At 38.7% G+C, this 57,671-nt stretch carries 34 protein-coding genes (1 of these 34 running past the window's edge); 33 read left to right on the top strand and 1 reads right to left on the bottom strand.

Going from position 1 to position 57,671, the window contains the following annotated elements:
- Window positions 1-760, bottom strand: the 5' portion of a protein-coding gene (locus BUB52_RS02445) for an aminoacyl-histidine dipeptidase (RefSeq protein WP_009122375.1). The gene continues 701 nt to the left of window position 1, outside the view; the window shows 760 of its 1,461 coding nt (coding positions 1-760); its start codon is at window positions 758-760; its stop codon lies off the left edge, out of view.
- Window positions 761-1,037: 277 nt separating this feature from the next.
- Here BUB52_RS02445 and BUB52_RS02440 point away from each other — a divergent pair, with 277 nt between their 5' ends.
- From BUB52_RS02440 to BUB52_RS02280, 33 genes are all read left to right on the top strand, one after another.
- Window positions 1,038-1,271 carry a hypothetical protein gene (locus BUB52_RS02440; RefSeq protein ID WP_022218861.1) on the top strand — a complete coding sequence of 78 codons (234 nt, stop codon included), beginning with the start codon at window positions 1,038-1,040 and terminating at the stop codon, window positions 1,269-1,271.
- 29 nt (window positions 1,272-1,300) lie between these two features.
- A complete protein-coding gene (locus BUB52_RS02435; RefSeq protein WP_009122373.1) occupies window positions 1,301-1,903 on the top strand; it encodes an OmpH/Skp family outer membrane protein in 603 nt (200 codons plus the stop codon).
- Between the two features lie 322 nt (window positions 1,904-2,225).
- A complete protein-coding gene (locus BUB52_RS02430; RefSeq protein ID WP_009122371.1) occupies window positions 2,226-5,069 on the top strand; it encodes a glycosyl hydrolase family 28-related protein in 2,844 nt (947 codons plus the stop codon).
- 24 nt (window positions 5,070-5,093) lie between these two features.
- Window positions 5,094-6,761 (top strand): putative Ig domain-containing protein, encoded by a 1,668-nt coding sequence (locus BUB52_RS02425; RefSeq protein WP_009122370.1) that lies wholly within the window; start codon window positions 5,094-5,096, stop codon window positions 6,759-6,761.
- A gap of 14 nt (window positions 6,762-6,775) precedes the next feature.
- Window positions 6,776-8,350 carry a DUF362 domain-containing protein gene (locus BUB52_RS02420; protein WP_039950990.1) on the top strand — a complete coding sequence of 525 codons (1,575 nt, stop codon included), beginning with the start codon at window positions 6,776-6,778 and terminating at the stop codon, window positions 8,348-8,350.
- Window positions 8,351-8,514: 164 nt separating this feature from the next.
- Window positions 8,515-10,695, top strand: coding sequence for a DUF362 domain-containing protein (locus tag BUB52_RS02415; protein ID WP_009122367.1), 2,181 nt, complete (start codon window positions 8,515-8,517; stop codon window positions 10,693-10,695).
- A 29-nt stretch (window positions 10,696-10,724) separates the two neighbouring features.
- Entirely contained in the window at window positions 10,725-12,101 is a 1,377-nt protein-coding gene (locus tag BUB52_RS02410; protein WP_022218856.1) for a glycoside hydrolase family 28 protein, read from the top strand.
- A gap of 6 nt (window positions 12,102-12,107) precedes the next feature.
- A complete protein-coding gene (locus BUB52_RS02405; RefSeq protein ID WP_009122365.1) occupies window positions 12,108-13,997 on the top strand; it encodes a glycoside hydrolase family 97 protein in 1,890 nt (629 codons plus the stop codon).
- Window positions 13,998-14,017: 20 nt separating this feature from the next.
- Window positions 14,018-15,964 carry a glycoside hydrolase family 97 protein gene (locus BUB52_RS02400; protein ID WP_039950988.1) on the top strand — a complete coding sequence of 649 codons (1,947 nt, stop codon included), beginning with the start codon at window positions 14,018-14,020 and terminating at the stop codon, window positions 15,962-15,964.
- 190 nt (window positions 15,965-16,154) lie between these two features.
- Window positions 16,155-18,302: a glycoside hydrolase family 31 protein gene (locus BUB52_RS02395; protein ID WP_039950987.1), complete on the top strand. Its 2,148-nt coding sequence runs from the start codon at window positions 16,155-16,157 to the stop codon at window positions 18,300-18,302.
- A 16-nt stretch (window positions 18,303-18,318) separates the two neighbouring features.
- Window positions 18,319-20,484: an alpha-galactosidase gene (locus BUB52_RS02390; RefSeq protein ID WP_009122362.1), complete on the top strand. Its 2,166-nt coding sequence runs from the start codon at window positions 18,319-18,321 to the stop codon at window positions 20,482-20,484.
- Window positions 20,485-20,495: 11 nt separating this feature from the next.
- On the top strand, window positions 20,496-22,535 hold the full coding sequence (locus tag BUB52_RS02385) for a glucosidase family protein (protein ID WP_009122361.1): 2,040 nt from the start codon (window positions 20,496-20,498) through the stop codon (window positions 22,533-22,535).
- 411 nt (window positions 22,536-22,946) lie between these two features.
- Window positions 22,947-24,719, top strand: coding sequence for a YVTN family beta-propeller repeat-containing protein (locus BUB52_RS02380; protein WP_254302426.1), 1,773 nt, complete (start codon window positions 22,947-22,949; stop codon window positions 24,717-24,719).
- A 25-nt stretch (window positions 24,720-24,744) separates the two neighbouring features.
- A complete protein-coding gene (locus tag BUB52_RS02375; protein WP_039950167.1) occupies window positions 24,745-25,899 on the top strand; it encodes a chorismate transformation FkbO/Hyg5 family protein in 1,155 nt (384 codons plus the stop codon).
- Window positions 25,900-25,928: 29 nt separating this feature from the next.
- A complete protein-coding gene (locus BUB52_RS02370; protein WP_009120461.1) occupies window positions 25,929-26,609 on the top strand; it encodes a cupin domain-containing protein in 681 nt (226 codons plus the stop codon).
- 13 nt (window positions 26,610-26,622) lie between these two features.
- Window positions 26,623-26,937, top strand: a complete 315-nt coding sequence (locus BUB52_RS02365; protein ID WP_009120460.1) for a VOC family protein — start codon at window positions 26,623-26,625, stop codon at window positions 26,935-26,937.
- Between the two features lie 18 nt (window positions 26,938-26,955).
- Window positions 26,956-27,963 (top strand): dihydroxyacetone kinase subunit DhaK, encoded by a 1,008-nt coding sequence (locus tag BUB52_RS02360; protein ID WP_009120459.1) that lies wholly within the window; start codon window positions 26,956-26,958, stop codon window positions 27,961-27,963.
- A gap of 2 nt (window positions 27,964-27,965) precedes the next feature.
- Window positions 27,966-28,580 (top strand): DAK2 domain-containing protein, encoded by a 615-nt coding sequence (locus BUB52_RS02355; protein ID WP_009120458.1) that lies wholly within the window; start codon window positions 27,966-27,968, stop codon window positions 28,578-28,580.
- A gap of 36 nt (window positions 28,581-28,616) precedes the next feature.
- Entirely contained in the window at window positions 28,617-29,492 is an 876-nt protein-coding gene (gene lsrF / locus BUB52_RS02350) for a 3-hydroxy-5-phosphonooxypentane-2,4-dione thiolase (protein WP_009120457.1), read from the top strand.
- Between the two features lie 25 nt (window positions 29,493-29,517).
- Window positions 29,518-30,414, top strand: a complete 897-nt coding sequence (locus tag BUB52_RS02345; protein WP_009120456.1) for a beta-propeller domain-containing protein — start codon at window positions 29,518-29,520, stop codon at window positions 30,412-30,414.
- Between the two features lie 24 nt (window positions 30,415-30,438).
- Window positions 30,439-34,431: an SUMF1/EgtB/PvdO family nonheme iron enzyme gene (locus tag BUB52_RS02340; protein WP_009120455.1), complete on the top strand. Its 3,993-nt coding sequence runs from the start codon at window positions 30,439-30,441 to the stop codon at window positions 34,429-34,431.
- A gap of 68 nt (window positions 34,432-34,499) precedes the next feature.
- On the top strand, window positions 34,500-35,258 hold the full coding sequence (locus BUB52_RS02335; RefSeq protein ID WP_009120454.1) for a DAHP synthetase I family protein: 759 nt from the start codon (window positions 34,500-34,502) through the stop codon (window positions 35,256-35,258).
- 96 nt (window positions 35,259-35,354) lie between these two features.
- Window positions 35,355-37,673, top strand: a complete 2,319-nt coding sequence (gene ccsA, locus BUB52_RS02330; RefSeq protein WP_009120453.1) for a cytochrome c biogenesis protein CcsA — start codon at window positions 35,355-35,357, stop codon at window positions 37,671-37,673.
- Window positions 37,674-37,769: 96 nt separating this feature from the next.
- Window positions 37,770-38,906: a glycoside hydrolase family 88/105 protein gene (locus BUB52_RS02325; protein WP_009120452.1), complete on the top strand. Its 1,137-nt coding sequence runs from the start codon at window positions 37,770-37,772 to the stop codon at window positions 38,904-38,906.
- Window positions 38,907-39,001: 95 nt separating this feature from the next.
- Window positions 39,002-43,090, top strand: a complete 4,089-nt coding sequence (locus BUB52_RS02320; protein WP_009120451.1) for a hybrid sensor histidine kinase/response regulator transcription factor — start codon at window positions 39,002-39,004, stop codon at window positions 43,088-43,090.
- A 113-nt stretch (window positions 43,091-43,203) separates the two neighbouring features.
- Window positions 43,204-45,201, top strand: coding sequence for a glycoside hydrolase family 88 protein (locus BUB52_RS02315; RefSeq protein ID WP_039950163.1), 1,998 nt, complete (start codon window positions 43,204-43,206; stop codon window positions 45,199-45,201).
- A 24-nt stretch (window positions 45,202-45,225) separates the two neighbouring features.
- On the top strand, window positions 45,226-46,449 hold the full coding sequence (locus BUB52_RS02310) for a glycoside hydrolase family protein (protein WP_039950164.1): 1,224 nt from the start codon (window positions 45,226-45,228) through the stop codon (window positions 46,447-46,449).
- 19 nt (window positions 46,450-46,468) lie between these two features.
- Window positions 46,469-48,916, top strand: a complete 2,448-nt coding sequence (locus BUB52_RS02305; RefSeq protein ID WP_009120448.1) for a glycoside hydrolase family 2 TIM barrel-domain containing protein — start codon at window positions 46,469-46,471, stop codon at window positions 48,914-48,916.
- A gap of 59 nt (window positions 48,917-48,975) precedes the next feature.
- On the top strand, window positions 48,976-50,082 hold the full coding sequence (locus BUB52_RS02300) for an alginate lyase family protein (RefSeq protein WP_009120447.1): 1,107 nt from the start codon (window positions 48,976-48,978) through the stop codon (window positions 50,080-50,082).
- A 25-nt stretch (window positions 50,083-50,107) separates the two neighbouring features.
- Window positions 50,108-51,409, top strand: coding sequence for a glycoside hydrolase family 88/105 protein (locus BUB52_RS02295; protein WP_009120446.1), 1,302 nt, complete (start codon window positions 50,108-50,110; stop codon window positions 51,407-51,409).
- Window positions 51,410-51,411: 2 nt separating this feature from the next.
- Window positions 51,412-53,574 carry a polysaccharide lyase 8 family protein gene (locus tag BUB52_RS02290; protein ID WP_009120445.1) on the top strand — a complete coding sequence of 721 codons (2,163 nt, stop codon included), beginning with the start codon at window positions 51,412-51,414 and terminating at the stop codon, window positions 53,572-53,574.
- Window positions 53,575-53,681: 107 nt separating this feature from the next.
- Window positions 53,682-55,952: a glycosyl hydrolase family 95 catalytic domain-containing protein gene (locus BUB52_RS02285; RefSeq protein WP_009120444.1), complete on the top strand. Its 2,271-nt coding sequence runs from the start codon at window positions 53,682-53,684 to the stop codon at window positions 55,950-55,952.
- A gap of 9 nt (window positions 55,953-55,961) precedes the next feature.
- Window positions 55,962-57,518 carry a hypothetical protein gene (locus BUB52_RS02280; RefSeq protein WP_174263175.1) on the top strand — a complete coding sequence of 519 codons (1,557 nt, stop codon included), beginning with the start codon at window positions 55,962-55,964 and terminating at the stop codon, window positions 57,516-57,518.
- The last annotated feature ends 153 nt before the right edge of the window (window positions 57,519-57,671 follow it).

Below are 57,671 nucleotides of genomic sequence, written 5' to 3'. Positions count from 1 at the left end.
GCAGGTTACCGCCGTCTATTTCGCAGAGATACATATCGTACTTTTTGAAAGCCTGGCTCAGGAAACGGTTCAGTAATTTGTTGGCGTTACCGCGTCCTAAATGGATGTCGCCACCGGAATGTCCGCCTTTCAGTCCTTTTACCTGTACTTTACAAGAGAAATATCCGGAAGGCACGTCTACTTCTTTATAAGTAAACTCGGCAACAGAGTCTATACCGCCTGCGCAGCCGATGAACAGTTCTCCCTCATCTTCGGAATCGAGGTTCAAGAGAATGTCACCGCTCATGAAGCCCTCTTGCAAGGCAAAGGCGCCGGTCAGTCCTGTTTCCTCATCTACGGTGAACAGGCATTCGACAGGGCCGTGTTCAATGCTGTTGTCAGCGAGAATAGCCAGCTCGGTTGCTACACCGATGCCGTTATCCGCTCCCAGCGTCGTACCTTTGGCTTTTAACCATTCTCCGTCTATTTCTGTTTCGATAGGGTCGGTGAGGAAATCATGTTTCACATCGTTATTCTTTTCGCATACCATGTCCACGTGAGACTGGAGTACGACAGTTTTACGGTTTTCCATGCCCGGAGTGGCAGGCTTCTTAATCAGTACGTTTCCGGCTTCATCAACCTTTGTCTCCAACTTATGTTTTTCTCCGAATGCTTTTAGAAAAGCAATAATCTTTTCTTCCTTCTTGGAAGGACGCGGCACTTGGCAGATTTCCTCAAAATAGTGGAACACGCCGGCCGGTTTCAAGTCTTTTTTTTCCATATCTTATTGTTTATAGCAGACAGGACACACTGATGTGTATTCTAATCTTCTGTTTTTGAAATTCAATTCTTGTACGAATTAACCTCTCATTGCTAAAGTTGGTTAAATTGATTGGCTATTTTATTTCCCTTTCTCTTTTTTTAGAGTAAAAAAGGATGCTTAGTCCAACCAAAGCCCTATATTTGCACCCACAAAACAGTGCAATCTAAAAGTAAAAACAAAATTCAAATGCGTTTTGCCGAATGATATTCTGTTTTGTGCAACAAAATTAATGGAAATGCTTGGTACATTATTGATAACTTTGTTAATAGTTGCTATTTGCATTGTTTTATTGGGCGTAAAGGTCTTTTTTGTGAAAGGCGGCAGATTTCCTAACGGACACGTTAGCGGCAATAAAGCGATGCGGGATAGAGGAATCGGGTGCGTGCAGTCGCAAGACAGAGATGCACAAAAGAAGAGCCGTTTCTCTATTGACGAACTGGAGAAAACCTTAAACGATAGTATGAACTAAATAAACTAAAATCAATATTTTTACAAATTATGAAGAGATTAAACTACCTCGTAAACGGTTTGGCAGCTCTTGCACTAATCGTTTTATTTTCTCAATGCGCTGGTAAAGCGGATAATCAGACGACAAACGCATCAGCACAAGCAGCCGGACTATCCGGAATGAAAATTGCTTATGTAGAAATAGATACGCTTTTGGCAAAATATAACTACTGCGTCGATTTAAATGAAGCAATGGTAAAGAAGAGCGAAAATGTACGTTTGACTTTGAACCAGAAAGCTAAGGACCTTGACCGTCAGAAACAAGAATTCCAAACTAAAGTCCAGAATAATGCTTATCTGACACAGGAGCGCGCTCAACAGGAATATAACCGTATCGCTAAATTGGAACAGGACTTGCAGAACTTGGGTAATAAATTGCAGTCTGAACTGATGAGCGAGAACGAAAAGAACAGTTTGCAGTTGCGTGACTCTATCAACGCTTTTTTGAAGGAATATAACAAGACCAAGGGTTACAGTATGATTATCAGCAATACCGGCTTTGACAATCTGTTGTATGCCGACAGTATTTATAACATTACCCGTGAAATCTTGGACGGTTTGAATGCAAGATACTCTTCTCCCGCAAAGAAATAAGCTGGAAAATAGTTTGCGGAATATTCTGTTAACTTGCTTAGACGTGAGAAGTTAACAGATATATCGCAAAAAGTTAATATCATAAAGAAAGGAAGTTAATATCATGCTTGACATGAAGTTAACTTCCTTTTTTATATCCAGTGGCGACTGTTTTTATATTCTTTGAATGACCGTTATTGTTTTCCTTAGGTGGAAATCGCTTTTTATAAAAATGTACCATTCTTTTGTACTTTCTTCTCAAAGTATCCTTTGCAGAGAACTTCTTGTTTTTATTTGATTTTTAATCTTTTATATTTGCTCTGCAATTTGAATATTTTAAATTATGAAAAACATGGCAAAAGGATTGTGTACTTTCCTATCAAAAACATTTTGGTTGTCCTTACTTTTAGGGATTGTAAGTATCAATAGTCATGCGGAGGAATTATATCCTTGGCAATTGGCGGGAGATTCTTTATTATTGTTCAAAGGGACTACGTATCGTTATACAGTAGATACTCCTGAAAATCAAGGATTGGTTTCTACATTACCGACTGTAACGGAGTTGAAAAAACAATTAGCCGATTCCGGTGTAGGCACTTTTCGCTTATTGACAGCCAATGGACAAGAAAAGACAGAAGGCGTACCCGAAGGGGGGGATTATTTACTTGCTGCATCGTCTCGCAAACGTATGCCGATAGGTATCCGTAAGGGAGCGTTACCCCCTGTGTTAAAGTTAGATCGTACAGAAGCCACTATACGAACGGCAGGAAAAATATCTTTGGATTTTTATGCGGGACAACGTACTCCGATGTCTACAGTGACTATTCATATTCCGGCAGGAATTGATGTAACTTTGGATAATACTACGGTCAATGTAATAGGACGTGGTGAAGTTCTGTTACGTGACTTGCCCAAGCAATCTATAGGGCGTACTGGTACCAATTATTCTTATAATAAAGTTGGTGAGGTCGAAATTAGGAAAGATGGCAAGAACGGTACTCGATTAATCTTCAAGAAGTTGGATTTTCGTCCATCCAATGGACCGGATATCAGGCTTTGTATGAGCGGTGTAGCTTTACCATCAAAGGGCGTTTACACATTTGGCGCAGAATATACCACTTCAGAGCCTGAAGCCTTAAACAGCCCGGTCGCTACGGCAACTTTAAAAGGAGTAACTACAGTAGCTGATTTTACTCGAACTATATTGAGTGCTTTTACTTATAAAAAGGACTGGGATTTATCGTTTACCACATTCTATTGGACTGCTCCTAAAGATGCCCTGTCTGTAACGTTGCTGAAGTCGGAAGATATGGGAAAAAGCTGGGAGCCTGTTAATGTTTCGATACTTCCGGATGATGATTTTACCACTGCTTCTCGTTTGAAACCTAATCAACTGTATGCTTTTAAACTGAGAGTAAAAGGTGGTGATAATCACGGAGATTCTAATATCGCATGGTTTTATTCAGGCTTGTGGGATGTAAAGACATTAGGAGTGAAGGGCGATGCGGTAGCGGATGATACGGACGCTTTGAATCACGCTATTAGAAAGGTGAATGGTTTGGGCGGAGGTATTCTGTATTTTCCGGCTGGAACATATAATGTTCGTACCGTACATTTGTTGAGTAATGTGTGGCTGAATCTGAGTAGTAACGCTACTATTCAGGCTATGCTTGGGGGAGATGCTCCGGAGACGACTTGGTTCAGTGACCGTGCTTACCGTTCGGGATTATCTCCAACAGACCCTCGCCCGTATGCCGACCCTGAAAACTATTTGACGAAGCAAGATGTAGGGCATACTTTCTTCCGTAATGCCATGTTTTTTGGTGAACGTATAGACAATGTTAAGATTGTAGGTACAGGGCGTATCACAGGTAATGGTAATCTTGTTACTACCGACCGCGTAATGAATAATGTACCGGAAAAACGTTGTGATAAAATGTTCTCTTTGAAACTTTGTACCAATATTGAAATAGGCGGTTGGAATATAGATAAAGATATGTGGTACGATCCGCAGAAAGACGAACCTTATTATATTGAGAAGAACGGACAGAGAAACTATGATACCAGTAATATGTTGCACATAGATCAGGGAGGGCATTTTGTTTTATTGGCAACAGGCACTGATGGTATCCATGTACATGATACTTATTTTGCGAAACATCATCCGAAAAATGCTCGTGATATATATGATTTTATGGCGTGTAATGATGTGACGGCAACAAATATATATTCGCGCGTGAGTTCGGATGATATTATAAAACCCGGCTCGGATTGTTCGTTAGGCTTTACCCGGCCGGCACATAATTATATGGTGCGTAATATTGTGGGGGATACAAATTGCAATCTCTTTCAGATAGGTTCTGAGACCGCTGATGATATTCAGGATTTATATATAGATAATATTTATGTTTTGGGCGCTAACAAGGCAGGTTTTTCTATTTCGACAAATGATGGTGCTCATATTAAAAATGTATATTTGAATAGCGGTAAAACCGGTCCTATTCACTCCCGTTCAGTAATGCGTCGTACACGCGCTCCGTTCTTTATTTCTATATCTAATCGTGGAAGAGTACTTGGAGCGAATGTTGAACCGTTTACGTTTAAAGAAAATGGAGCGACCCGCAAGGAATTGTTGGTTACTAACTCTAATATCGGGCAAGTGGAAAATATAATTATAAAGGGAGTGGATATTGAAGAAGTATATGGCGGAAGCTCTTTCCGTGGAGATCGTTGGAAAGCATACGATGGTTCTCAGAATAAGGCAACACCTATCATTGCCGGTTTCAAGCTTCCTGATACGGAAAATGTGGATGGCGGTCTGACTTTCCGTTTGCCCAATGGGTTGCATACAGGATATATTGAGAATGTACAGTTTCATGATATAGATTTATTAGTGAAAGGCGGAAATCCAGTGGAGGATGCAGAGGCTTGTCCGCCTGAAATTGGAGTGGGACGTTATAATGTGGGGGATTTAAAGATTCAACCCGCCTTTGGTTTCTGGGCTCGTCACGTCAAGGGATTTATCTTGAATAACTGTAAGATAAATGCGGAAAGTAAAGACGGCCGTTATGCGGTAGTATTGGATGATGTGATTGGCGCTGAGATAAATAACTTGCAAGTGACAAAAGGTATTACAGATAAAGAAAATGTGAAGGCTATTCGTAGTCAAAATGTAGTTATAAAGTAGAACAATTAAGAATAATTAAGAACAATGAATAAACTAATAACCGGTATAGGGATACTATTCCTCAGTGGAATGGTATCTGCTTCTGCACAAATGCAGTATGTAGATAATGATGCATGTCAAGATGATTTGTCGCTGTCTACTCCTAAATTCACGAGAGAAGCATCTCCTTTGGATACTTTGAGAAAATATATTCTGACTCCCAAAGCTCCCGATACACCGCGTATTAACGGGGCTAAAGTCTTTGGTGTACGTCCCGGTTCTCAATTCCTTTATACTATCCCGGCTACGGGTATTCGCCCTATGACTTTTTCTGTAGAAAATTTACCAAAAGGTTTGAAGGTGAATACGGAAACAGGCCGAATTACAGGAAGTATTCAGAAGGCGGGAGAATATATTGTAACATTCATTGCTAAAAACTCTTTGGGAGAGGCAAAACGCAATTTTAAGATTGTTGTGGGGGATAAGATAGCTTTGACCCCGCCTATGGGTTGGAATAGCTGGAATTGTTGGGGGCATGCGGTGAGCCAGGAAAAGGTGCTTAGTTCAGCTAAAGCAATGGTAGAAAAAGGTTTAATTAATCATGGATGGCAGTATATTAATATTGATGACGGTTGGCAGGGACTTCGTGGTGGTAAGTACAATGGAGTGATGACTAACAGTAAATTCCCGGATATGAAAGGGCTTGCTGATGCCGTTCATGCTATGGGATTAAAGATTGGTATCTATTCCGGACCGTGGGTTGGTACGTATGCAGGACACATAGGCGCTTATTGTGATAACCCTGATGGCACTTATGATTGGGTGGAAAGGTACGCGAATGAGTATTATCGTTATGTAGACACCACTAAACAAACAAAACATGGAGTTAATTATCATCATGGTAAATATTCATTTGTAAAGAACGATGTCCGGCAATGGATGGAGTGGGGAATGGATTATTTGAAGTATGATTGGAATCCGAATGATGTCTATCATGTAACGGAGATGCACGATGCATTACGTTCACATAATCGTGATGTCGTATTCAGTCTGTCCAATAGTGCTCCTTGGGGAGATGCTATTCAATGGGAACGACTTGCTAATTGTTGGCGTACAACAGGAGATATAAAAGACACTTGGGAGAGCATGAGTCGTCTTGGATTTAATCAAACCAAATGGGCGCCTTTTGTTGGTCCGGGACATTGGATTGATCCGGATATGTTGGTGGTAGGTATGGTAGGTTGGGGACCTAAGCTTCATTATACCCGTTTGACACCCGATGAACAGTATACACATATCAGTTTATGGGCATTGTTATCTTCACCTTTGTTGATAGGATGTGATATGGCACAATTGGACGACTTTACATTGAGCCTGCTGACCAATGATGAAGTAATTGAAGTAAATCAGGATCCTATGGGAAAACAGGGGATCGTGATTGCTGAACAGGGAAATATTGTCACTTACGCAAAACCGTTGGAAGACGGTTCAATGGCTGTTGGTTTATTCAACCGGGGCAATACGATGGCTAAAGGAACTCTCACTTGGAAATCTGTAGGTATTCGTGGGGAACAAACGGTACGTGACCTTTGGCGGCAACAGGATATTGCAACATCTGATGTGGAGTTTGTAACAGATATAGCGCCCCATGGTGTACGTTTTATAAAATTGTATCCGGGGAATAGCCGAAAACAAGCTACTAGCGGTAGATGAAAAATAACGGAGTAATGAAACGAATTTATTTATATTTTAGAGAAAAGACGGAGAAGGGAGAATTTTCTTCAAAAAAGATGAGAATATTACTTCTTTGGGGATTGGGACTTTCGTCAACGCTTTGGTTCCTTATCAGGGTAATACCTAAACCGTCTCGTGCTTATTATCCTTGTATGCAGGCAGCGGCTCCAATGATGTCGGCGTTTGTTACTTATATGTTATCGTTTACCGCTACTTGGTGGAGCGGACGAAAGCTATTGGGAGCGGTTCGTCAGCAGAAAATCTTCGTTAGCGTATTTTTCTTTCTCTGTCTGTGCTTTTTTGGTACAATGACATTGGTGGAAAATAGTGCACAGTTATTGGCGCAGGCGGTTTTGCCTGTGCCAGAACCTCGTATGGCATGGGGGAAGAATAATCCGATAGGTAGTCCGAAAGGTATATACCCGGGACGTGTTGCATGGGTGCATGCTCCGGGGGCGGCAACTTGGAAGAAAGGTGAAGGATTCTGGTATGAAGACCGTTGGAATAATCAGGAAGACGCCGATTGGCTAATGAGTAATTCCATTCTGTCATTGACCGGAGAAACGAAAGAGAAAGCTGCGTGGAACGCACTTTTTATTTCGTTTAACCAGGAACATGGGAAAGGGAGGAAAGGATATGGGAAAGGAGAGAAAATTGCTATTAAAATAAATCAAAACAACTCTTTTTCGCATGAGGATTGTGAGCAACTGAATGCATCACCACATTTGACACTTGCTTTGTTGAGAAGCCTTGTTAATGAGGGTGGAATCCCCCAAGAACAGATAACAGTATTTGATGCCAGTCGTTTTATAACAGATGCATTGTTTAATAAATGCCATGCAGAATTTCCGGATGTAATCTATTTGGATAATGAAGGTGGAGCAGGGCGTACAAAATCGACTTATACAGCAGATGCTATTCCCTACTCGAAAGATAATGGTCGTTTGGCTCGTGGTCTGGCAAACTGTGTAATAGAGGCTGATTACCTTATTAATATGGCACTATTAAAAGGGCATGGCGGACAGGGGGTAACTCTTTGTGCCAAGAATTGGTATGGAGTAACGGATATAGATCGTAACTTCCGTAAGAACCAGCATAATAATTTCAATCAAGACCGTGGTGGGAAACCGCGTTATATGACATTTACAGATTTTATTGCCCATAAAGATTTGGGACAAAAAACTATGCTTTTCTTGATAGATGGATTGTATGGCTCTGAAAATGTCAATGGAGCTCCTTCCGGGAAATGGAAAATGCCCCCCTTTAATAATAATTGGCCTTGTTCGCTTTTTGCCTCTCAAGACCCGGTTGCCATTGATGCAGTCGGAATTGATTTTTTAAGTTCGGAATTCCCTCGCATGGCAGATGTAGACTATTGTGATATGTATTTGGTAGAGGCTGCAATGGCGGATTTGCCGTTGTCGAATACTTTTTATGATCCTGAACGTGATGGTACGGGAGTTAAAAGTCTTGGGGTTCTGGAACATTGGAATAATCCGATTGAAAAGAAATACAGTAGGAACCAAGGAAAGGATATTGGAATAGAACTGATTTATTTACATAAATGACATACTGTTTTGTTCTGTGAGACGATTCTTCAAGGATTTGAATAAAATCTTAAAATCGTCTCTTTTTTATATTCCTATTTTTGTATCAGGCTATTATGGACTCTTGTTTTTTTCATTATGGTTACAAATTGTCGGTGTAGTTATGAACATATAATCTATATAGTATGAAAAATAAAATAAAAAAATGGTTCTTCAAAACTTGTCCTAAAAGCGGACGTATTGTAGGCATTAACAAAAAGAATGTCGTGTTGAAGATATGTTTCCCTCTATTAGGATTGGCTGCTTTAGTTTGGTTTTTGATTCGGGTAGTACCGAAGCCAAGTCGTATGGAATATCCCTGCCAGCAGGTTGCAGCTCCGATAGCCCTTTCATTTGTCGCGTTTATCAGCAGTACTCTGGTAGGTGTGGGAACGTGGAAACGCGTCCGGAATTTATGGAATGCCCGGCGTGTAACTTTAGGTTTATCCGTATTGCTAATCGGTGTGCTTGCATCGGGGACCTTATATGTGATGTCTGTAGATAATTCTTTAATGGGACAGGTTATCCGTAAGCAAATAGATAACGGCACGGATATGGGACGTTTTATCCCTATTGATGCGCCGAACACTCCAATGGGAGTTGCTAAAGGTATTCATCCCGGACGAGTTGCTTGGGCTTATGATCCTAAAGCTGCTGCTTGGGATGGTAAACATGGCTTGTATTCGGATGCGGATAATAATAGTCAGACCCGGGTTAATGATATGTTAGAAGGAGTAATCATAGCGTTGACTAATCAAAAAACGATTGATAAAGCGTGGGATGAACTGTTTCGTCTTTTTAATTATAAGAAAGGTAAAGGAGCTGTCAGCTATAAAAAGGGTGAAAAAATCGCTATAAAGGTCAATTTGAATGATAATGGAGGATCAAACATTATAGATGCTACTCCGCAGTCGGTATATGCCTTGCTGCATCAGTTGATAGATATCATGCAAGTTCCTCAAAATAATATTACCGTTTATGATGCGCAGCGTCGTGGTATATCAGCTATTTATGATTATATGCAGCCGCTTTATCCGGAAGTAAACTATCAGAATTGGGGTGGATTCGTTCCGGATGTGGTCCATTATTCCAGTGAAATTACAGATAAGGGTTCTATGAGTTTGGCACGTGCGGCTTATGAAGCTGACTATATGATTAATATGGCTTTAATGAAACGGCATTCGGAACCTACGGATAAATGGCGTGATAGTGCAGGACAAACGGGTATCACGTCTACCGGTAAGAATCAGTTTGGCTCGTTAGAGAAAGTACCGCCTTTACATTTTAGTATCCGTGACTGGTCTTCTTTCCGAGGAATGGGGACATATAATTGTATTGTTGATTTAATGGCTCATGAACGTATTGGCGGTAATACTTTAGTCTATATCGTAGATGCTATGTATGTTAATCCGAAGCATAACGGTCATGCGGTGCGTTTTAAGCGTGCTCCATTTAATAATGGATGGACATCAAGCTTTTTAGCCTCTAATGATCAAGTTGCTATTGAATCGGTTGTACTTGATTTTATATATTCAGAACTGCCTTTGCCTGCCAATGCCGATAACTTCCTGCATGAAGCCGCTAATATCGGAAATCCACCTTCGGGTATTGCCTATGCGGGTAAAAAATTAGTGAGTTTAGGTGTGCACGAACATTGGAATAATCCGGAACAACGTATGTATAGCCGTAATTTGGGCACAGGTAAAGGGATCGAATTATATCGGGTACCTTTGGATGAGAATCGTGCTGCTATTGAATATTTTTATGCAGATGGAACGACTTTGCACTATAAAGTTTCTAATGCAGATGAGGTGAGATTAAACAATATGAAGTTGGATAATACGGAAGGACATTTATGTGTCGGTGTAGATAAGACGACTGACTATCGCCTTGAAGCAATAAAGCATGATAAAGTGGTGGCTACCCAGCGTTTGGTTTTGCGTAATCTGCAGCCGATAATAACCTGTCAAACCAAAGAAATGTTATTGAATGGTTCAGCTACTATCAATGAGGATGGGTCTGTAGAATTCAAAGGAGAAAAAGGCAGTTCTAACGGTTTTATAGCTTGGAAGGCTGAGATTCCATATACAGGCAAGTATTACCTGGATATCTCTTATGAAGGTGGAAATCCGGTTCCATCCTATCTTTATGCTAATGGAAAGTTGATAAGTGAAAATATAGGATATCTTGCCACAACCGGGAATAAACGTGGTAATTTTATATTTCCCATTGATTTAGAAAAGGGAGTAAATGAGTTGAGGTTGGAACATCCCGGACGTCGCAGTAATAAACTGTATACTATTACTATCGCTAAGGAGATAAATTGAAATAAACACAAGTAATACACACTAATATCATGAAAAGAAAAAATTATTTGGGATTATTGTTTTTGTTGTTGACATTATCTTTAACTATGCAAGCAGGAGAAACTTATAATGTGAAAAAGTATGGAGCCAAAGGAAATGGTAGAAAAATGGATTCTCCTGCTATTCAGAAAGCTATCGATGCTTGTCATAAAGCGGGTGGGGGAACCGTGATTGTGCCTGCAGGAACTTATCTCTCAGCTACTATTGTCTTAAAAGATAATGTAACTTTACGTTTGGAAAAGGATGCGCTTATTTTAGGAACCACGGACTACAAAGCATATGATAATTTAGATCCTTTTACCGAAGGCCTGGGTATTGATGTCGGTTGGGCTTTAATGGTTGCGGTAGATGCAAAAAATGTGACATTGGAAGGCGAAGGAACGATTGATGGGCAAGGTTCTGCTTTAAAAGCACGGCATATTAAGGAAGATACTCGCCCTGAAGGTCAACGTTGGGGGCTGCGTCCTTTTTTGCTCCGTTGGGTACGCTGTGAGAATGTGAAAGTAGAGGGAGTGACCTTGAAATATGCAGGTGCATGGACATCACATTATTTTCAGTGCCGCAATGTCAATATCAATAATATAACGATTCGAAGTTTTGGAGTGGCCCACAATGATGGTATCAATATTGATGGTTGTCAGCATGTACGTATTAGTAATTGTGATATTATCAGTGGTGATGATGCGCTTTGTTTTAAAACAACTTCCAGCAAAATGGGATGTGATGATATTATTATAACTAATATGAAGTTGAAGAGTAATCAGGCAGGTATCAAAATGGGAACAGAGTCCATGGCGGGATTTGAAAATATTAAAATAAGTAACTGCCATATTTATGATACCAAGAATGGTGGTATTAAACTTTTTTCTGTAGATGGGGCACGATTACGTAATGTGGAGATATCGGATATTACTATGGAAGAAGTACGTACTCCCATGATGTTTCGCTTGGGGGCTCGTTTAAGCGTTTTTCGTAAAAATGAAGATACACAGCAGCCTGTCGGTGTTTTTGAGAATGTTACTATCCGCAATGTGAAAGCTATTGCAGCAGATAATGCGCAGTTAAAACCACCTACCGGTATTCTTATTACCGGTATTCCCGGACATTATATTACTAATCTCACATTAGAGAATATCCATATTCGTTTATTGGGTACAGGTACTCCGGAGGATGCGTTGTCGGTAGTTCCCGAAGCGATTGATCAATATCCGGAAGTAAAAACTTTTGGTCCTAAAATACCGGCTTATGGTGTATGGGCACGTCATGTGAGAGGATTGAAGTTGAAAAATGTAACTTTTGAGCTAAAGAATCCGGATGCTCGTCCTGAGATTATTTGCGAAGACGGAGATATGCAAATTTATAAATAGTATGTTATGAAAAAAACTTTATGTATATTATTTCTAGGGTATTGTACTGTTGTAAATACCTATGCACAGACATTAGCTTCTGTGACAAGTCCTGACGGTTCTATTGTCCTGCAAATAAATGGAAAGGATAATAATTTGTCCTATAATGTGAAAAAAGGGGGTAATACAGTTTTGGTTGAAGCTCCTATTAGCATGACAATAGATCAAACAGAAATTTGTTGTGGCATTTCCGTTTTATCTTCAGATACTTATAAAACAGATGCGACTTATCCTATTAGAGGTTCTCATTCTTTAGCTATAGATAAAAGTAATGGGTTGTTACTTCGATTAAAGAATAGGCAGTTGAATACCGATTTTACTTTAGAGGCTCGTTCTTATAATGACGGTATTGCTTTCCGTATGATACTTCCAGGTAATAAAAACCAAGTAAGAATACCAGATGAGCATACTGTTTTTACTCTTCCAGCGAAGAGTCAGGTCTGGTATCATGATATGTATTGTCATTATGAAGGAATTCATCAAAAGAAAAACATTTCTGAAATAGTGAAAGGAGAATGGGCGGCTCCACCTATAACCGTACAATTACCGGATAACGGGGGGTATTTGTGCCTAACAGAGTCCGCTTTGATGAATTATGCCGGGATGTCATTACAGGCCAATGGTAAGAATGGTTTTGAGACTAAGTTGGGACATGCCCAGCCAGCAGGATATCCTTTTGCCCATGATTACAGCTTGGAAGAGGCCCGGCGTTTGTCAAATCCTGCTTCCATTACTGGTACAATTACGACTCCGTGGCGTACAGTGGTGATCGCTGATGATTTGAATGAGTTGGTGAATACTGATTTGATAACGAACCTTGCTCCAACGCCTGATAAGAATCTTTTTCCCAAAGGTATAAATACGGATTGGGTTAGGCCTGGACGTTCGGTATGGTGTTGGTTGGATGGTGGTGCACGTACACTGGAGAATATGAAAGAATTTTCCAGACTGGCAGGTGAATTGGGATATGAGTATAATACGGTTGATGCTTTTTGGTACCGTTGGACGGATGAGCAACTGAAAGATCTGGTAGACTATTCTGCGAAGTACGGTGTAAAAGTTTGGTTGTGGCGTCATGGACGAGATGTACGCGATCCGGAAAAACGTAAAGCTCTATTTGAAAGATGCCATCGTTTAGGCATAGTCGGATTAAAATTAGATGCATTTTCGCATGAATCAAAAGAATTTATAGACTTATATCAAGCATGTCTCAAAGAGGCTGCTGAGTATAAATTAATGCTTAATATTCATGGTAGTAATAAACCCGCAGGAGAGGTACGTAGTTGGCCTAATGAGATGAGTCGTGAAGGTATACGTGGACTTGAATACGGGAAGAAACAATATGAATGGTCTACACATAATACAACGTTACCGTTTACGCGGTTGGTAGTAGGAGCAGGTGATTATACTCCGGTCGTTTTTGGTGAACGTCGTTTAGAGACTTCCTGGACACATCAGATTGCGACTTCTTTAATTTTTAATTCTTCTGTTATCTTCTTTGGCTCTCATCCTCAAAAGATGTTGGAAAATCCGGCTGTAAAGGTAATAAAGGAGATACCGGCTACGTGGGATGAAACGATTGTTTTGCCATCCAGTAAGATAGGAGAAGTGGCGGCTTTTGCCCGTAGAAGTGGGAAGACTTGGTTCTTAGCTGTGTTGAATGGGCAAAAAGAATGTACTATACAATTTCCGTTGACCTTTTTGGATGATGGTTGGTATGAAGGAACAGTACTGAACGACAATCCATCAGATGCGGCAGCAATAGCTATGCAACGTGTCTTTTGCCGGAATTCAGATTCTCTGACAGGATATATGCGTACCGGTGGCGGGTATATCGTTATGTTTACACCTAAATGATAACACTTAAAATAAATATTATGAATAAATTTTGGAATGTAGCATTGCTGCTGTGTGCGGTATTGGTAACCGCTTGTACGACTCCTGAGTCTTGGGAGTTGAAATCGAAAGATAATAATGTTCGTTTTGTCTTAGAAAATAAAATTACAGATGGAGTGACGGACTTGACTTATTCTGTGTATTATAAAGATACAATAGCTATTGAGAGGTCTCTTTTAGGCTTAATAATGGATTCGTTGGAATATGGTAAAAATGCAAAATTTGTGTCTGCAGCCCCTGTGAAAGATATTGTAGAAGCTTATCAATTAAAATCGGGAAAGCAGATTAAGACCATTGATGATTGTCGTGAGCAGGTTTTTACGTTTAGTTCTTCAGAAGGGAATAATTTTGATTTGATAGTACGTGTTTATAATAACGGTATAGCTTTTCGTTATGGTTTATCTGGCTTGGACAAGGAACTCCATACAATTCAGGCGGAACATACGGAATTTGCGGTACCTGTCAATGGTAAGGCTTGGATACATCCTTATGATTGGAATGAACGTAAAAAGCCTAGTTACGAGCAATATTGCAGCAATGCTATTGAGATTCGTTCAGAATGCGAACATGGCAGAGGTTGGGCTTTCCCAATGTTATTTCAGACTAATGGTTTATGGATGATGATTACTGAAGCGCATTTGGACGGAACTTATCCTGCTACACATATTGACAATTCCGGTATAAACGGAGCATATAAAATTCGCTTTCCAGAATTGGATGAACCTATCGTTCCGGATGCGGTAGAACCGGTTTCAAAGTTATCTTGGTATACTCCGTGGCGTGCTGTTATAGTTGGTAACGATTTAAATACTATTTTCCAAAATCAGATGGTGTCTCATCTGAATCCACCGTCTGTCATTGAGGATGAGTCATGGATAAAAGCGGGACGTTCATGTTGGAGCTGGTGGTATAAAGGTGCCACTGTGCTTGATTATAAAGAACAATTGAAATATGTAGACCTTAGTGTTGAAATGGGATGGGAATATATTTTGATTGATGCCGGTTGGCAACGTATGGCAAATGGTGGAACAATGGAAGATGTTGTGAAATATGCTCAGCCGAAAGGTATAGGAGTATGGTTGTGGTATCATTCCGGTGCAGGACGTGAAAACGATACGGTTGCAGCCCGTCGTATTATGTCTGATCCTGAACTGCGTCGTGCAGAGATGAAACGTATTAGCGAAATCGGGGTGAAGGGTATCAAAGTTGACTTCTTTGATTCTGATAAACAACGAATCATTCAGCTTTATCCGGCTATTTTAAAGGATGCGGCAGATAACCATTTATTGGTAGATTTACATGGCGCTACTTTACCACGTGGCTTTGAACGTACATATCCTAATATGATGACAACAGAAGCTATTCGGGGAGCGGAAACTTTGGGAAGACAGCAACGTTGTGATAAGGCTGCCGAACATAACGCAACTGTTCCGTTTACCCGTAATGTTGTAGGTTCAATGGATTATACTCCGGTAACATTTTCCAATAAAATACGCCAAGGGGTAGAGGCTATACGTCAAACTACCGTAGCCCATCAATTGGCTTTGGCAGTGGTGTTTGAATCTGGTTTTCAATGTTTTGCCGATAGAGCAGAGGCCTATCTTTCCTTACCGGAACAGCCGAAACAATTCCTGAAAGAAGTATCGGCAGCTTGGGATGAAAGTTGTCTGTTGGCGGGTTATCCCTCTGATTATGCCGTGATTGCACGTCGTTCGGGAGATGTATGGTTTATAGGGGGAATTAGTGGTAAGGCTGAAAAACGTGAAATAGAATTCACACTACCTACAGCATGTAAAGGAAAGTCGTTTACTATGATAACGGATGGTAAAGATAAAGATTGCTTTGATTATATGCCTATAAAAGATACAGACGGGAAGATTAAAATAAAACTTTTACCGAATGGTGGATTTGCCGGTATCATTCGATAACAATAAATTTAGTATGCATATATAGTTTATACCTTTGGGTTGTTTGAGAATACTAATATATTTGAGACAGTATCGAAAAAAAATAAAACGATTTTGCAAGCGGTATAAAAACGCTATTGGTTTCTTTGCGAAATAATAGTTTGCCTGTGTATAAACATATAAAATGACTACTATAAATTGAATGGAAAACATGAAGAAAAAAATGATTTTAGGGGCACTTGCTATTTTGATGTTACTTCCGGTACATGCACAAATAGCTTGGAAACAGGTGGAACCCGGTGTTTGGAAAGGTGTGGTAGGTACTCCCGAAGATTATTCGTTACTGGATGTAGCTGCGGTCACTCCTTTAAAGGAAAGTTTTGCGCGCTTGCCGGAAGTTGCTTTGCCCGCATTGGCAAATGAAATAGTCGGGAGTATACAAGATGGGAAGACCTCTCTCCGTATTCCTTTGCAGAAAAAAGAACAACTCTACGGCTTTGGATTGAACTTTCAGACTGTACATCAGCGTGGTAAAATTTTGAATTTGCATGTAGACCATTATGGTGGAAAGGATAATGGCAGAACGCATGCTCCCGTACCTTTCTATATCTCCAGTCTGGGATATGGGGTTTTTATTAATTCTGCCCGTTATCTTACTGTCTATGCCGGTAGTGGTGCACGCAAGGATAGTCCGAATGCTCCGGTAGTTAAAGATCGTAATACGGATAAAACGTGGACAGCCAGTCCGTATTCGGATGCTGTGTCTATTCTTGTTCCTGCTCCAGGTGCTGAAATTTACATATTTGCAGGACCTACTCCAATGGATGTCATTCGGCGTTATAATTTATTCTGTGGTGGGGGTACATTGCCGCCGCGTTGGGGGTTGGGCTTTACACAACGTACCCAGAAACTGTATACAGCTGAAGATGTGGAGAAAGAAGCTGATGAATTTGAACGTCAAGGCTATCCACTGGATTTTATAGGATTGGAACCGGGGTGGCAAAGTAAAGCCTATCCTTGTACGCTTGAGTGGGATGAGAAACGTTATACAGACCCTGCTGGTTTTGTCAAAACAATGTTGGATAAAGGTATACGTATCAATCTTTGGACTAATCCATATATTTCACCTGAGTCCGAGGCATATAAAGAAATGTATCCGGTTAGCGGTTCACATACAGTATGGTGTGGTATTGTTCCTGATTTAGCAGGTGAAAAAGGACGCCAACTTTGGAAAGATAAGTTGGAAAAAGAACATATAAATATAGGTGTAAGCGGTTATAAAATAGATGAAGTCGATGGGTATGACCGTTATGTCTGGCCGGATGTTGCTACTTTCCCTAGTGGTATTTCCGCCGAGCAGATGCGTCAGACTTATGGATTGTGGGTACAACGTACAACTGCTGATCTTTATAAAAAGCGCAATCAACGTACTTTTGGTTTAGTACGTGCATCTAATGGCGGAAGCAGTTCTTTCCCTTATGTTATTTATAACGATTATTACAGTCATCAGGATTTTATTACAGCATTAATCAATTCCGGTTTTAGCGGTGTCTTATGGACGCCAGAGGTACGTGGTTCTAAGTCTGCCGAAGAATGGTTACGTCGTTTTCAGTCTGTGGTTTTTTCGCCAATGGCAATGATTAATGCATGGGCAAGCGGAACAAAACCTTGGTCATTCCCGGAAGTAGCAAAACAGGTAAAAGAATATGCTCTTTTGCGTATGCAGATGATGCCTTATTGGTATACAGAATTTGCCCGTTATCATTTTGACGGTATTCCGCCTTTCCGAGCTATAAATTTGGAACCGGGTTTTAATCCGGAGCAGATAATTACATCGGAGCTGAAAACTTCTAATTTAGAAGATAATCCTTATTTAGAGGCTATTGCTAAAGAGATAAAAGATCAGTATATGGCAGGTGAATATTTGCTGGTAGCTCCTATGTTTGCAGGACAAACAAAACGTACTGTAATGCTGCCGAAGGGTAATTGGTATGACTTCTATACTGGTAAATATGTAGGTAATGGAGAAAGAATCACTGTCTCTCCTGGCTTAGACCGTATTCCGGTATTTGTGAAAGATGGGGCTATAATTCCTTTTATGGAAGCTACGCTTCACGCTCCTAAGGCCGGACAAAAGATAAATCTTGAAATTCGCCATTATGGTAAGGCGGATGGTGCTTATCGTTTGTATGATGATGATGGTGAAACTTTTGATTATGAAAAAGGCGTATATTCTTGGCGTAATATCAAAGTAACGCGTGATAAGAAAGGACGTTTGCATGGTACAATTTCTAAGGCAGAGAAAGGAAAGCCCAATAGTATTGCTACCGTTACCTGGAAATTTATGACTCAAGAATAATCTAAAATATTAGTAAATGAAGAAACTGATTACTTTATTTATATTTGTTTGTTGCATGGGGGGGATGCGTGCGGCGGACAATCCGAATGTGAAGAAACTTTTTTCAGTAACCTCAGGAGAGTTGAAGTTAACTTTCATGGTAGGTACGGATGATCGGCTGTATCAATTAGGTTTTGGAGATGCTGCGGCAGAGGTCGTTCCATCTGCTAAAATGCCTTCTCGCGAGAGAGAATTTCTTCCGCCATATGGTAACGGTGTGCTTACCGAACCTGCTTTGCAAGTAACACATGTAGATGGTAATACTTCTACTGAGTTGCATTATATAGGACATCGTACAGAGAATTTAAATGGTGGTATTTCTCAAACGGTTATTTCTTTAAAAGATCCGGCTTATCCGTTTACCGTGGAAATCTATATCAAAAGCTATGCTGATAACAGTATGATGGAAATATGGAATACGGTAAGTCATAATGAAAAGGGGAAAATTGTTCTTCATCGTTTTGCTTCTGCTTCTCCTGTTTTGAAGGCTAAGGAATATTGGCTTACTCAGTTTGCCGGTAATTATAAACGAGAAGCGACGATTTCCGAAGAACAATTATCGGAAGGGATTAAAATTTTGGATTCCAAGCTTGGAGTACGCGCTCATCAAATGCGTATCCCATCTTTTATACTTTCATTGAATGGTCCGGCACAGGAAAATGCAGGTGAGGTTTTAGCTGCTTCTTTGCGTTGGAGCGGTAGTTTCCAGTTCGCTTTTGATGTCGATTGGAATAAAAATCTTCGCCTCATAACCGGAATGAATCCGTTAGGTTCCCAATATTATTTGGAACGTGGCGGTACCTTTACAACGCCTGCCATTTTGTATGCATACAGTAAGCAGGGTAAAGGTGAGGTAAGTCGTCGTTATCATCGTTGGGCTATGAAACATGCGATTCGCGATGCACAGAAAGATCGTCCGGTATTACTGAATAATTGGGAAGCTACACATTGTGACTTTGATGAAGAGCGTTTGAAAGAATTGTTTAATGGCGCTCGCCAGGTGGGGGCGGAATTATTCTTACTGGATGATGGCTGGTTTGGTAACGGACTATATTCACGTGATGATGATAAACATGGCTTGGGTGATTGGGAGCCTTCTACCAAGAAACTGCCCCGGGGGCTGTCTTACATAGCAAAAGAAGCCTTGAAACGTAAAGTAGATTTTGGTATCTGGTTAGAGCCGGAAATGGTAAATCCTCAAAGTGAGCTTTATCAAAAACATCCCGATTGGATTATTACCCAGCCTAAACGTACTCCTATATTAGGGCGACATCAGGAAATTCTTGACCTTACCCGCCCCGAAGTACAGGCTTTTGAGTGGCAAGTTATTGATAAAACATTACGTCCCAATCCAGATATATCGTATGTGAAATGGGACTGTAATCGCTATATTACCCAACCAGGTTCCGGCTATTTACAACCGGCAGAGCAGAGTCATCTTTGGATTGATTATAATTGGGCTCTCTACCGTTTGATGGAACGCTTCTCCAAAGAGTTCCCCAATGTTATGGCAATGCTTTGTGCGGGTGGTTCCGGACGTGTAGACTATGGTGCGTTACCTTATTTCCATAGTTTTTGGCCCAGTGATAATACAGACCCGTTGGGACGTATTAAGATACAGTGGGGATTCTCTCATTTCTTTCCTGCAAGTACAATTTCTGCTCATGTGACACGTATGGGTAAACGTCATCTGAAACTGGCGATTGATGTTGCTTTAAGTGGAGCTTTCGGCATAGACCTTGCATTGGATAAGGCTACAGCTGAAGAACGTGTACAGATAGCTGATGCTGTTAAATTATATAAGGCGAGTATCCGTCCTTTGGTAATGCAAGGTGAACTTTATCGTTTGGTATCTCCTTATGAACATCCAATGGCCTCTCTGAGCTATGTTTCTACCGATAAAAATGATGCTGTGGTTTATCTTTATCAGATTCAAGATGGTAGTGTACCTCAAGTAATACTTGGTGGACTTGATGCTCGTAAAAATTATAGGGTGGAAGAGGTCGGCCTTCCTAAAGGAAGTACTTCTCGTTTTCCGGGGCATGGAAAAATATTCAGTGGAGCGGAATTGATGAGTACAGGAATAGCTAATCCGCTGAATGCACAGTTTGAGAGCGCCATACTATTATTAAAAACACAATAACTTAACAGACAATGAAACGAATCTTTTTATTTATATCTTTGATACTCGTTGCTTCAGTAACAGTTTGTGCTCAGTCACAAGACCGTTGGACGATTCTGCAAGATGGTTCCATTCAATGGAAGCCTACACGAAATTTGCCGCATGAAGATCATGTTGAAATGAGTGGGCAGATGCTTTCTGTCGTTTTACGTTATGGTGTGGATGTACAACAGCGTTTTCATTTAAATCGCAGCTTGGTTTTTCCCATGTTGCGTATGAAGCCTAATAAAACACAGAATAATTTGAAGCAACGTTTCGATGTAAATATACCAGCTATGGTAACAGTGGACGACCAGACGTTGTTGAATGAGGTAGTTCAGGATATTACATTTAATGGTATTATGCGTGTAGAAAGTGATTATGGATATATCTACCGTCGTAAGGAACTGAAGAATGCGATTCATGTGACTCGCATTCTTTACCCTTCGATAAATGCTCCCCGTTATCTTGAAGAATATACTTTTAAGAATAACAGCCAAAACCCTATAACTTTGCGTGTACCTGAATGGCGCGTTACTTATACAACTCCGGAAGAGGCAGGTGTTTATGGTGCTTATCGTATTGAAGCTTCTCTATCCAAAAAAGGTGCTTTTATTCTGAAACCGGGTGAAACATTGGACTTTTATGCTATTTATTCCGGGAAGAAAGTTTCAGATGATGTTACGGAGAAAGATAACACGGCTTTCTCACGTATCACAATTCAAAGTGAGCGTGCCGGACGCCAAGCGCTTATTAACCAATGGTGGGAAAATCTTGTGTTGGATACTCCTGATCCTGTGTTGAACCGAATGTTTGCTTTTGCCAAATTGCGTGGAGCTGAGAGTATCTATCGTACTAAAGGTGGGTTAATGCATGGTCCAGGTGGTGAAGCTTATTATGCCGCTGTTTGGGCCAATGATCAAGCGGAATATATAAATCCTTTTTTCCCGTTTTTAGGGTATGATATTGGTAATGAATCTGCTTTGAATGCTTATCGCCATTTTGCTCGTTATATGAATCCGGAATATAATCCAATTCCAAGTTCTATTATTTCCGAGGGAGTTAGCTTTTGGCATGGGGCAAAAGATCGTGGCGATGGCGCAATGATTGCTTATGGAGCTGCCCGTTATGCTTTGGCTCGTGGTGATAAAGAAGAGGCTCGTGAACTTTGGCCACTTATTGAGTGGTGTTTGGAGTATTGTAAACGCAAATTAACTCCTGATGGTGTAGTTGCTTCTAATTCTGATGAATTAGAAAACCGTTTTCCTGCCGGTGACGCCAATCTTTGTACATCTACTTTATACTATGATGCACTGCGTTCTGCTGCATTATTGGGGCGTGAGATAGGTGTCTCCGGTAAGCAACTTGCTACTTATACTGCTCAAGCGAAAGCTTTGGAGAGTGCCATTGAGAGTCACTTCGGATATGAGATAGAAGGCTTCCACAGTTATCGTTACTATGAAGGAAATGATATTTTGCGTTCGTGGATTTGTATGCCGCTTGTTATGGGGATTTATACTCGTGCTCAAGGGACTATTGATGCTCTGTTTTCGCCACGTCTTTGGACAAATGACGGGTTATTGACGCAGGCCGGTACGGAAACTTTTTGGGATCGTTCCACTCTTTATGCTTTACGTGGTACAATTGCTGCTGGTGAAGTAGAAAAGGGGATGGATTTTCTGAAAAAATATTCTCGGCGCCGTTTACTTGGTGACCATGTTCCTTATGCCATTGAAGCATGGCCGGAAGGTAATCAGCGTCACCTGTCGGCAGAAAGTGGCCTTTACTGCCGTATATATACTGAAGGTCTTTTTGGTATCCGCCCTATTGGTTTACGTAACTTCGAAATGACACCTCGTTTGCCACAAGAATGGAATTATATGAATCTGAATAAAATACGTGCTTTCAATTCCAACTTTGATATTCATGTATCACGCGTGGGTGAAAAACTTCATGTAGAGGTATTACAGGAGGGTAAAAGCATTATAAAAAAGAATATAGAAGAAGGAAAAACAATCAAAGTACGTTTATAAAATGTACTTGTATAAAGGATTCCATTACCTTATAATTGCAGGCTATCCGGTTACCGACTGTGGAATAGATAATCCACAGTCGGTAACCGGATAGCCTGCAATTATAAAATGAGAATTTAAACCTTATGTTTCATTTGCCATCTATATAATTTCATTTTTCTCATTTTTTTAAGATACTATATGAAGTAGTACATTTTGAATTTGTTCAAATCAATATTAAGCCAGGAAACTAAGATGGTTGTCTTAAAGTATTTCTATCTATGCCTTCAAACAGATTATACCTAATATTTGATACACAATTGCAATTCAATGAGACGTTATTGATACTCATAAAAAGGTGTTTGCGCTATTTTTGTGAATGGAAAATAACGACTAAATTTAATGTCTATGATATGTAAAAATTACAATTTTATGAAAGCGGTTTTGTTGGTGACTGTATCGGTTGCCTCTTTATTTGCTTTTACTACACATACGGTCGAACAACCGGAAGGCACCCCTTTATTTATTACAAGTATTGCTCCCTATAAGTCGGGAATGATTGTTGCACAGAAAGGTGTTCGTAAAGTAACACTTTATTCGTCCAATTATAAAGAACGTTTATATGAATGGGAACTAAATGAGATACCGACAGGAGTGACTGTGGATGGTGAGCAGATTATTACGACGGTTGCCGGTGAAAATGAAAACGGTGTTTATCTTTTGTCGGCTTCTGTACCCTCAGAAAAATGTTTTATAAAGACTGCTTCAGGTGCCTGTGCCCCATTAGTAGATACCCGTTCGGGAAAATTATATGTTTGTAATCAGTTTGCAGGAACAATTTCAGAAATAGACCGGAAAGGAAAGAAGGAATTGCGTACAGTGCGTGTATTGCGTGAACCGAAATCTATCGTATTGGATCCGGAAGGGAGATATTTGTTTGTAGCTAATTTTCTTCCGTCACAACGTGCGGATGTAGATACGGTGGCAGCTTGTGTTTCTGTTATTGATATTGCAAGTTTTGAAAAAATAAAAGATATACAGTTGGCTAATGGCAGTAATGCACTGCGAGGTATGACACTTTCTCCTGACAACCGTTATCTGTTGGTGACGCATAATTTGGGTCGTTTTCAGGTTCCGACTTCACAGCTGCAACAAGGATGGATGAATACAAGTGCTGTGAGCCTTGTCAATGTGCAAACATTGAATTTTGAAGGTGCAGTATTGTTGGATGAACCGGAACGCGGCGCTGCCGGTATTTGGGACGTAAAGTGTACGAATGATAAAATTGTAATCAGCCATTCGGGTACTCATGAAATTAGTGTGATTGATTATCAGGAATTTATACAAAAGTTTGAACAATATCCTCAAAAGGATGCTTTGGCGTATGATTTGAGGTTCCTTTATGGTATCCGTCAACGGATTCCTTTAGTTGGTAATGGTCCCAGATGCTTTATTATTAAAGAGGAGCATGCAATCGTACCTACTTATTTTTCAGATACATTAAATATTGTTGATTTGAATACGATTGATATTCAGTCTATTGCTATGGTGAAGAATAGGGTGGAGAGTAGTATTAATAAAGGTGAGAAATATTTTAATGATGCTGCGTATTGTTTTCAAAACTGGCAGTCTTGCAATGGTTGTCATCCTGGGGATGCCCGCATGGATGCAATGAATTGGGATTTGATGAATGATGGAATTGGCAATTCTAAGAATTGTAAAAGTTTATTATTGTCTCATGTTACTCCGCCGGCTATGATTTCGGGAATACGCGCTTCTTCTTATGTCGCTGTCCGTACAGGATACAAATATATTCAGTTTATTGACCTTCCGGAGGAATTCGCTACTTGTGTTGATGAGTATTTATTATCATTAAAACCTCTTCCAAGTCCTTTTTTGATAAACGGCGAACTTTCTGAGAAAGCAAAGCGGGGACGTAAAGTTTTTGAAAAGTTTAAATGTGACGAATGTCATTCCGGGCCGTATTATACTGATATGCAGATGCACCGAATTGGAGAGGACGTAGAGTTTGAGAAAGGTTGGGATACCCCTACTTTGCGTGAAGTATGGCGTACCGCTCCTTACTTGTTTGATGGAAGAGCAGCTACTATGAAAGAGGTTTTTGAGGTGTATAAACATGGTATTGATAAAAAGATATCATCGAAAGAAGCTGATGAATTGGCCGAGTATGTAAATTCACTCTGATGATTATGTGATGAATGACGGGAATATGGTAACGACGGAACAACATATAGAAATTATACATCGTTTTTATCAAGTGGAGAAAACCTCCTTTGAAGAAATGACAGCATATTTGCTTACTGAATATTTGGCAACTTATATGCCGGTACGCATGGTTTTCTTTGGAGCACCGGCGGATAATAGCGAATATATAGCTCAGTTTAATTATTTAAGAAAGACGGTTAAAAAGTTTTTTGGGGATAAGCAACCGATAGTAAGTTATGTAGCTCAACCTGTCGATACCGGTGGTATGGCTATGGAGATACATGAACTGGTGCTGACAGGGCAGGATATGGTCACTTATCAGAAATGTGCAGATATCCCCTATATAGTAGTGGAACGTAAAGGATATAAACGCTTATTTTTGGGAGGAGTTACCGGAGATGTGTTACATCGGAATATTCGTGAGCAATCGGATGATGTTTTTAGTCGTATCCGACAGGTACTTGATACTGAGCAGATACCTGTTTCTTCGATTGTACGTCAATGGAATTATATTGAAAAAATTACTAACTATGATAATGTGGGACATCAGCATTATCAGGATTTTAATGATGCCCGTTCTCTGTTTTATACAAATGTGGAATGGGAAACAGGCTATCCTGCCGCTACAGGTATTGGAACTCAGTGCGGGGGAATTATGGTAGATATGGATGTGCTGCTTTGCAAGGATGAAACGATTTTGTTAACAGGAGTGGATAACCCTCTTCAAGTGGCTGCGCATGCCTATTCCCAGCAGGTATTATTAGGTGAGACAATTTTACAAGCAAAGACAACTCCTAAATTTGAACGTGCTAAAGCCATATGGAAAGAAGATCATGGTTTTATTTACATTTCAGGGACTGCCGCAATTCGTGGGGAACAGAGTTTGGAAGGGGTTGGTATTGAAGAACAAACTTTAATAACTCTTGAAAATATAGATTATTTGGTTTCCAATGAGAATCTGCAACGAGCAGGGATTCCAGTTACTAAAAAGGGAGAGCTTACCAATTTTCGTGTATATGTGAAGTATTGGAAGGACTTAGATAAGGTGAGAAGAATATTGGAAGCAAAGTATCCGAAATTACCTGTTATTTATACACTGACAGATGTATGTCGTTCAGAATTACTGATAGAAATAGAAGGGGTGGGACTATTACAATAAATAAAATTTTAATAAATAAAACTGAGAAAATGAAAGTAAAGAAAGTATTAACATTGGCAATAATTGCCGTTTGCAGTATGGGAATGGTTTCTTGTACAGCAGAAACTAAAAAAACAGAACAAGTTATGGCACAGGAAAAGACTACGTATCAGAAGAAGTACACGAATGCTGATTTTTACAAAGATGGCAAGTTTGATCAAGAAGCTGCAAAAAAAGCTTTTCTTGATATGTTTGATTTCTATGGTGTTCCTTTTACTCCACTAATGGAGAAGGATATCTGGTTTACGGATTTCGGGTTAGGTGATTTCGAACATGTAGGTATGGGTGGTATTTTCTGGATTAATGATCCTGAATATGGCTATTTTGCTCATAATATTTATTTATTGCCGGGACAGATGATTCCGGAACATGCACATGTTAAGACAAAGTTCCCTGCAAAACATGAATCATGGATGGTTAATCATGGTTGGGTTTATAACTTTTCCGAACTTGGAAATGAAACCCCAAATGCCCCTGAGGTTCCTGCAAGCCATGGCCCTATTAAGAGCAAAAATTTTGTTGTACAGAAAGTGGGGGATGTTTTGCGTCTGAAACAATTGGAATCATATCATTTTATGATGGCCGGTCCTGAAGGTGCTATTGTTGAGGAATGGGCATGTTATCATGACAATGATGGTTTACGTTTCACAAATACAAAAGCTGCTTTATAATAAATGTAATACCATGAGAAAGATAAATCATATTGGAATCCCGGTTCAGAAGCCGGTTTCCGGGGAGATGTATAATGAGGGGATGCAAGTGTATCTGACAGATTTTACAAAGAGTCCCAATAAAATAGAGTTTCTTCGTTTTGATAAAAACAGTTGGATGCCGGAGAAGATTCAGACATTGGCTCATATCGCTTATGAAGTTGACAATTTGGATGGTGAGCTGGAGAATGCAAAGGTTTTGCTTCCCAAAACTATTGTGAATGAGCATCTGACGATTGCTTTTATCGAAGAAGAGGGCATTGCGTTGGAGTTAATGCAGTTTAATTAATATAAATAACAGGAAACTATGATTCATAAATTTATAAATGATCCGGATAATCTTACTTCTGAACTATTGGAAGGTTATGTAATGGCATATAGCGATCAGGTGGCTATTGGCGGAGAAAATATAATTGTACGTGCGCATGCCAAGTCGGAGGACAAAGTAGCCATAATTACTCTGGGAGGTTCAGGCCATGAACCGGCTTTGAGCGGATTTGTCGGTGACGGTATGTTGGACTGCTCGGTTGTAGGGGATATTTTTGCAGCGCCGGGTGCTCAGCGTGTTTTTCAGGCACTGCAATTATTCAAGCGTGAAGCCGGTATATTGTTGGTTGTTTTAAATCATTCCGGTGACGTGATGAGTGCCAACATGGCATGTCAGTTGGCGGAACGTGTAGGAATTAAAGTAAAGACTATTTTGACGCATGATGATATTAGTGCAGGTTTGGATACGCCTGACGAAGATCGACGTGGTTTGGCCGGTTGTATTCCATTGATTAAAATAGTAGGTGCAGCTGCTGAGGAAGGTAAGTCTTTAGATGAAATTATTGAAATAGGTGAACGTTTTAACAAAAAGGTTGCAACGCTGGCTGTTGCCATGAAGTCTTGTACTCATCCTCAGAACGGAATGATGATTTCTGAGTTGCCCGACGGGGAAATAGAAATTGGAATGGGACAACATGGCGAAGGTGGCGGTGGACGCAAACAATTAGTATCTGCTGATGAAACAGCAGAGGAAATGATTGGTTTGCTTATGAAGAAATTACAACCGAAAGCTGGTGATAAAGCATTACTGATTATTAATGGTGTCGGTGCTACTACTCACATGGAAATGAACATCGTTTATCGTAAAGCACATCAAGTTCTTGAGAATGCAGGTATTGAAGTAGTATCAAGCCGTATCGGTGAGTTGTTGACCGTTCAGGAACAGGCAGGCTTTCAAATGATTTGCGGTTTATTGGATGCGGATCATGTTGATTATTTGAATAACAAGATGTCGAATGCTCCATATTGGACAACTATTGGTAAGTAGGCATGGATAAATTAACAGTAGAAGATTTTAAAAAGATGCTCCGTAATGCGTTGACATGCATTACGGAACGTGCTGATGAGTTTTCGCAACTGGATGCGGTATTAGGAGACGGTGATCATGGAACGGCTATCGTTCAGGCAATGTCCGCTATTGTTGAGTCCGCCGAAAAAGGTACGGAGTTTAAAACCATGTTGAATGATATGGGATTTAATGTCATGTTGCAAATCAGCGGTTCTACCAGTACTCTGTTAGGCGGATTTTTCCTGGGTATGAGCGATTGTGCAGAGGGAAAGGAATTGGATGTGGAAGCTGTGAAAAGAATGTTTGCGGGAGGTTTGTCCGGTGTAAAGAAACAGACTAAAGCCCAGCGTGGTGACAAAACAATGATGGATGCATTAATTCCTGCAGTAGAGGCAATGCAGGCTGTTGAAACTGAAGATGTAAAAGTTATTTTGACAATGGGTGCCCAAGCTGCTTTGAAAGGTGCGGAAGCAACCAAAGATATGAAAGCGAATTTCGGGCGTGCCCGTAATTATGGCGAACGTTCTATTGGTTATGCTGATTCGGGAGCTTCATCCTGGTCTTGTATGTTTGATGCTTTTGCAAAGGCGCTATAAATAGAATAAAAGATAGAAAGATAAAAAGATAAGAAAATGGCTGATTTAGATGATTTGAGAGAAGGCTGTAATTTTGGTTTAGGAATTCAGACAGCCGATAGGAGTTTTCATGTAAAAGGTGCAGAAAATCTTCCTTGGGGGATGAAGGCCCGCCTATCCCGTATTTTTAATCCAAAGACAGGTAAGACTGTGATGCTTGCTTGTGATCATGGTTTTATTATGGGACCTACTTCCGGTTTGGAGCGTATAGATTTAAATATTGTTCCATTGATTGAATATGCGGATTGTTTGATGTGTACGCGTGGCATCCTTCGTTCTGTGATACCACCTACTGCTAATAAGCCAATTTGTTTACGTTCGGATGCGGGCACTTCTATCCTGACATCATTAAATGATAATGTATTGATTGATGTTGAAGACGCTATTCGTATGAACGTATCAGCAATGGCAGTTATGTTGGCTATTGGAGACACTGAGCATGAAGCTACTACTGTAGCCAACCTGTATAAGGCCGTAGATAAAGGTACCCGTTATGGTATTCCGGTAATGGGAGTAACTGCTGTAGGCAAGGATATGGCACGTGATGCACGTTATTTTGGATTGGCTTCTCGTATAGCTGCAGAGAACGGTGCCAATATTGTAAAAACCTATTATTGTGATGGTTTTGAAAAAGTAGCTGCTGCCTGTCCTGTACCGGTAGTGATTGCCGGTGGTAAGAAGTTGCCGGAACTGGAAGCGCTTGAACTTTGCTATAATGCTATTAATGAAGGTGCTGCAGGTGTAGATATGGGGCGGAATGTATTTCAGTCGGAGGCTCCGGCTGCAATGATACAGGCGGTTAGCGCCGTGGTACACGATAATATGAAGCCGATACAGGCTTTTGAATTGTTTAATGAACTGAAGAGTAAGTAACAACGATTACTTAAAAAAGAAGGTAATGAGGCTTTATTTATTAGTTATAGCCGTTTGGATATGTGGTTTTCGGGCGGCGGCACAGGATAAAATCCTGGTCGCTGGCTCAGGAAATCCGTTTGTACAACTTGTGGATAAACAAACCGGTAAAGTGGAATGGCAGCATGCTTTGGAAAAAGGGGAAGAATGTAATACAGTTGCTTTAACCAACGAAGGTAATGTGTTATATTCTTATAAACGAGGTGCTAAAGTGGTGACATGGGATCACCGGGTAATATGGGATTATCAGGTATCCGGTAAGGCTGAACTTCAATCTGCGACTTTGTTACGTAATGGTGGTATTTTGCTAGGTATCTGTGGTAACCCGGCTGAGTTTATCGAATTAGATAAGGATGGGAGAGAAATAAATAAAACTAAAATTGATTTGGGAATAGACAAGCCGCACAGCCAATTCCGACAGATATTCCAGCTTAAGAATAAGAATTATCTGATTCCGGTGATGGCAAAACAGAAGATAATGGAAATAAATCGGAAAGGAAGACTCGTAGCCGAATACGATATAACTGGAAAGGCATTTTCTTCACTGGAGTTAACAGACGGTAATTTACTGTTACCTTGTGGGGACAATCATTGTTATATAATAGTGGATCGATATACAGGGAAAGAATTAAAGCGAGTTACAAGTGATGATATAAAAGGTGCTTCACTTTGGTTTGTTGCACAAATACTGGAACTGAAAAATAAAAACTTACTGATATGTAATTGGGGGGGGCATACGAAAGGTACCATAGTCGATGTACCGCAATTGATTGAGATTGATAAAGACGGTAATGTGGTATGGACTTTGAATAATAAGCAAGATATAGATAAAGTTTCTACTGCATGTTATTTGGAAGGTTTCCACTTACCCGACTTGAAATAGAAAATTAACTTTAAACAAAGTATTATGAATAAGAAACTGATAGTAATATCTGTGTGTATTGCTTTATCGCTCCCGATTATGGCTCAGCGGAAAGTAAAGACAAAGGTTAATGCACCTGCTACATGGGCGGAAAGTATTGCGGCAGCTAAAAAACAAGCAAATTCAGAAATGCAGAGGACCTGTTTACCGGTTGTTTCACAAGTGATAAAAGCGAAAACTGCAGCAGTTCCTTTTACTGCAGATGTGACAGGATTGGAGGAAATGGTACTATATACTTGGGGTACTGTAGATGGTACCAATGATGATCAGGCTGTATGGGCTAATGCTAAACTTATTGCGGCAGACGGCTCTTCTATTTGGTTGAATGATTTGAAAGATACATTCAAAAATACTGGCAGCGGTCGTCTTCGTTTTAATGAGAATGCGAAGGGACAGACGGTTATAATGCGAGGTAAACAGTATAGACGTACGATTATGGCTAATGCGAATTCACAAATAGTGGTTCCTCTGAATAAACGCTATGTACGGTTTGAGGCTGAAATCGGGTTAGAGAATCGTTCTTCGTCCGGTACGGCTGTTTTTCGTTTGCAAGGTATTACAGGTGCGGAAGCTGCAACTGATATTATAAAAAAATATCCTATGGAATCTACCCAGTTCCTGCCTTTTGCCGGTAGTGATATGAAGGCCTTGATTACTACTAATGATGCATCCATAGAAAAACATATAGCGACAGCTGTTGTAGATTTGTTGAATGATAAATCCTATTTTACTGCACAAATAGCTCAAGTTACCGCCAAGACTTCTTTGGATGAGCAGGTAATTGGATATTTGAATGTGGCTCAAGATGCAATGAAAGTCTACCAATTACAAAATGCATTAAGCTGGCTCAATATACGTGCGATTGAAGAAGCGTACAATGATATGGCTAAATCAAAAACTTTTGATAAAGTAGCCAATCAGGCTAAATTAGTACAACTGAAACAACTTATAGCAAGTGGATTCTCAGGTATTTATAAAAATGATGCGGCCTCTTTACAAGCTGCTAGTAAAGCTTTAAGTTTGAAAAGAGAGATATTGTTGGCAAATCCTGTTTTGGATATAGATAAGATTATAGTAGGCCGTTATAAAATTGGTACTACAGCCCGTCAGGTAAATCCTCGTGCATTGGGTACCCAGAATAACAATTGGTCTAACCAAACCTCTGCATCCCGTGGTGGGTTTAATGCGGAAATAGCAGAATTATCTAATTTGCGTGGTGATATTAAGACGCGTACAATTTTCAAACCTAATAACGGTTCCTCTGTTCCCGATTTGAAATTACATTGGGATGCTGAGCGTTTGATGTTCTCTATGGTAGATACAGACAAACGTTGGCAAGTTTTTGAAGTGAAGTTGGATGGTACAGGATTAAAGAAATTGATTGAAACTCCTGAAAAAGATTTAGAATTTTTTGATGCTACTTATCTGCCTTCCGGTAAGATTATTGCGGTTTCCAATATTGGTTATAATGGTGTCCCGTGCGTAAACGGTAATGACGAAGTCGGTAATATGTGTTTGTACGATCCGAAGGATGGTTCATTACGTCGTTTAACTTTTGATCAAGATGCCAACTGGGCTCCTACAGTGATGAATAACGGGCGTATCATGTATACTCGTTGGGAATATACAGATCTGACTCACTATTTTTCCCGCTTTGTCATGCATATGAATCCGGATGGAACCGAACAAAAGTCATTATATGGTAGCGGTTCTTATTTTCCGAATAGTACTTTTGATGCTAAACCTCTTCCCGGACACCCCTCTCAATTCATCGGTGTCATCTCAGGACATCATGGCGTAACGCGTTCAGGACGTTTGATGTTGTTTGATCCGTCTAAGAGTCGTAAATCTGAAAAAGGCATGTTGCAAGAGCTACCTTTCCGTGACCGTAAAATAGAGCCTATTGTCAAAGATCGTTTAGTTGATGGTGTATGGCCACAGTTTATCAAGCCTTATCCCTTGACTGATAAATATTTTTTAGTAACTGCCAAATTGGATGAAAATTCACTTTGGGGTATCTATTTGATTGATGTATATGATAATCTTACATTGATTGCGGAGTTTGAGGGTGAAGGACTGATTTGCCCGATTCCGGTAAAGAAAACTCCAATACCTCCGGTAATACCTGATAAGATTACTCCGGGTAGTAAAGAAGCTACTGTATTTATTCAGGATATATACGAAGGAGAAGGCTTGAAAGGAGTACCTCGAGGTACAGTAAAATCATTCCGGGTATTAGCGTATGAATATGCCTACAATAAAACTCCATCCGATCATTGGGCCCAAGGTGTTCAGAGTGGTTGGGATATTAAACGTCTGTTAGGTACAGTTCCGGTGGAAGAAGATGGTTCGGCGATTTTTAAAATTCCGGCGAATACTCCAATTTCATTACAACCGTTGGATTCGGAAGGGCGTGCTGTTCAGTGGATGCGTAGTTGGCTTACCGGCATGCCTGGTGAAACAGTTTCGTGCGTAGGTTGTCATGAAGACCAAAATCAATTACCAATTCCAAAGCGTGTGAAAGCTTCACAAATAGCTCCACATATTATTGCTAAGCCAGAAGGAGGGCAACGCTCTTTCACTTTTGATCTTGAAATACAGCCTATTTTAGACCGTGCTTGTGTTGCTTGCCATGATGGATCGAATAATTTGGCTGATTTTAGAGGTGGGCGTATTGATAAATTCTCCGGATTTGGTGAAAGTTATCTGAATCTACATCCTTATGTATATCGTCAGGGGCCGGAAGCTGAAATTGAAGTTCTTAATCCCTATGAGTATCATGCTTCTGTCAGTCCGCTTGTGAAAATATTGAAGACGGGGCATCATGGTGTGGAGTTGACTGATAAAGAGTGGAAAACTTTGTATAATTGGATTGATTTCAATGCTCCTTATCATGGAAAGTTTAATGCTAATATTTTTAAAGGTGTAGAACAAATTTCCCGTCGTACGGAGTTAGCTGAAAAGTATGCTAATGCTGGTGTTGATTGGCAGTCCGAACTCCGTTCATATGCCCAATATTTGGAATCACAGGAGAAACCGCTTCCTGTAGAGCCAGAAAAGAGGGAGTTTAAGGATAAAGAAGTAAAAGTAAAAGGGTGGCCTTTTGATAAAAACGTTGCTCAAGCAATGACCATGAAGGGGGGTGATGCCAGGATGAGTATCGAGTTAGCACCGGGTATTAAAATGAATTTCGTTCGTATACCGGCCGGTTCATTTGTGATGGGCAGTAATCGTGGCCATTCAGATTATTCTCCGGCTCATAAACAAGTCGTGAAAAAATCTTTTTGGATGGGAGAGATAGAGGTGAGTAACGAACAGTTCCGTACAATTTTCCCTGAACATGATAGCCGTTTTGACAGGCAATTATGGAAGGATCATGTACATCAAGGATATCCAGCTAATAAGCCTGAGCAACCGGCTATTCGTGTCAGTTGGGAAGAAGCAATGGATTTCTGTAAAAAACTGAGTGAAAGAACAGGTAGAAATATAACATTACCTACTGAGGCGCAATGGGAGTGGGCATGTCGTGCTGGTAGTGATGACACTTTTTGGTATGGTTCTTTGAATGCTGATTTCAGTAAATTTGAGAATATGGCAGATAAACAACTGAATAAAATGGCTGTTCGTGGAGTGGATCCTCAACCAATGTCAGAGAATGATTCTTGGTACAAGTATTATACTTATCAGCCTAAAGAAAATGGAGTAGATGACGGTAATATGTTACAAGTAAAAGGTGGCAGTTATCAGGCTAATTCATTTGGCCTATATGATATGCAGGGTAATGTTGCAGAGTGGACCCGCTCAGATTATCTGCCTTATCCTTATAATGAGAAAGCACAAGGTAATGGTATAGAGAAAGTTGTGCGTGGCGGCTCTTGGAATGATCATCCTAAGACTAGTACTGCCTATTATCGCAGGGCTTATCTTCCTTGGCAGAAAGTGTATAACGTTGGTTTCAGGGTGATAATAGAAGAGTGATAAATGACTGATAAACCGACGCTATTCTTAATTTTGAAGGAAATGCGTCGGTTCTTTTTTAGATTGCTATGAGGAAGGAACAGAATAAAATAGGTTTGGTTGCTGGTCCGTGTAGTGCGGAGACTCGTGTACAAATGTTGGAAACGGCAAGAGCCTTGAAGCATATAGGTATTAAAACAATACGTGCCGGATTATGGAAGCCTCGTTCCCGTTTCGGTTCATTTGAAGGAGTAGGCAGTTGTGGATTGGTATGGCTGAATGAGGTACAGCAGGAACTGGGACTAAAAGTTATGACTGAGGTGGCTTTGCCTTCTCATGTAGAAGAAACGATGAAGGCCGGGATAGATATGGTATGGATTGGAGCACGTACTACGGTCAATCCATTTATGATGAATGAATTAGCAGAGTCATTGCGTGGCTGTAATATTCCTGTATGGGTGAAAAATCCGGTGTGTCCTGATATTGAGTTGTGGGTTGGTGCTGTGGAACGTCTTCTACATGCCGGTTTGAAAGACATTCGGATAATTCATCGTGGATTTTGTGCGATAGACCATCTTCCTTATCGTAATGTGCCGCTTTGGGAACAGGCAGAGCATTTTCGCACTCGTTTACCAGATATGCCTTTTTATTGTGACCCGAGCCATATAGCGGGAAAACGCGAATTATTATTATCTGTTTGCGAGAAAGCTTTATCTTTGCATGTAGATGGATTGTTTATAGAGTCGCATTGCTGTCCGCAAAAGGCTTTATCAGATGCATCTCAGCAATTGACACCGGATGCTTTGGCTGAACTACTGAATTTGTTAAATGTGCCGATAGAGAAATAATAAGCTATGAGAAAATGCCTCTTTTCCGTTAGATGCTTGTTCGTATCATGGAGAGCTACCCTGATACTGTTAGCAATATATGCAGTTTTATTGGCTATGGCCACATTCATAGAGAAAGTACAAGGGACATCGGTTGCCAGAGAGCTTATTTATAATCAACCGCTTTTTTACTTTCTGCAATTATTAATGGTTTTGCAATTTATTGCAGTAGGTATTCATAAGCGTCTTTGGAGGCAGCGTAAGTATGGTATTGTGTTGCTTCATGTAGCGTTTATCGTGATTTTGGCAGGTGCATTGGTTACAAATATGTTTGGTTTTGAGGGAATTATCCATATTCGTGAAGGAGAAACGACTTCAGTATTACATCAACAGGAGGGGATACGGAAACTTCCTTTTTCTCTTCGTTTAGATGACTTTAATTTAGTACGTTATCCGGGGTCTCATAGTCCGTCTTCTTTTGAAAGCTTTCTGACTGTTTTTTCAGATGACGGAGCCCGTATTGAACACATCTATATGAATAAAGTGATTTATGAACAGGGATACCGACTTTATCAATCCTCTTATGATACTGATGAATTGGGGACCATATTGTCTGTGAATCATGATAACTGGGGAACAGGGATTACATATTTGGGTTATCTGTTGTTGCTTGTGGGGATACTGTTGAGCTTACTTGATTCCAATTCTCATGTTCGTTGGTTGGTTAGGCAGTTAAAAAAAACGGTTCCGATATTGTTATTTTGTTATTTTCCTATGTTTCTTTTTGCACAAGAGAATATAACCGGTCACTTGTATGAAAGCACTATTCCAGTTACACAGGCGGAGATGTGGGGACGTATGCAGATTCAATGTTCTACCGGACGTGTTGAGCCAATAAATACATATACCTCTAAATTGCTGCGTAAAATTCATCGTAATGATAATTTCAAAGGACTACGTCCGGAACAGGTTATTTTAGGATTTTTGATAAATCCCGAATATTGGGGGAATGTACCTTTAATCCGTCAAACTAATGTAGAGTTGGCCGAGAAATTAGCATTACCGTCGGATAAATATCTTAAGTTTTTTGATTTGTTTGATGAAGAGGGGCAGTATATTATAGCGGAGGCTGTAGACAGTGCTTATTCACATCCGGTAGCCGAACGCTCACGTATAGAGAAAGATTTGCTGAAATTAGATGAAAGGGTTAATATTCTTTATTCATTGCAACAAGGTAGGATGTTTGCTCTTTTTCCTTTACCGGATGATAGGAATGGTAAGTGGTATTCGCCTAATGATGATTTATCGTTATTTTCCGGTAAAGATTCTATGTTTGTGTCGAAGATCTTTTATTGGTATATAGATGAGGCAGTTAGAGCTTTGGATACACAAGACTGGGCTCAGGCGAATGAAGTTCTGTCTATGATTAATGTGTATCAGCAGAGAAGAAGTTCCGTAGGGTTATTGACGGATAAACAAGTGGCGTGGGAACTCTTTTATAATCGTGCCGATTTATTTTTTCTCTCGGCAATAGGATATATGGGAGTTGGTTTACTTTTACTTTTATTCTCTGTTTGGTGTTTGCTGAAATCCAAACGATGGTTGAGAACTGTTACTGTTGTTTTAATGGTAGCAATCATAGCTTTATTTTTGTTACATACTTTTGGGATAGGGGTTCGTTGGTATATCTCGGGACGGGCTCCTTGGGCAAATGCATATGAGTCCATGATTTACGTTGCATGGGCTACAGCTTTGGCGGGACTTTTATTTATACGTCGTTCATTCATGACATTGGCATTAGCCGCTTTTTTTGCTGGTATTATACTATTTGTGGCTAATCTTAATTTTATGGATCCGGAGATAACTCCTTTAGTACCAGTATTGAAATCTTATTGGTTGATGATTCATGTTGCTGTAATTACGGCAAGTTATGGTTTCTTTGGTATGAGTTTCTTTTTGGGATTACTATCATTGGGATTCATGGCAGTGGGCGAGAGGTCGGCTATATTACAAATCCATATACGTGAATTACGTTTTATAAATGAGATATCCCTTTATATTGGACTATATTTGCTTACAGCAGGTATCTTTCTGGGAGCTGTTTGGGCAAATGAGTCTTGGGGACGTTATTGGGGATGGGATCCGAAAGAAACTTGGGCTCTTATTACTATGATTGTCTATGCTTTTGTTCTGCACGCGCGTTTCATACCGTCGTTACGTTCAGACTATGTGTTTAGCATAATGTCGGTTTTTGCATTATCTTCGGTGTTAATGACCTATTTTGGGGTGAATTATTATTTATCGGGTTTACACTCGTATGGCAGTGGTGATGTGCCACCTGGATTACATATTATATTTTTTGTCTTTAGTGTGATTCTGTTGCTGGTTTTTTATATCGGTTATAAGCAAAGGAAGTTTGGCGAACGGGCACTATGATATAAAATTTAAAGTGTTTGGAATAATATCACAAAACTCATTATAGGAAACTGCTTACATTTGACGTCAAATTATTAATTATTAAATAATACAGTGATGATACAAAGTAAATTTTTAGTTGTTCTTATGAGTGTGCTTTTATTGTGTGGTTCCATGGGAGCTCAAGATGTTTCTATAGATAAACGTATGAAAGAGGCGGATCCAAAAAATATAGGAACTCGCGTCGTTAATAAATTTATAGTGACACCACATACCCGTTTTGGCAATCCTCGTGCAGAAAAAGCTCCTAATTATATTACTTATCCAGATGCATGTGCTTGGTTGGGCGCATTGTGGTTTAGTAAAACAATTCAAGACAAAGATATGCAACGAAAACTTAAAGAACGTTTTGAACCCTTGTTCACTACAGAGAAACATTTGATGCCACGTATGAACCATGTGGATCATAATGTAGTTGGTGCCGTACCTTTGGAAATTTATATGCAGAAGCTTGGAGATAAGAAGTATTATGATTTGGGTATGAAATATGCTGATAGTCAGTGGGTGGTTCCTGCAGATGCTAAGCCAGAACAAAAAGCCTACGCCGATCAAGGTTATTCATGGCAGACACGCGTATGGATTGATGATATGTTTATGATTACAACTATCCAGTCACAGGCTTATCTTGCTACAGGAAACCGTAAATATATCGATAGAGCTGCGGCGGAAATGGTGATGTATTTGGAAAAAATACAACGTCCTAACGGTTTATTCTATCACGCGCCTACAGCTCCTTTCTTCTGGGCTCGGGGAAATGGTTGGATGGCTGCTGGTATGTCACGCTTACTTTCTGTCTTACCGGAAGATAATCCCGATCGTCCTATAATTATGAAAGCCTACCAAAAAATGATGAATACGTTGTTGGAGAATCAAGATGCAGACGGAATGTGGCATCAACTTATTGATGAACCTGCTTCATATAAAGAAACATCAGGTACAGCTATGTTTACGTATGCTATGTTGGTGGGAGTAAAGCGCGGATGGTTGGATAAGAAGAGCTATGAACCTGCTGCTATGAAAGGTTGGTTGGCGCTGATTTCATATTTGAATGCTGACGACGAATTGACTAATGTTTGTGAGGGTACGAATATAAAGAATGACAAAAATCATTATATGACCCGTAAACAGATAACAGGCGATTTGCATGCACATGCGCCATTATTATGGTGTGCTACGGAGTTACTCACTAAATAGGACTTATTATAAATATACAGTAGAATATACTTTGCATAATGAAAAATTAGCGTATTTTTGTGTCACAGTAATACATTGAAAACACATTTAAAAATATGAAGAGGTTTATTCTATTGCTATTTTCATTATTGGTAATCTTGTGGGGAAATGCTCAGAATAATGGGACATTCTATTTTTCAAATCTTAATTTGAAAGATGGTTTGTCTCAGATTTCTGTTCTTAAGATATTGCAAGATTCAAAGGGATTTATGTGGTTCGCTACCCGTAACGGTCTCAATCGTTATGATGGTAGCGAATTTATTATATACAGACATGTTCCAGGAGATTCATTGAGCTTAAGTGATAATTATATCATATCGCTTGCAGAGGATCATAATCATAATTTGTGGATAGGTACATCACGCGGATTAAATAAATTAGACTTGAAAACCAATCGTATAAAGCAGTATACGAATGAGAAGTATGGTGCATTGGCGAAAACAGAGATTCGTAGCTTGCTTGTTGATAGTCGTAATCGTATATGGGTGGGTACATCAATAGGTTTATTCCTTTATATACCTGAAATAGATGTGTTTCAACGTATTGATCTGAATGGTAAGATAAAGAATGAGTTTATTGCTGTAATGTATGAGACTAAGAATCACAAGATATTGATAGGAACTTCTACCAAAGGGTTGTTTGTATGTGATATGGATATGAAAGTACAGAAGAACTATACATCAACAACTTCTTTTCTCTGTTTACCCAATAATAATGTATCTGCTTTATATGAAGATTCTAAAGGATATATTTGGGGAGGAAGTAATCTTAGCGGACTGTTCCGAATGAATATTGATAAAGATGAAATTGTACATTATCATAAAGGTAATAGTGTATTGACTACTAATAGTGTTCGTTGTATTGCAGAGGCTCATGGTATATTATTGGTAGGAACTTTTGATGGGCTTTATACGATAGACCTTTCAGATGATTCTTTTTGGAAACATACAGATGCTTCTCTGGAAAAAGGTAATTTGAGCCATTTTTCTATTTATTCTTTGTTTGTAGATAGCAGTCAAACTATATGGGTCGGTACCTATGCTGGTGGTGTAAGTTATTCGAATAGATTTAATAATCGTTTTGATTTCCATGATCCTACCAGTGTGTTTGATGCTTTATTTGGTATATATGGTAGTATGGTTTGTACGGAAGGTGGGTGTTTGTATATGGCTACAGAGGGGCGTGGCTTACTCGATTATAATTTGAAATCAGGTAGATATTATTATTACCCTATAGACAATGCATCTCGCTTACAGTATAGTCAAAATATAATCAAAGGGCTGTTATTGGATGGAGAGACTTTGTGGTGTGGAACAAACAAGGGAGCTATTTATAAGTTTGATACACGGACGAAAAAATACCAGTTATATTATCAATATCCTAAAGATATGTCTATCTATGCCATGATCTCAGCTAGCGATGGTGGATTGTGGCTGGTAGGTTCAGATCCTAAAATTGGATTGATGCATCTATCTGCGCAAAAAGAGTTGCAAGACACTTTTCCTTCCAAAGGGGGAGAATTGTGCCATGTCCCTAGTTCGCGTTGTATATTGAAACTTAGAGATGGAGTACTGTTAGTTGGCACGCGTAATGATGGTTTGGTGAAGTACGATGTTGTAAACAAAGAATTTACTTACTATGATACGGATTCCCCAAAACCATTTAGACTTTTGAGTAATTATGTAACTAGTATCATTAGAGATACTTTGGGACGTGTTTGGGTAGGTACTTTTGGCGGTGGTATATTGTTGTACGATGAGACAAAAGGAATTTTGAAAACGATTACTCAAGAACAGGGCTTGATTGATAATGATGTTTGTGCTATAGTGGAAGATAAGGAGCATAAATTATGGATAAGTACTAGTAATGGTATTTCTAAATATGACCCTGATAATGACAAGTTCGTGAATTATAATTCTTTGAATGGTGTAGGAGTGTACGAGTTTACTTTGCATAGTGGTACACTTTTGGCTAACGGAGAAGTATGTTTTAGTGGTAATAATGGTTTTGTAACTTTTAATCCACATGAATTGCAACAGAATTCATATGTTCCACCTTTGGTTTTTACGCGTTTGGTAGTAAATAATGAGATAATCAATGTAGGAGATGAAACAGGAATACTTTCTTCTGTTTTGGATGATGTGGTAGAAATCGAATTAAATTATGATCAGAATAATATATCTATAGGTTATTGTGCTTTAAATTTTGTTTTCGCAAGACAGAACCAGTATGCTATTTTTTTGGAAGGGTATGATAAAGAGTGGAATTATATTGGTAATCGTAGAGAGGCGTATTATACGAATTTGAGTCCAGGCACTTATGAATTTGAGGTGAAAGCGTCTAATAATGATGGAGTGTGGAGTCAAGAAACTCGTAAGATTCGTATCATAGTTCATCCACCTTTTTGGAAGACATGGTATGCTTATTTATTCTACGTAGTAGTTTTTATTTCTGTGTTGGTATTAATAATGTATTATATATCAAAAAAACAAAAATTGGAACGTGAATTACAGTTTCAACAGAAAGAACAGCAACAGTTGGAAGAATTTCATCAAGCAAAGATTCGTATGTTTACGAATTTTTCACACGAGCTTCGTACGCCACTTACTTTAATTATAGCTCCTTTACAAGAATTAGTAGCTATGCCTGAATTTTCTTCGCTAGTAAAAAACAAACTTGGTTTGATATTTAGTAATGCTCAACGTTTATTGTTGCTGGTTAATCAGCTAATGGATTTGCGTAAAAATCAAGAAGGAAAACTTAAGTTACATATTACAAAGACGGATATGTATCCCTTTTTGTTGGAGATTTATTATGCATTTAATCATTTGGCTGTAAAGAAATCCATCTCTTTTGTTTTTGAAAAAAAAGAAGAAAACTTATTGGCATGGTTTGATAAAATGCTGATTGAAAAAGTGGTATTTAATTTATTATCTAATGCTATAAAATTCACTCCAAGTGGTGGGAATATTGTATTCTCTTTATCAAAAACGATTTTGTCAGCTTTACCGGTTGAGTCTCAAAAAGAATTAGCACTACCTATAAAGACAGAGTTTGTATGTTTATCTGTTGCTGATTCAGGAAAAGGTATTTCGAAAGAAGATATGAAAAATATATTTGCCCCTTTCTATCAAGGTGAAGATGAAAATAAAGAAAATGTAGGTACAGGTATTGGTTTAAGTTTAACACGGTCCATTGTACATTTACATCATGGAATTATTACAGTTTCGAATAACCGTCCTACGGGAACCGTTTTCAAAGTATATATTCCTATCAGTAGCTTTGCTTATAATACCAATGAACTAGTTAAAGAGGATATAGTTGAAGATGTTATTCCTGCAGATAAAAGTGCTCATTTTGATATTCAAAAGAAATGGACTGTATTATTGGCAGAGGATAATGAGGAGGTTAGACAATATGTCAAGGAAAGTTTGGAACCTTATTTTTATGTATTGGATGTAGGTAACGGAAAAGATGCATTGGATTTAAGTCTTGAAAAATATCCGGATTTAATACTTAGTGATATTATGATGCCGGGAATGGATGGTTTAGAGTTATGTTCTCGTGTAAAGCAGGATTTACAGTTAGGACATATTCCGGTAATCTTAATGACAGCTAAATCAATGGTGGTACATATTAAAGAGGGCTTTTCTGTGGGAGCTGATGATTATATAGTAAAGCCATTCAGTATGGACGTACTCATTTGTCGTATTAATAATATTTTAGAATCTCGTGAAAAGCTCAAAAAATTATATGGTAGAAAATTCTCGCCAGAAGCAATGGGTATTGAAATTGTTTCCGGTGATGATCGTTTTACTCAGAGTTTTTTTGAATTGATTGAGAAAAATATTTCTAATCCGGATTTAGGTATTGATTTGTTAAGTCAGGAATTGGGCTTAAGTCGTGCTAATCTTTATCGGAAATTAAAGGCTGTAACAGAACTCTCGCCAACTGAGCTGATTCGTAATAAACGTCTGGAGGTTGCAGCCAAATTGTTATTGGAGACAAACTACACTGTATCAGAGGTTGCGGTTTATACAGGGTTTAATAGTCATGCTTATTTTACAAATTGTTTTAAATCATTTTATGGTTATTCCCCTTCTGAGTGGGTACAGAGGCATAATGATAAGGAGGAGGGTAGGTAATATTGTATGATTTAATCATCTTTGGAATAGAATCTTAAATGAATAAGACAATATTTTAAGTTGCGCTAGGATAAATCTCTTATCTTAGCGCAAACTTTTTATAGGGAACATACATGAAAAACGTCTTACTTATTATCTGTTTAATTTTACCATCGTGGCTTTTGGCACAATTACCGGGACACAATCCGAAATTGTGGTCGAGAGGTATTGCACAGACGGTTATGACACGTTATCCTTCTGCTGTTACAATACCCTTTAAGCCTTGGTGCTATCCGCAAGGATATTTCCTAATGGGGTTGGATAAACTATGGCAAGTTACTGGTGATACGAAATATTATAACTATATACTGAATTGGGCCAATGAAATGGTACGTCCGGATGGAAGCTTAGTGTATTTTAGTGGTCGTAGTATGGATGATATGATGGCTGGAGCTGTCATAGTATGGGCATATAGATATACTGGTGAAGAAAAATTCAAAAAAGCAGCTGACTTTATAAGGAAAAGTTATGATAGTTATCCACGTACATCTGATGGAATATTTTGGCATGGTAGAGGAACTGTCGGACAAATATGGGTTGATGGTGTCTTTATGGGACAAATGTTTTTGACAAAATATGGATATTATATTGGCGATTCTAAATACTGTTTTGATGAAGCGGCCAGGCAATTGATTGGTATGCATCAGCACCTAATGAAAGAAAATTCAGGTTTGCTTTATCATGGCTGGGATGAAGATAAAGATGCGCATTGGGCTAACTTGTCTACGGGTATGTCCTCAGAAGTTTGGAGTGAAGGTTTAGGCTGGTATGCATTAATATTGGTGGAAACATTAGAGATTTTTCCTAAGAAACATCCACAATATCAAAAAATAGTGGATATAACCCGTAATCTAATGCAAGGGTTGAAAGATAATCAAGATGTTAATAGTGGATTGTGGTATCAAATAGTTGATAAAGGCAATCGATTTGATAATTGGCAAGAGACTTCTGGAAGTGGTATGTTTATTTATTCTATGCAGCGTGCTATAGAATTAGGCATAATTCAGGAAAAGGAGTATGCTAATTGTATAAAAAGGGGATATATAGGTCTGTTGTCTAAGGTTAGGATTAATAAAGATGATGGGTTGATAGATTTATGTGATGCAAATAATGGATTGGGAATTCAAAAAGATTATGATGCTTATGTAACACGTCCAAGAAAACGGAACGGGCAGGAGGTTATATCTTCTTTTTTATGGGCGACAACTATTGTAGAGAATAAAAAAGATAGAATCTCTTATGTAAAGCCTTCGCCTTGTGAGACGTTTGTGTGTACGGATTATTCTCAAGGTAAGGTGTTTGTTTTTGAGAAAGGAGAAAAAGTGTGGGAGCACGATGCGCCTTTGTCTAATGATATATGGGTATTAGATAATGGAAATTTATTATTTACTAAAGGCAATGGAGTTTTGGAAGTGACAAGGAATAACGATACTATTTTTCAATATACATCGCAAAGTCATGTATTTGCGTGTCAAAGACTTACTAATGGAAACACTTTTGTAGGGGAATGTGAATCAGGACGTTTGTTGGAGGTTGATTCTAATGGAAAGATAGTAAAGGACTTATCAATTCTTCCTTTAGGAACGACAAATGGTAAGAAGTCTTTTATGCGAAATGCCCGTAAATTGGAAAATGGGCATTATCTGGTAGCTCACTATGGTGGTAAGCGGGTTGTTGAATATGATGAAAATGGTAATATCTATTGGGAAGTTCCTGTTTCGGGTGGCGCCCATTCTGTAATTCGTTTACCCAATGGTAATACCTTAGTCGCAGTTACAGATATGGATAAGAACCCTCGTATTGTTGAATTTAATTCTGATAAAAATATTGTTTGGGAATTTTCTAATAAAGATATAGAGGGAGCTCCTCTGAGATTTTTATCAGGAATGCAGTATATTCCTGGTATGGGGATTGTTTTTACAAATTGGACTGGTCATGTAAAAGAGAAAGTACCCTATATATATTGGGTTGATTGGAATAAAAATATAATAGAAACCTTTGGACCATGTGCAGATATTGAGTCTGTATCGTCAGTATTTATACCTTTGAAAAACGAAAAAGTATATCATTAATATAAATAATATAGATAAAGTATGATGAATTTTAAGACAGGATTATTGTCCTTATTAGTGTTTTGTGGAGCTTGTAGTCAGGTTGCTCAGAAAGAAGATATTGTGAAAGATAGTTTTGATTTTGCAGGACAACAATTGAAGTTTGCGTTTACAACGATTGACTCAGTAAGAGTAAAGCAGATAGAAGCGGGTTCAAAAAAGAAATTAGTTTCCCCCCGTACGATTGATGATGATGGTTCCTTTAAAATGGTAGCTTCTAAAGATTGGACTAGCGGATTTTTTCCTGGTGAATTATGGTATATGTATGAGTATACAAAAGACGACTACTGGAAAAGTAAAGCACAAGAATTTACGGCTAATATAGAGGATCAGAAGACAAATGGTGGTACACACGATATGGGCTTTAAAATGTATTGCAGTTTTGGAAATGGGTATCGGTTGACGCAAAATACTGCTTATAAAAATATATTATTAGAGTCTGCGACTACTTTGATTACTCGTTATAAACCGACAATTGGTTGTATTCGTTCCTGGGATCACAGTCGTGATAAGTGGCAATGTCCTGTTATTATTGATAATATGATGAATTTAGAATTATTATATTGGGCATTTAAAGAAACCGGCGACTCTGTTTATTATGATATTGCTACGAACCATGCACGTACAACAATTAAAAATCATTTCCGTGATGATTATAGTTCCTATCATGTGATTGATTATGACACAATTAATGGTGAAGTTCTTCATAAACATACACATCAAGGATATAATCATGAATCTGCTTGGGGCAGAGGACAGGCTTGGGGATTGTATGGTTATACGATGTGTTATCGTGAAACGAAATTACCGGAATTCTTAACTCAGGCTGAGAATATAGCAGATTATATTTTTACAAATCCAACGCTACCTGACGATATGGTGACTTATTGGGATTTTAATGCTCCTAATATTCCAAACGAACCGCGTGATGCTTCTGCTGCTGCTGTAATGGCATGTGCACTGTATGAGTTATCTATGTATAATGTGGAAAAGGCTACTCAATATAAACAATGGGCAGATACAATTATAAATAATTTAAGTAAAAATTATAGAGCTCCTTTGAACGGAAATTATGGATTTATCTTACTTCATAGCACGGGAGCACATAATTTTGAACGTGATGCTCCTTTGGTATATGCAGATTACTATTTTTTAGAAGCATTGTTGAAAAAAGAAAAACTGGAAAAGGAAGGTACTGCGATTCTATAAATAGAGTAGTCAATAGGGTATGAAACGTTTTATATTATTGTTAGTGATATATGGTTTTGTTGTAGGGGATTTATATGCTAAAGTGCCTACAACATGCCATAAAATTCGTTTGAAGGATAATTGGGAATTTCTTCGGCAAGATGTAGGTAATATATGGGAGCTGGTGAGACCGGTGAAAAAAGGGCAACCGGAAGAACAACCTATATGGACTCAAGTAACTCTTCCGCATTGTTTTAATGCGGAAGATGCTGTTGATCCTAATGTGAATTATTACCAGGGTCCTGGTTGGTATAGGACTTGTTTAAAACTGAATAATCCTTATCAGAATGGGCGTGTCTTATTGGAGTTTGAAGGTGCCGGGCAAAAAACAGATGTATATATTTATATGACGAAAGTTGGTAGCCATGTTGGTGGCTATGATAGCTGGAATGTAGATATAACGGATGCTGTTCAAACATTTTTGTTAAGCAAGGATGCAGAACGATTTGGTGGAAAAATACCTTTAAGTATTCGTTGTGATAATACGCGGGATGCTGAAATGATTCCTTCTGATTTATCGGATTTTAATTTGTATGGGGGAATCTATCGTTATTTAAATTTAGTGTATTTGCCTGAGGTGTCAGTTGCCTCTTTAAAAATAGTACCTACATTAGATACTAAAATGAAAAAAGCCAGTTTGGATATATCTGGATTGTTTTATAATCCGACAGATATACGCCAAGCTTCAGTTGAGGTTTTTGTAAAAAATCCACAAGGAAAAATTGTTTATGCTCAGAGTCTTGGTGATGTTACCCCGTTGGGTGAGTTTTCCATACAAGGTATTAATTTAGATAACCCTTATCTTTGGGATGTAATATCTCCTCAGTTATATACTTGTGAAGTTGTTGTTACTGCAAATGGACAAAAAATGACAGCCATGGAAAAGTTTGGCTTTCGTTCATTTGAGTTCATAGAGAAAGGCCCTTTCTTTTTAAATGGTAAACGTCTTTTATTAAGAGGGACACATCGACATGAAGATCATGCTGGAGTGGGCGCAGCAATGACTGAGGAACAGATGATACAGGAAATGAAAATGATGAAAGACATGGGAGTTAATTTTATACGGCTTGGTCATTATCAACAGTCAGAAATAATTCTCAATCTTTGTGATGAATTGGGGATTTTAGTATGGGAAGAGATTCCTTGGTGCCGTGGTGGAGTTGGTAATGAAACATATCGTAGGCAGACTAAGCGTATGTTAAATAATATGATTATCCAACATTATAATCATCCTTCTGTTATTATTTGGGGATTGGGTAATGAAAATGATTGGCCAAATGATTTTCCTGTGTTTAAACAGAATGAAATTCGTAAGTTGATGAGTGAGTTGAATACTATTGCACATCAATTGGATAAGACTCGTAAGACCGCTATTCGGCGTTGTGATTTCTGTAGTGATATTGTTGATGTATATTCTCCCTCAGTATGGGCGGGATGGTATCGTGGTAACTATACAGACTATCAAAAAATGTCTAAAGAGGAAATGGAAAAAGTTAGGCATTTCCTACATGTGGAGTGGGGAGGAGACAGTCACGCTGGACGACATGCAGAAGCTGTTGCTCCCTTACGTAAAGAAGGAGAAGTGGAGGGTGATGCGGCCTTGAACGGCTCAGCTTTAGTACTGAAAAAAGGTGATTGGTCGGAAACTTATATTGTAAAATTGATTGATTGGCATTTGAAGGAACAAGAAAATATGCCATGGCTTACTGGTACTGCTTACTGGCCTTTTAAAGATTTTTCTACTCCGGTACGTCCTGCTAACCCTATTCCTTATGTGAACCAGAAAGGGGTGATAGAACGTGACTTTACTCCTAAAGAAAGTTATTATGTTTTTCAGTCTTATTGGACAAAAAAGCCTATGTTGCATATTTATGGACATAGTTGGCCTGTCAGATGGGGAAATGATGGAGATGAAAAAGAAATATTGGTATATTCAAATTGTTCGAAAGTCGAATTATTTGTAAATGGGGAAAGCCAAGGTATCCACCAACGTGATAGTCAAGATTTTCCTGCTGCAGGATTACGCTGGAATGTCAAGTTAAAGAATGGACTTAACACTCTTCGTGCAGTTACAGTTGATACAAAAGAATCATTAACGGATGAATTGACTTTTGAATATCAAACGGAGAAATGGGGAAAAGCTACTGCTTTTCAAGTTAAGGCTACTCCGTTGAAAAGCGGTATTATAAAAGTTGAGGCACAATTAGTGGATGATAAAGGTATAAGATGCTTGGACTCCAGAGAATTTATTTATTTTGATATTGCAGGTGATGGTAAATTGATTCAGAATCAGGGAACGGTTACTGGTTCTCGTAAAATACAAGCTAGAAATGGTCGAGCTCAGATTTTAGTACAGACGCATCAGGGAACTTCGTGTGTGGCTGTAAAAGCAAATAATATTCAAACTTCTTTTATTACGGTAAAATAGATATGAGACAGATAACTATAGTAATATTTGCGGTAATCCTATTTTTTTTATCATCTTGTATGCCTTATGATAGTAAGAAATATGTAGAAGAGATATTAAAAGATGATATTTTGGAGCAAGCAGCCATGAATCTTCAGGAAAGTCCTGTTACAATTACTTCTTTTATTGCCGAACGCAGTGTGGGGGACTGTCACGACTTTTATTCGGAAGGGGATTATTGGTGGCCTAATCCTTTGGATCTTGAGGGTCCTTATGTGCGACGCGATGGGCAGACTAATCCTGAAAATTTTGTAGCTCATCGCCAAGCTATGATACGTTTTAGTTCTATTGTCGGGAATCTTACCTCTGCTTATTTGCTAACTAAGGATAACAGATATGTGGAAAACGTGATGGAACATGTTCGTGCATGGTTTGTAAATGAACAAACTTTTATGAGGCCTAAGTTACAATATGCCCAAGCCATCAAAGGTATCACAACCGGACGAGGGATTGGTATTATAGATACAGTACATCTTATGGAGGTTGCTCAATCTTTATATCGGTTGGAAATAGCCGGGGTACTTTCTAAGAAAGATATTGAAGATACTAAAAAGTGGTTTTCTGATTATTTGAAATGGATGTCTAATCATCCGTATGGGAAAGATGAAATGAATGCGGACAATAATCATGGAACCTGTTGGGTGATGCAAGCTGCTGTTTTTGCACGTTATGTTGGAGATGGTGATATGATGAATTTTTGTCGAAATCGTTTTAAGAACATTCTCTTACCGAATCAGATGAGTGAAAATGGTAGCTTTCCACGTGAACTTGCTCGTACGAAGCCATATGGATATTCTTTATTTAATCTGGATGCAATGGCAACAATTTGCCAAACACTTTCTAGTGAAGCAGATAATCTTTGGAGTTATACGATAGATGGTGTTAAGAATATAAATAAAGGAATAGATTTTATTTATCCTTATATTGTAAATAAAGATAATTGGCCTTTTGCACGCGATGTTATGTATTGGGAAGAGTGGCCAGTGGCACATCCTTTTCTAATTTTTGGAGCTTTGCAAACAAATAATAAAGATTGGATTACTACTTGGGGCAATTTGGAGCATTTTCCAACCACGGATGAAGTAGTTCGTAATTTACCTGTGAGAAATCCTTTACTTTGGATTTGATGGTACAATATAAAATCAAAATATTATGAAATTAATAAAGGAAATAGGGGCTGTTATTTGTTTATGGTGCATTACTTTTTCTATAAATGCCCAAAATAGAGTTGTAACTCAACATTCCGTAGGAACTGTTGTTGAGGGAGAGGTTACAATGAAAATAACTCAAGATATAACAACACGTTATCGGCGTACTACATCTCAAGGGGTAGAAAACGCCAAATTGGATTATTCGCCTGATATCCAATTGAAACAGTTGGCACTTCCTCTATCGGAAACAGTGATGGCACGTTATCCTGACTATCGTATGGCTTATTGGAAAAATTATACATATGTACAAGGGTATATGTTTGAAGCTATGGACCGTTTAGGGCAAGTTACGGGTGATACAAAGTATATTGATTATATGAGAAAATATATAGATCATTTTCTAGATAAGGACGGTAATTACCAAGGGGATCAATTAACCAATCTGGACAATTTTATGACCGGCTCTGCTTTTTGTACCTTGTATGGACGTACTGGAGAGGAAAGATATAAAAAGGCTGCATTACAAATATTGAAAGCTGTGGGAACATATCCTAGTTCTGACGGGCAATTTTGGCATGGTAACCGTAATCCCAATATGTGGATTGATGGTGTATTTATGATGCAAATGTTTTTGATCCGTTGTGCTCAATTTGTAGGTGAGGCTGATTATTGTTATAATATTGCATGTCGTAATATTATTGCGGCAGCCCGTCATTTACAACGTCCGGATGGCTTGGTTCTTCATGCATGGACAACAGAGCCGGAGAAAGCCGTATGGGCTAATAAGGAAACAGGGCTTTCCCCAGAGGTTTGGAGCGAGGGTATGGGATGGTATGCGTTGGTTGTCCCTGAATTACTCGCTTTGTTACCAAAGACACATCCTGACTATAGTCAGATATTGGATATTTATTTGAAAATGTGTCGGGGGTTGAAAAATACACAAGATGTAAGGACAGGTGGATGGTATATGGTAGTAGACAAGGGGAATAATCCGTTGAATTTTATAGATCCATCTGGAACTGCGATGTTTACCTATTCTATTCAGCGAGGGATACAATTAGGGGTGTTGAAAATAAAAGAATATGCTTCTGTGGCCCAAAAAGGTTATCAAAGTTTATTTTCTTTTGTACATGTGAACAGTAAAGGATTACTTGATGTAATAGGAGCTTGTGATGGGGTAACAATTAAACAGAATTTTGTAGAGTATGTAACCGTCCCTAAAATATTAAATGCTAAAGAAGCTGTAGCTGGTATATTATGGGCTGCTGTGATTATGGAAACTGAACAATTGAAATCTAATTAGTTATGTTTGCTCGTAAGATCATTATCTGTATATTTCTGTTAGTTTTACCTAGGACAGTAGAGGCGGTATCTTATAAAGAGTTATCACGGATAAAGCAGAATTTTTCTGTGATATTGGTTCCTTCGGATACAGACCCTTTTCGTTTAAAATCAATACTTTCATCTATTGTCCCTGAAACGGAAGTTTCTGATCAGGTCGTAGTAGAATTGCATCAACGCTACCCTCTTAATGAAGAAAAAATGGCGTTTTATATTTCTTCATTATCTGACAAGGGAGCATGGCCGGATATAAATTATGAAGATAAAAAGCGTTCAGGCTGGGAGCCGAAATTACATGCGGAGCGCATATTAGAGCTGGTGAAACTGTATTATTCAAAACAAACACCTTATTATCAATCTGCGGAAGTGGAAACCGCTATCCATAAAGCATTAGACTATTGGTTCATATCAAAGCCTATATGTTTGAATTGGTGGTACAATCAGATAGGTATTCCAAAAACATTGGGTACTGCATTTGTTTTATTTGAACAAAAGTTGACCTCTAAAGAAAAAAAGGCTGCTATATCTGTGATGGAAAATGCAAAGTTTGGCATGACTGGTCAAAATAAGGTATGGCTTGCAGGTAATGTAATGATGCGTGCGTTGCTTCAGAATGATGCCGGTTTGGTGAAAATGGCACGAGATACAATTGTATCAGAGATTGTAACCGGCAAAGTAGAGGGTATTAAAGATGATTGGTCTTTTCATCAACATGGTGCTCAACAACAATTTGGTAATTATGGCCTTTCTTTTGTAGCTGGTATGAGTTTCTTCTCGGGAATTTTTTCCGGTACTTCATTGGCCTTTGATGAACGACAGTTAGGAATCATAAGCACTTTAATTGATCAAGGCTATCGTTGGACTGTTTGGAGAGGGAAAATGGATGTGAGTTCATTGGGCCGCCAGCTGTTTCATCATGCTCAAGTCCATAAAGCATTAAGTCTTGCTTTCTCTGCATCAGAATTAGGTGGTGGAGAGTCAAGCTCATGTGCTTCAGTAGCTCGCAATTTATTGCAGGAAAATTATGGGACGATGGATCAAAGTCCTTTAATCGGACACAAACATTTTTGGCAATCGGATTATACAATTCATCGCCGACCTCATTGGATGACTTCTGTAAAAATGGCTTCCGACCGTGTGGTTGGAGTTGAAATGATGAATGGAGATAATATGAAAGGTTTTTATATGGCAGATGGTGCTACCTATCTTTATCAGAATGGGGATGAGTATTTGGATATATTTCCTCTTTGGGATTGGCGGCAACTACCGGGAGTAACTACCTTTCGATCTGATGGCCCTATGCCTGTAATCCAAAAATATCACCCTCGTAATGCGGTGTCTTTTGTTGGTGGAATTTCCAATGGAGTACAAGGTGTATCAGCTATGGAGATTAATCGTGCAGGTATCAAGGTACGTAAGTCCTGGATATTTATGAATGATTATGTTCTTTGTTTGGGTACAGGTATTCAAGCTGATAGTAATTTGGTAGTTACTACGGCTCTTGAACAATGTCATAGGAAAGGAGATTTAAAGGTGCTTCAAAATGGGATTTGGAATCAAATTTCTAATCAGTGGCATGCGGTGAGCAGTGAACAACGTTTCTTTCATAATAATGTAGGATATATAACATGGGGAGATAGTACCTCTTGTGTTGCTGAAGTAGCGCAACGTTCTGGACGTTGGCATGATGTAATGCAAATGTATCGCCCTCAGTCGGTAACGGGTGATGTTGTTTCTATTTATTTAGAACATGGCGTTTCTCCTAAGGATAAGAAATATCAGTATCTTATACTTCCTGCCGTAAGCGAAACAGCAGTCAAAAACTTTAATCTATCTTCCATTCGGGTTCTTCATAATGACGAGGGAGCTCAGGTTGTTTACCTGAAAGAGGAAAAAATGTATTGTATAACGGCTTATCAACCGATATCTTTTATCCTCACATCCGGCTGTCCTTTGGATATTTATACCCCTGGGATATATATGCTCCGTGAAGAAGGAGGGAACTGTAATATATGGTGTACTGATCCGACCCAAGATAGAGATATAATAAATTTAAAATTTAACAGTAAAGAAGTTGTGATTCCTTTAACGGGTAGAAAAGGACAGACAATAAATATAAATCTTTGAGATATAGATATTATTTGTGGTTGAGGTATTATTGCAATCATTTGAAATAATAATGCAAGCCTTATAGATAGAAACCTCTTATTTTTGTTTTAAATAATTATAAGACGATGGATATCTATAAGGTTTTTCTTTTGGTATTAGCATTTGCATTAAATATGACTAAAATTTATAGTCAACAGTCAATGGATCAGTATAAAGTTATATTTACTAATCCGCCACAACATGTACCAACTAGTAAGACTCCTGATGCTCCTATTGCCGGTAATGGTGATATTGGTGTAACGATGGGAGGGGGGCCTGATAGTTTACGTTTTTATATAGGCAAGAATGATTTTTGGAGAGCATATCCTGTTTATCCTGGTGGTATCGCGCTTCCCGGTGGTTTGGATATTCTGTTTAAAGAATTAAAAGATGCTTCTTATTATGCAGAACAATTGCCAGGAAGTGCAGAAATAAAAGCGACTTTTTCCACTAAAGCTTGTCAGGTACACTTATCTGCATGGGTAGCGGCAACTGCTAATAAGATTATAATTGAATTACGCTCTGATAAAAAACAAATTGCTCATGTACGTCTTTGGACAGTAGAAGGGAATGGAGCTATAACAGCGCATGGAAATAGTCCGGTTACATGGGTGAGTCGTTCATTCCAAACAACAAAGTTACTAAGTTGGCCTACTCATATAGCATTAGCTATGAATACGGAGAAAGATGAATTGATTTTGAATCCGGGTGAAACTGTACGTTTAGTGATCACTGTTTATACGAATCATGATACTGAAAGTTGGAAAAATAAAGCGATATCAGAGGCAATACAAGTAACAGATACTTTTATAAAACAACTGAGGTGGGAACATCAAACCTGGTGGACAAACTTCTGGAGATTGTCACATATTGATATTGGAGATACATATTTTGAAAAATATTATTATCAGTCGCAATATCTTTTTGCATGTTCATCTCGTAAAGGAAAGTTCGCACCGGGTATTTGGGGACCATTTATTACACAAGATGGAGCTGCGTGGGGTGGTGATTATCATCTAAATTATAATTATCAGGCACCTTATTGGGCTTCATATTCATCTAATCATATTTGCCTAACCGAAAATTTCGACCAACCTTTATTGGATTATATGGAGGCGGGACGGATGTTTGCACGTAAATTGCTGGATTGTGACGGTATTTATTATCCTGTTGGTATAGGCCCTAAAGGGTTATGTACATCGATGTGGCCTTTAACCCCAGAAGAAATGCAGGAGAAATATGCAACACGTGAAAATACGATAGATAACGGGTATAAATTTTTAGGTCAGAAAATAAATGCAGTTTTTAGTGTGGGCAATATGCTAATGCGTTATTATAGTACCTATGATAAGAATTATGCACAAAAAATATATCCTTATTTGCTGGCGTGTGCAGATTTCTGGGAAGATTATCTCACTTTGGAAGATGGGCGTTATGTTATTCGTATGGATCATTTTAATGAAGTAATGCCAAATAAGCGTAACGGTGGAATTTGGCGTGATAAACTTGGAGATTTTAACTCTACACTTTCTCTAGGACTTGTAAGAATGCTTTTTAAGGGTATTTTAGATATGAGTACTTTTTTGGCTGTGGATGAGGTACGGCATACTCATTGGAGCAATATTCTCAAGAAATTAAGTAATTATCCTATAGGTGTATTAGATGGACGTTTGAGCTTAAAAAACATGGAAAGAGGACCTCAAAACAAGGAAGTCATAGCCTCGGGATTAAATAGAGTGTCTATACATGGGTTAATTCTTCCTAGTGGAGTTATGGGACCAATAACCGATTCGGTCTTTAATACTATTTTATTGGGAGACGTGGAACGCTGGTCACACAAACAGCGTATAAAGGGCGATTGGGGAAATACATTGAATAATGGAATTGAAACTTGTTATCCTGGTGCTGTACGTGTAGGCTATCCTTCTGATGAGATTCTTATGCATATGAAAGAAAGAATAGAAATGGCTGTATATCCTAACAGTTGGATTGTACAAGGTGGCGGTGGTATTGAAACCTTTGCTGCAGTACCTTTAACTATCAATGAAATGTTACTTCAAAGTTATGAGGGAGTTATTCGGCTTTTTCCAAATTGGAATTATCAGAAAGATGCCTCTTTTAGGGGGTTAAGAGCGTACGGTGCTTTTTTGGTAACTTCTTCACTTAAGAATGGGATTATACAAAATGTTGATATTATAAGTGAAAGAGGGAGGTTGTGTAAAATAGAAAACCCTTGGAGAAACCAGTCTGTTCAAATTGTTAGAGATGGAAAGTCTGCAGAAATATTATGTGGTAAGTGGTTACAGTTCCCAACTATTATAGGAGAAAAAATAGAACTAAGAGTATATACTAAATAATAAGACATGATGAAATATATGAGTAAATTGATAAGCGGAATCTTAATTGCCGTTTTTAGTATGGGAGTTGTCGCACAAACAAAATTACCACCTGGATGGCAATCTACCTTGGTGAAAGTAACTTCAGATGGTAAATTGGTGTATTATCCGGATAAGCAGGGAAATACTATTCCTGATTTTAGTAGAGTAGGTTATCATCATGGCGATATCTCAATACCTCATTATCCGATAACAAAAATTGTATATCCAATTGAAAATGGGGATAATCGCCAGCATATTCAAAATGCGATTGATGAAATATCCCGTATGGAGCCTGATAAGACTGGACATCGCGGAACAATTTTGTTAAAACGTGGTGTCTATCATATTTATGGAAGTATTCGTATAACGGTTAGTGGTATTATTTTAATGGGAGAGGGGGAGAATATAAATGAAACCCGACTATTGGCGAAAGGTACTGAACGGTTTACTCTAATTCAAGTAAATGGGAGTGGTAGAATAGAAGAAATACCAGGTACCCGTACTAAAATAACGGATACTTTCGTTCCTGTTGGTACTCATTCTTTTCATGTATCGTCATCATCAAACTATAAAGTAGGTGATCGTATAATTGTATATCGTCCAGGAACGCAAAATTGGATACATGACATAAAGATGGACCAGATAGTCGAGAGAAAAGGAACTCGCCAATGGACAGCGCAAGAGTATAATCTTTCTTTTGAGCGAGAAATTGTTAAAATAGAAGGTAATTGTATTTATATAGATAATCCAATTGTTATGCAAATGGATGAGAAATATGGAGGTGGTGAAATATTTAAGTATACCTTTGCTGGCCGAATTAGTGAAGTAGGAATAGCTAATATGTGCTTGGAGTCAGAATTCGAACATTATGAAGATAATCATCATGCATGGATAGGTGTACAATTCGATAAAGTTGAAAATTGTTGGGCTCGTAATCTTACTTGCCGTTATTTTGGATATGCCGCAGTGAGTTGCGAACGTTATGCAAAGAATGTAACTGTGGCAAATTGCCGGTGTTTGGAAACAAAATCAATAATAACAGGTGGTTTACGTTATTCTTTTAATAATTGGGGACAACAGAATCTTTTTATGAATTGTCAAAGTACGGAAGGACGTCATGATTATGTGACAGGTGCTCGTGTATGTGGACCAAATGTTTTTTATAATTGTACTGCTTTTCAAACTTATGCAGATATAGGTCCTCATCATCGTTGGGCAGTTGGAACTTTATATGATAATATAATAACAGACGGAGAGATAAATGTGCAAGATCGAGGACAAATGGGTAGTGGCCACGGTTGGGCAGGTGTTACACAGGTATTATGGAATTGTCGGGCTAAACGGGCTGCTGTACAGAATCCGTGGACATCTGGTAATAACTACAATATAGGTATGAAAGGGCAAAAATATCCTGGACATTTTACAAATCGTCCGGAAGGGATATGGGAAGGTCAGAATGAATTGAATGTTTTTCCTCGTTCATTATATATAGCACAGTTGATGGCACGCCATAAAAATATGGATTTACTTATATTAATGAAATAAGTGGTTTTTTTATTAATATAAGTATTTGATTGTTGTTATTGATAAATATATTGAGATATTTTTGATAGCATTTGATACAATTCTTAAATTCCGTTTATGAAAATTCCACTTTGTTTGCATTATGAAATAACACGATGTTTAACTTTAAAAATG

The organism is Bacteroides clarus YIT 12056 (assembly GCF_900129655.1).
Classification (GTDB): Bacteria; Bacteroidota; Bacteroidia; order Bacteroidales; family Bacteroidaceae; genus Bacteroides; species Bacteroides clarus.
Note: the sequence above shows the minus strand (reverse complement) of the source record. Positions and strands in the feature narration are given on the sequence as shown.

Coding starts and splice junctions, on each gene's coding strand:
- BUB52_RS02295 (WP_009120446.1), top strand. CDS start 50,108: ATGAAATTAATAAAGGAAATAGGGGCTGTTATTTGTTTATGGTGCATT.
- BUB52_RS02280 (WP_174263175.1), top strand. CDS start 55,962: ATGAAATATATGAGTAAATTGATAAGCGGAATCTTAATTGCCGTTTTT.
- BUB52_RS02405 (WP_009122365.1), top strand. CDS start 12,108: ATGAAAAAAACTTTATGTATATTATTTCTAGGGTATTGTACTGTTGTA.
- BUB52_RS02365 (WP_009120460.1), top strand. CDS start 26,623: ATGAGAAAGATAAATCATATTGGAATCCCGGTTCAGAAGCCGGTTTCC.
- BUB52_RS02300 (WP_009120447.1), top strand. CDS start 48,976: ATGCCTTATGATAGTAAGAAATATGTAGAAGAGATATTAAAAGATGAT.
- BUB52_RS02435 (WP_009122373.1), top strand. CDS start 1,301: ATGAAGAGATTAAACTACCTCGTAAACGGTTTGGCAGCTCTTGCACTA.
- BUB52_RS02305 (WP_009120448.1), top strand. CDS start 46,469: ATGAAACGTTTTATATTATTGTTAGTGATATATGGTTTTGTTGTAGGG.
- BUB52_RS02420 (WP_039950990.1), top strand. CDS start 6,776: ATGAAACGAATTTATTTATATTTTAGAGAAAAGACGGAGAAGGGAGAA.
- BUB52_RS02430 (WP_009122371.1), top strand. CDS start 2,226: ATGAAAAACATGGCAAAAGGATTGTGTACTTTCCTATCAAAAACATTT.
- BUB52_RS02335 (WP_009120454.1), top strand. CDS start 34,500: ATGAGGAAGGAACAGAATAAAATAGGTTTGGTTGCTGGTCCGTGTAGT.
- BUB52_RS02325 (WP_009120452.1), top strand. CDS start 37,770: ATGATACAAAGTAAATTTTTAGTTGTTCTTATGAGTGTGCTTTTATTG.
- BUB52_RS02395 (WP_039950987.1), top strand. CDS start 16,155: ATGAAGAAAAAAATGATTTTAGGGGCACTTGCTATTTTGATGTTACTT.
- ccsA (WP_009120453.1), top strand. CDS start 35,355: ATGGCCACATTCATAGAGAAAGTACAAGGGACATCGGTTGCCAGAGAG.
- BUB52_RS02360 (WP_009120459.1), top strand. CDS start 26,956: ATGATTCATAAATTTATAAATGATCCGGATAATCTTACTTCTGAACTA.
- BUB52_RS02345 (WP_009120456.1), top strand. CDS start 29,518: ATGAGGCTTTATTTATTAGTTATAGCCGTTTGGATATGTGGTTTTCGG.
- BUB52_RS02375 (WP_039950167.1), top strand. CDS start 24,745: ATGGTAACGACGGAACAACATATAGAAATTATACATCGTTTTTATCAA.
- BUB52_RS02315 (WP_039950163.1), top strand. CDS start 43,204: ATGAAAAACGTCTTACTTATTATCTGTTTAATTTTACCATCGTGGCTT.
- BUB52_RS02285 (WP_009120444.1), top strand. CDS start 53,682: ATGGATATCTATAAGGTTTTTCTTTTGGTATTAGCATTTGCATTAAAT.
- BUB52_RS02425 (WP_009122370.1), top strand. CDS start 5,094: ATGAATAAACTAATAACCGGTATAGGGATACTATTCCTCAGTGGAATG.
- BUB52_RS02290 (WP_009120445.1), top strand. CDS start 51,412: ATGTTTGCTCGTAAGATCATTATCTGTATATTTCTGTTAGTTTTACCT.
- BUB52_RS02440 (WP_022218861.1), top strand. CDS start 1,038: ATGCTTGGTACATTATTGATAACTTTGTTAATAGTTGCTATTTGCATT.
- BUB52_RS02380 (WP_254302426.1), top strand. CDS start 22,947: ATGAAAGCGGTTTTGTTGGTGACTGTATCGGTTGCCTCTTTATTTGCT.
- BUB52_RS02390 (WP_009122362.1), top strand. CDS start 18,319: ATGAAGAAACTGATTACTTTATTTATATTTGTTTGTTGCATGGGGGGG.
- BUB52_RS02400 (WP_039950988.1), top strand. CDS start 14,018: ATGAATAAATTTTGGAATGTAGCATTGCTGCTGTGTGCGGTATTGGTA.
- BUB52_RS02310 (WP_039950164.1), top strand. CDS start 45,226: ATGAATTTTAAGACAGGATTATTGTCCTTATTAGTGTTTTGTGGAGCT.
- BUB52_RS02370 (WP_009120461.1), top strand. CDS start 25,929: ATGAAAGTAAAGAAAGTATTAACATTGGCAATAATTGCCGTTTGCAGT.
- lsrF (WP_009120457.1), top strand. CDS start 28,617: ATGGCTGATTTAGATGATTTGAGAGAAGGCTGTAATTTTGGTTTAGGA.
- BUB52_RS02410 (WP_022218856.1), top strand. CDS start 10,725: ATGAAAAGAAAAAATTATTTGGGATTATTGTTTTTGTTGTTGACATTA.
- BUB52_RS02340 (WP_009120455.1), top strand. CDS start 30,439: ATGAATAAGAAACTGATAGTAATATCTGTGTGTATTGCTTTATCGCTC.
- BUB52_RS02320 (WP_009120451.1), top strand. CDS start 39,002: ATGAAGAGGTTTATTCTATTGCTATTTTCATTATTGGTAATCTTGTGG.
- BUB52_RS02385 (WP_009122361.1), top strand. CDS start 20,496: ATGAAACGAATCTTTTTATTTATATCTTTGATACTCGTTGCTTCAGTA.
- BUB52_RS02415 (WP_009122367.1), top strand. CDS start 8,515: ATGAAAAATAAAATAAAAAAATGGTTCTTCAAAACTTGTCCTAAAAGC.
- BUB52_RS02355 (WP_009120458.1), top strand. CDS start 27,966: ATGGATAAATTAACAGTAGAAGATTTTAAAAAGATGCTCCGTAATGCG.